Below are 57,671 nucleotides of genomic sequence, written 5' to 3'. Positions count from 1 at the left end.
ATTTCCCCGAAAACCACGGTGCACTGTTGGGCGCCACACGAACAGCAATGGACTACATTCCGGAAGCCGCCAAACTTGGTTATTCCAACCACGTATGTTCGTACACCACCAGCGATATCGGTGCGTTTCTCAAAGGCCAAAGCCCCCTTCAGAATCAGTATGGACTTGAAGGAATCCCGAAGCCAGACCTGATTGTGTACAACACCAACCAGTGTCGTGAAGTACAGGACTGGTTTAGCTTCTTTGCGCGCAAGTTCAATTGTACAATAGCCGGTATTCACCCGCCACGTTATGTAAACGAGGTTACTACACAGGACATCGCCCTAGTTGTTGCACAGCACAAGGCCATGATATCTGAATGTGAGCAGGCAAGTGGTGTGCGTTTTGATATTGACAGGTTTCGGGAGACTCTGAAACTTAGTAAGGAAGCTACTCTATTATGGCAGAAGGTGCTGAAAACCGCTGCACATACGCCCGCACCGCTTAGTTTTTTCGATGGAGTGATCCACATGGGTCCCATCGTTGTAATGCGAGGAACCCAGGAAGCAAAGGACTACTATACTGCGTTACTGGCAGAGCTTACGGACAATGTTGCAAACAACCGCGGCATTATACAAAATGAGCAGTGTAGAATATTCTGGGAAGGAATGCCAATCTGGGGCCGGATCAGAATGCTCTCCGACTTGTTTACCGAGAACAATACCGTAGTTGTAGCCTCTACATACTGCAGCAGCTGGGTGTTTGACGAGTTTGACGAGAATGATCCGTTTGAGTCTTCAGCCCTGGCATATACAAAAATCTTTATTAACCGGAGTGAGAAGGCGAAAGCCGAAATGCTGAAGTCATGGCTGCAGGAATATCGGTGTAATGGTATTCTGTTTCATGACACCAAAACGTGCTTTAATAATTCAAACGCCAAGTTTGGTATGCCACAGCGGTTAAAGGAAGAAACAGGTATCCCCTACCTGGTTGTGGAAGGCGACCTCTGTGACCTGCGGTTCTTTTCGGAAGGCCAGAGCATTACCAAAATCGAAACTTTTATCGAGCAGATAGCCAACTCAAAAGCATACGCATAACCTGGAGTCTACTATGAAAATTGGAATTATCGGACTCGGCCCCGTGGGCATGATTCTGGCCGTTCACCTTAAGGAGGCCGGTTGCGAAGTATTGCTTTGTGATACAGACAGAATTAAACTTAACCTTATTCGGTCCGAAGGTATCAGACTTGAAAACGTCATTGAAAAACACGAACGATTTTCCAATCTGTATGGCAGTGCCGCTGAGCTTCTGAACGAAAATCCCGACTATGTGTTTGTTGCCATTAAGACGTACCAGGTGTCGGACCTGCTGAAAGATGTGCCTGCCGGCAATACCTCGATCTTTATCAGTGCTCAGAACGGCATTGATGTTGAACACATGTACGCCAAGGTTCTGGGTGAACACCGAACGTGCAGAATGGTAATCAACTATGCTGGTAACCTTAAGGCTAGCAATGTTGTTCGCGTAACGTTCTTTAATCCGCCCAACTATATCGCACCCTTAGATGATGCCGAAAAACGCCATGCCGAGGCAATTGCCGAGTTGTTAAACTCCGTTAATCTTACAACTGAGTCCGTACGACCGTTTGACTTAACAAAATATACGTGGCAGAAGACCATACTGAACTCGTCTTTGAGCGCATTGTGCGGTATCGGACGGTTGACAATGGCCGAAGCAATGGCCTTCCCTGACTCCATTGAGTTGATTGAACAGATTATCGTAGAAGCCGTAGAGGTTGCGGAAGCCGAAAAGATCCGGTTCCCTGACGACTTTGTGCGCAACTGCCTGAGGTATCTGAAAAAAGCCGGACATCACTTCCCGTCACTCGCTGTTGACTTGATGAATAACAAGTTAACCGAGATTGACTACATGAACGGTAAAATCGTGGAGTACGGCCGTAAACATTACGTCCGTACATCCCTTAACCTGTCAATGGTAAACATGGTGAAAGCCATGACCCAGAAGAACCTGATTACGCAGATGAACGGAAACACCGCTACTGCCGGCAGCAAGATCAATCTTGTGCACCAGACAGGCAAACCCAAGGGAAACTGCTTCCTGGGTATCGACCTTGGTTCTTCGTACACGAAGTTTACACTTGTTGACGAAGATGAGAACGTGGTTTTTCGGTACATCCTGAAAACGCTCAACCGCGATAAGATTGCTGCCAAGCACATCATCAATGCTCTTCATGACGAGTTCCCTATCGCGTACAGCTGTGCAACCGGATACGGAAGGAAGAATTTTGTTGATGCCGACATTGCCAAAACCGAAATCAACTGTGCCGCCGTTGGCGTAAACAAGTACCTTAAGGGCGAAAAAAACATACTGGACATCGGTGGTGAGGATATTAAACTTATTCGTTGCGATACCGATGGCCTGGTTGAGAACTTCTACCTTAACGATAAGTGTGCAGCCGGCACCGGCGCATTTTTGGTGGAGATCGCCGAACGGGCTGGCATTGATGTTAAAGAAATGAGTCAGCTGGCCTCACAGTCCGACTACAAACAGGAACTGAATAGCTTCTGCACCGTTTTTGCAAAAACAGAAATCATGAAATGGGTCTTCGACGGTCTGCCCATTGAGAACCTTGCTAAAGGTATTTACCTTTCGATTGTGAATAGAGTGGCAAAAATGAAGATTGATCCCGGCGTTCCGATCGTCATGATTGGTGGCGTAGCCTCGATTCACCCGTATCTAACAAAAATGCTGGAGCACAAGTTTAACCAGCCCGTCACTGTTCTCGAACATCCGCAGTACACCGTCTCACTTGGCGCGGCCCTCATCGCAAAGGAACAGTTTCAGCACGTAGTAACAACACAGGTATTAACCCGCACAGAACAGCAGGAAGTATGACAGGACAACACAGCATTAAAAAAGGCATTGGTATCATCTTTGATAAAATCTTCCTTGTCAATGGCATGCGAACACCATTTGGCAAGTATTGCGGAACCCTCTCTCAGGTTTCACCCACCGATCTTGGTATTTGTTCTGCTCGAGCTGCGCTGGAGAAGGCCAAGGTTAGCCCGGATGCCGTTGACCAGGTGATTGCCGCCAATATCGGTCAGAGTTCAGGCGACGCCTATTTCCTTCCCCGGCATATCTCACTCTTTGCAGGCATACCTGAGGAGGTCCCCTCGCTCATGGTACAACGTATCTGCGGTTCGGGTTTTGAAACCATTGTCGCCGCAGCCGAACAGATTACGCTTGGCAAGGCCGGCACCGTTCTCTGTGTTGGCACCGAGACCATGTCACTCGCACCGACAGCCTCCTTTGGTAACCGTTCGGGATATCCTCTGGGACGTCCGGGCTTTATTGATATGCTATGGGAAGCGCTCGACGATACGGCTGCCGGATACTCAATGGCGCTGACTGGTGAGAACGTGGCCAAGAAACTATCGATAACCAGACAGGAATGTGACGACTATGCCTTTAGCTCGTTCCAGCGCGCACTCGATGCTAAGCAACGTGACTTTTTTGCCGGTGAAGTTACGCCGGTGAATACGGTAACCTTTACGGCTGGTGAGCTGAAGCCGCGCAAGCTGCGCCTGCCCCGCGGTGTGGAAAATTTCACCTCCGATGAACATGTGCGTGCTACAACGCGCGAGTCGCTGGCAAAACTGGCGTCAACCTTTTCGGCTGACGGCGTCCTCACCGCCGGTAACTGTAGTGGCATCGTGGATGGCGCGGCTTCTGTTGTTATTGCATCACAACAATCAATTGATGATAAGGGGCTTAAGCCAATCGCCAGAGTTGTTGCTGCCACAAGTGTCGGTATCGACCCCCGGTACATGGGCCTTGCTCCAGTGCCTGCCATTCAGCACCTGCTTGAAATCAGTGGTCTGCAGGTTTCTGACATCGGATTGTTTGAGATTAATGAAGCCTTCTCTGCACAAGTCATCGGATGTGAGCGTGAGCTGGGCCTTGACCGAGCCAGGCTGAATGTCAATGGCGGCGCTATTGCCCTTGGACATCCCCTGGCGGCTACCGGCGTACGCTTGTCATTGACAATCTCGCGCGAGATGCAGGCTCGGAATGTGCGCTTTGGCATTGTCTCGGCATGCATCGGAGGTGGTCAGGCAACGGCTGTGCTGCTGGAGAACACGGCATGTAATTGAGTTTGCCATCCTATCCTGTAATTTTTATTACTACCTGTGGAATAACAATGAATGCAAGTTCATCAGATAATGTAATGTTTCAGTGGCAGATGACTGAAACCGATAAGGAGTTTTCACTTGTTCAGGTGCAGCAGCCCCAGGCAGCACCCGGACAGGCGGTTGTACAAATTTCAGGGTGCGGTGTTTGCCATACCGATTTAAGTTTTTGGCACTATGGTGTACAAACAAAGCATACATTACCGTTAACACTCGGGCACGAGATTAGTGGCGTGGTGGTAGCCGGTGATCCGGAATGGATCGGCAAGAACGTGATCGTACCGGCCGTGCTTCCGTGCGGCGAATGTGACCTGTGTGAAAATGGACGCAGCAATATCTGCCGCAATCAAACCATGCCGGGCAACGATTTCCATGGAGGATTTGCATCGCACATTATCGTACCCTCGCGGTTTTTATGTGCCGTTCCGGACTCTGTCCTTGCCCGCTTCCCATTATCACACCTGGCTGTGATTGCCGACGCTATTTCTACACCATACCAGGTGGTGGCAAAGTCTGAGCTACGTGCGGGTGACCTGGCAATCGTAATCGGTGTGGGTGGCGTTGGAATTTATGCAGCACTGATTGCCCGGATTCTTGGCGCTAAGGTGTTGGCACTCGACATCAGCGATGCCAAGCTGCAGATAGCTAAGGATAACGGCATTGAGGCAACGCTCAATACGGCAGACCTGGACATCAAGGCTGTGAAGGACAACGTCAAAACCATTGCACGCGGTTTAGGCGTACCACAAACCGGCTGGAAAATCTTTGAAATGAGTGGTACCAAGGCTGGTCAGGAACTTGGATTTAATCTTCTCACGTTTGCCTCCACAATGTCGGTTGTTGGCTTTACCATGGACAAGGCAGACGTACGATTGAGCAATCTGATGGCATTCGATGCCAAGCTGATTGGAACGTGGGGCTGCCGTGCCGAGCTATATCCGGAAGTTCTGAACCTGATTGAAACCGGAAAGCTTAACATAGCCCCCTTCGTTGAAACAAAACCAATGTCGGAAATCAACGATGTTTTTCGGAACTCATTACAACACCTCTACACAAAGCGAATTGTCCTTGTACCCGACTTTAACAATAATTAACACACATGGAACAACTCAAAAATCACAATCTCGTAGAAACCACGTATCAGGAAATCCTTGTGGAGAAGCGTCCGTGCCTTGATGCGCGCGGCAATCCTGTGCAAGGGTTATTCAATGCGTGGATTTTTCTGAACAATCCGCGGCAATACAACTCGTACACAACTGCTGCTGTGAAGGAGATCATCCTTGCCTTTGCCGAAGCCTCGAATGACAGAAGTGTGGTAAGCGTGGTATTTACCGGTGTTGGTGACAAAGCATTCTGCACCGGTGGGAACACAAAGGAATATGCAGAATACTATGCCGGAAACCCGCAGGAGTACTCGCAGTATATGCGGTTGTTCAACGATATGGTTAGTGCCATTCTAAAGTGCGAGAAACCGGTGATTTGCAGAGTCAACGGGATGCGTATTGGTGGCGGACAAGAGATTGGCATGGCTTGCGATTTTAGTATCACCAGTGATGCGGCACGCTTTGGCCAGGCAGGACCTAAGCACGGTAGCGCCCCGATTGGTGGCGCAACTGATTTTCTGCCTCTCTACATGGGAATCGAAAAGGCAATGGTATCACTGACACTATGCGAGCCGCTTACCGCACATCAGGCGTATTATCATGGCATTGTTTCGGATATCGTGCCCGTGTACAAAGTTGACGGTGAGTTCATCGTAAACCCGCTTGTAGTTACAAACAAAATAACGGACGACTACGGACGCATCGTGTTTGGGACGATGAAAACGGGGCGTGAACTGGCAGAGGCAAAAGAAATTCTTGCTTCAGCAACAACCGATCTGTCACTCCTGGATGAAGCCGTAAACAAACTTGCCACCAAGCTGCTATACACGTTCCCCAACTGTACCAACAAAACAATCTCGGAAGTACGCAAGTTTAAACTCGAGCACTGGGATAAGAATAAAGAAAGCAGCCGCGAATGGCTTGCTCTGAATATGATGTCGGAAGCCAAGGCAGGCTTCAGGGCATTTAATGATGGCCCAAAAGAAAACCGCGAAGCTGATTTCATCAAGCTGCGTCAGCTACTTGCCGAAGGACACCCCTGGGATGATGAACTTCAGCGTGTTATCTCGCCACTATACACCAAACCTGAGTAGCTCATGACCAAGGTACACGTTTCATACATGTTTGACGGAAGTGTGGCCAGGATTGTTCTTGACGACGGCAAGGGCAATGTACTCGATAAACTGATGGTTGACGACCTGCTGGAGTTTTTAACTGCAGCGAAAGCAAATAACAATCTTAAGCTCATCACCTTTGAAGGTGCTGGCAAGCACTTCTCGTTTGGTGCAAGCGTTGAAGAGCATCGTAAGGATCAGGCTGCCGGAATGCTTCAGGGATTTCATAAGATCTTTTATGAGCTGATTGACCTTGCAATCCCTACTGTTGCGATTGTTTCCGGACAATGCCTGGGCGGAGGTCTGGAGCTGGCTTTAATGTGCAACCTGCTTATTGCCGATGCCACAGCCAGACTCGGGCAGCCCGAAATCATCCTTGGCGTTTTTCCTCCGCCTGCCTCACTCCTGCTTGCCGAAAAGATTGGAAGCGTCCGTGCCGAGGAGCTTCTGATATCCGGCCGAACCATAACAGCCGTCGAGGCACAACACCTGGGTATGCTTAATCATGTTGCAGAAACCAGACAGGAGCTCGACGACTGGCTAAGCCAATGGATAACAACACACATTGTACCAAAGAGTGCTTCATCGCTACGGTTTGCAACCAGGGCGGCACGCACAAAAGTGAATACACTACTCACAACCTACCTCCCCGAGCTGGAGAAGACCTACGTGCACCAGCTCATGGAAACCCACGACGCAAATGAAGGCATCCAGGCATTTCTGGATAAGCGAACACCACAGTGGACAAATAACTAAGCGTGTAACTATGAAAGATATTACGAACGTTGGAATTGTTGGCGCCGGAACCATGGGTGCTGCACTGGCTCAGAAGTTCATTCAGGAAGGCTTCGCCGTTACGCTTGCAGACCGGTCGATGGAGATTGTACAAAAGGGTATCACCGGTATTCAGAGTACGTTACGGGATGCAGTTGAAAAACGTTTGTTTACCGAAACACAGGTTGAACAGTTCATGCAGCGGCTAAACGGAACAGATACTCTTGCCGGTCTTGCACACTGCGATCTGGTTATCGAAGCCATTTATGAAAACTTTGAAGCAAAGAGTGAACTCTTTCAAACACTGAGTACGATTGTATCTTCAGACTGTATTCTGGCTACCAACACATCCTCGTTTTCGGTGTCGGAATTAGCAGAATCGGTTCATCATCCCGAACGCTTTATTGGCCTTCATTACTTTTATCATGCTGCAAAAAACCGCCTTGTAGAAATTATACCTGGCAGCAAGACTGCTCCGGAAACATTCATAGCGGCACAACGATTCTCGTTCCTGTCGGGGAAGGATGCCATCACGTGTGCCGATTCGTACGGCTTTGTTGTTAACCGGTACTTTGTTCCCTGGCTGAACGAGTCAGCACGTCTGCTGGGCGAAGGCTATCCGATTGATGTGATTGATGCCGTTTGTAAACAAGTATTTGGTATTGGAATGGGACCGTTCGAGCTGATGAATGCCACAGGTATCCCTGTTGCCTACCACTCAGAGAAAACTCTCGAACGTTATGGTAATCTGTACACAGTGTCGGAAGTTCTTGAAAAACAGGCATTAGCCAACACTCCGTGGCTGTTGGGCACAACACCGGACAGCGGACTCGGCACACTGGAGCAGGAGCGCGTAATTGCTGACAGGATGCTTGGTGTGGTATTCTTCGTGTGCCTGCAGTTGCTTGATGAGAACGTGTGTAGCGTGGCTGCCATAAACCGTGGTGCCAAGATTGGCCTAAAGTGGAAGCGCGGTCCGTTCGAGATGATGAACCGGTTAGGTGAAGACGCCGTACGAAGCCTTGTCGGCAAAATCGCAGCACTCTATACCATGCCGATGCCAAACGCTCTGTCCGCCGACCGGTGGAAATCTGAAAACGTTAAACTGGAAAAGAATGGTTCCATTGCCATCATCACGATGGATCAGCCGGAATATCAGAACGCATTCAGCGAAGAAACTATGCGTCAGTTAGCTGCGTGTTTTGATAGTGCAGACAGTGATCCTGATATCAAAACCATATTTTTCACCGGCTCTGGAAAGGCGTTTGTTGCGGGTGCCGACATCAACTACTTTGTAACAAAGATTAAGAGCAACAACATTGATGATATCATTGCATTCACCAAGGCAGGACAAGACCTGTTTGAGAGGATCGATACATCAAACAAAACCGTTGTTTCGATTATCAATGGTCTGGCACTCGGCGGCGGACTTGAGTTTGCACTGTGTTCCGATATTGTCCTTGCCCTACCCAAGGCCCAGCTTGCCTTCCCTGAAACTGCTATCGGAATATACCCTGGTTTGGGAGGAACGCAGCGTTCGGCACGGAAGTTGGGTAAGGGGCTAAGCAAATTTCTCATATTTACCGGGAAGATGCTTTCTGCATCCGAAGCCTCCGCAATTGGTTTGGTGGACAAGATTGTCACTCCGCACGAGATGTTTGCAATTCTCGCAGGTGAAGCACCTATACCCGGGCCTGCCAACACTGCTCTTTCGCCAGAATGGAGTGCCATTGCCGAGTTCTTTAGTACGAACAGCCTGAGCGACATAGTAAGCGGTACTACGTCGGAAGGCATAATTGATGAGGCCCTGTCTCAGAAATTTACAAAGATGGTGCAATCAAAGGCGCCCGTTGCACTACGGTTGGCCGATGAGTTGATTACCAAGGCTGCAGGCTGCAGCTCTGAGCTGAATCACCTTAACGAGATTTTTTCCACCTCTGATGCACTCCTCGGACTCACATCTATCGGGAAAAAAGTAGAGTATCAGGGCAAATAGAAACCGGTAGACTTTCAATTCCATGATAACCGTCATAGTTCACCCATTGAAATAACTACAAGTTTGAATTATCATTATCATTTACAATTAAGTGTAGCACCCTGGTAAAGGGGTGCAGGATAACAGTCCCACAGAACCCGGACATGAACCTGACACCACACAATAACGGTAAATCGGACCAGGCGCATTCGTGTGTATTCAACTCACCCTCGGACTGTGCGTTAATCCATCATTACTCCAATGAGTTTATTATGGTTGAAGGCGAGTCGCCTGCCGGTGTATTCTGCGTTTGCAAGGGTCAGGTGAAGATTATGTCAAGCCTTGACGCCAACCGTGCACTCACGCTTTGGATTGCCAGGCAGGGCGACATGATAGGCCTGCACATGCTTATCGACAGTCAGCCGTGTCATTACTCTGCCTACGCCAATGGGACGGTCAGTGGTTGCTTTGTACCGCCTGGCCAGTTGCTTGGTACCATGCAAACCAATCCTTCAGTTCTTCGGAGCGTGCTTAAGCATCTGAGTACAAAGGTACTGTTTGTGGAGCAGCGAATGGCTTGTATATCTCGAAGGAACGTTAGAGTACAGTGTGCCATTTTCCTTCTCTCAATGGCTACAGCGCAGCCCGGTTATGATAACGAGTACTACGTTATTAACTACACGATTACTGACATTGCCGGGATGTTGGGGGTGAGCTCGAGTGCACTAAAGAAAATTCTTGAGGAGTTCGCTTCGAACGATATACTTTCATTTAGTCCGCACCGCCTTGTGATTAACAACATTTATGCACTTGAAACAATCGCCTACGGAAGCAAGCAGTAGCTCCTATCCATAGGAACATTCCTTTACTGGGTCTGACGTAACCGGTTGGCCCTGAGCATTCTGCCAAAGGTTACCACGGTTAAGATATACACGGCAACGCCAATCAGAATAACGTACATTCCTGTTTCCCTCTGCTGATCAATGGAGTAGGAACTACACAGCAATATGTTAAATGATCGCAGTGCAACACCCGTAGCCATTAGCATCGAGGCTACCATGCCGATAAAAAGGATTTTAACTTCAAACCGAATTCCCCTCATGACTGCTGTGATGAATAGTCCAACAGTAACCATGTTAACGTGCATGAGCCGGTTAAACCATGTTTCTACAAACGCATAGTCAATTGAATGCGGTAGCATCCAGAAAATCAAAGATGCCATCACATAAATCAGCAGTGCAATTCCCCATGCAGTATCCTTTACCTGCAACCTGTGCATTGGCATCGCAAGAAGTACACCCAGAATAACCATGGCCGGTAGTTGGATAATCTGATGTCTTGGCATTGTTGCGGACAGCCATGTGTTTAGCGGGAACGATACAATGTAAAATAGAGCAGCAACAAGTGCCGCCACAATACCGGAAGCCAGCTTAGTTTGCATGCGCTACACCGGAGATACAGTGCGAAATCTGATTCATAATCTCGGCATTTGACAAGCGCGCCGGATCGAGGATTTTAACAATCGTCTGATGCTCATCTACCAGGAACATGTAGATTGAATGGTTGATGATTCCGCGGTCGGGAACCCGGTGCGCCCAAATCCCGATCTCCTTTAGAATCTTGTCGAACTGCACTTCCGACAATCCCTGTGGCAACGCAAAAGTCCAGCCACTAAGATCCTCACCAAAGTATTCGCGGTACTTATTGATTTTCCGGATATCATCATTCGCCAGATCAAAGCTTATCGTCAGGAATCCGAGTTTCGACGGAACGATCGTACTATCGAACTCATGGTAAATTTCTTCGATCTTGTTATTCACCTTATGGCACACATCCGGGCAGTTCAGATAAACAAAATTTATAAGTGTAAACCTGTGTAGGTCCGAAATTGTAAATAAAGAACTATCCTGTGCTACCAGGTTAAACACCGGCATCTGCCTGGGAACCGGACCAGCGTCGGCAAGGGTATATGAAAAGATTGTAAACGCACTCAATCCCTTGGTCCACAGTAGGATCACCGAGAAGCAGATAACGAGCGAAGTAACTGGGATTAGGATTTTTCTCATGGTTCAGCGGTTCAAGTGCCGATATGTACTGAACAGTGGTTTAACAAAACAAAAGGCTGTCTCATAATTACCATGACACAGCCTTAAAGAAAACATGTTCACGATACTGACTGGCGACTACTTTGCCACTTCCTGTGTTGATGATGAGCCATTTGACAGCCTACGGAACAGCGAGAAGTACATCATCAGCAAACCAAGAAGCACAATGGCAATAAACCAGACTGCCGTTCCGGCTAATGAAGAACCTGTTTGATGCGTATGCTCAATGTTTATCCCCTCGTAGTGAGAGAATCTACGTGGGATACTGTTCAAACCGCCAAGATAGAACATCAGTACGAAACCAAAGCCCCCTGCCACAAATGTCCAGAAACCGGTGGCAGCAAGCTTATCACTTTTATTATTATCCTTGCCAGAGAACAGGTAATACAGAAAGGCAAGGATGTACAGCACAACACCTAAAAGCATGTATGTGTGAAAGTGAGCCGGAACCCATAGTGTGTTGTGTAGCACCTGGTTCAATGCAATTGTTGAATCAACAACAGCAGCGAATCCGCCTACGGCCCAGCCAGCCGTTCCAATGAGAAAGAGCAGCGGAATAATCGTCCACTTTGTTTTTGAATGGTAGAACTGCGCAATCACACCAAACATGGTGATTGCAGTTGCGGGGATCGAGCTAAGGTATGATGCGAACTGGCCGGCATAGTGTAAACCAACGGGCTGAACAAAGTCCATATACAGGTGGTGGAAGTAGGCAAACATGACAAAGAAGAACGTGCTATTCCACGAGTACACTACAATTTTATTAACAGGCCACTCACGCTTGGTGAATTCCGGCAGCAGTGCATACAGCCAGCCTACAGCACAATACATTGTGATGTTAACCAGTGTGTGACCGAAAAAGAAAATAAGATTTTTCAAGAGAAGCGGATCAAAACTCAGAGTGCTTTCCATGTGCTGCAGGAGGTTCAGGATAAGCATCACCGCCCCGGTGATAATCGAGAAAATACCGGGCACAATACTGATGGTGGATATCAGTACCATAGCAGGAAGTTCACGTTTGACTTCCTTCTTGCCCAGATACTGCCAGCCCATAATGTTAGCAAATCCACCGAATTCCTTTGCAAGTGCGTACACAACGTGCAAACATCCGATAAGCCAGGCCACACCAAGAACGATAAGTGAAATAATTGAAAGCCCTGTTGCCCATTCCGGCCATGTTGTTCCAATAAACGGTAGCGGATACAGCATATACCATCCTGCACCGAACTTGCCGATCAGGGTGCCAATTGTTAATCCAACAACTCCAAGCAGCGTCAGACCATACAAGAAGTATCCAAGATTGATATTGAGTCTTACATACCGTGTTCCATTCAGGTACCAAAGCGCTGCAAACGCCATCGAGAATAGTACCCCAGCCATTCCAAGACCGTGCAGGGTCATGTACGAGTAAAAGTCGGCCGATTCAAGTTCCGACATACCGCCCTGCCGCATACGCATCAGCAGGCCGAGCGTAATGAGCAACGGGAAGACAATAAGAAATGTAACACCCCATGTTAGGGCAAGCTTCTTTTGTTTTGCAATTTCTGTTTCGCTGAATTGTATCATTGGTACTGCCCCCACCTGTTAAATAACGTTAATAGTTGTGACCATGTAGTCGTGAGCTCCGCCGCAATACTCCAGACATACGACGTGATATGTTCCCGGCTTTGGGAATGTATAGTGGAGAACGTTTTTATAGCCGGGCATTGCCTGCGTCTGAGTGAGCAACACTCCCTCGTCATTGTAGATCGAGAAATCGTGGTTCACATCTTGTGAGGTAACAATAAACTTGATTGTTTTGTTCGCCTTGATATTGATCTCGTCGGCACCTTCGAAATCAGCCGGTGCAACATTGGAGACTCCCGGAGCAATTTTCCATCCCCACTGGAGTGCCACAACCGTATAGGTTTCATCCGCCTGCTTACCCGAAAATGAGTACGGCAACGACTGTAATGTAGTAAATAATCCTACAATTACAAGAATCGTCAGACCCCAGAAATACTTATTCCTGAGGGCGTACACTTTTTTCTTTGCGGTGGTTTTATCTTCACTGCCCCTGGATGCGGACAGAATGACCATAACGACGATTGCAATCAGTATTGTTGCCGCAAGCGACAATATACCGGCAATCTCCTGCGAGGTGAGTGCCATAGTGTAAACTGTATTTTGGTGTGTGTTGTTTGTTTGGATTCTTGTGGAATCCTGATTCTGTTATCCCTGCTGCACGGTAAAGGCACAAAAGGAAGAACTGAATCGCACAAATCTAATTAAAAGCCACTCAATTAAAAGCATCTTTTTGCTTTTATTTAGACAATGCACGTCATTGCTTATTCGCAACCATCTAAGGAACATCAGGCATACCCTGCCCCTTTCCACGGTTGTGGGCTGATGTTGCCAACTGGTACAGAATTGCTGAAGGTTCTAGAAATTTTCCTTAACGATGTTATCCTGCGATATTCCAAGCTCCTGCAGGATTTTCTCAACTGCAGTCATCATTGGAGGGGGTCCGCACAGGTACACATACTGTAAGCCCCCTGCCATTTGTTCTTGAATGATATCGGCATTCACAAAGCCGTGCAGGTATCCATCGTGCTGTTCATGCGAGAGTACGTTAATGAAGTTACCAACCAGGAGATCAGTAAAATACCTTTCCTTAATGATGTCTGCCTTTGTCCTGTTGGCAAAAATGAGTTTATTCCCGCCAACCTGATTGTTCTGCTGCAACCATTTAAAGATTGCAATAAACGGTGTGATTCCTGCACCACCGGCAATAAACACTCCCTCACCCTTATATGCAATATCACCATACACATCATGGAGCAGAATCTCATCGCCTGCCTTGAGTGTCCGCAAATGATGAGTAACTCCGTTGTGCTCCGGGTATGTTTTAATGGTAAACTCAAGAGTTGGATCGGTGGGCAGCGACGTAAATGTGAACGTGCGAAGTTTGTCCTTCCAGTCTTCCTGGTTTACAGCAATATCAACAGCCTGACCAGGCTTGTAGGTTAGGCCCTCAGGCTTTTCAAGGACAATCCGAAGGACGTCGTGTGTACACGGTTCGATAACAAGGATTTTAGCGGTATGCGACATATCAGAAGTATAAAAATGATACAACAACGTTTTTTTTTGGGTGCGAATTTATCTACAACATCAAAACTGCGTTGCATTAATCGAACATCCTCTCACGTCTTATCCTTAATTAGACTAATTCCGCATAATCTGTGTATCTTTGAGGTATAACCAATTGTACCTAACTCATTTACAGCAATTCAATATCTATGACCGGTCTGAAGAATGGATTTTTCTCGTTCTTGCTTGTGTTGCTTTTAATGCCCATTGGTCATGCACTGATGGTGTTAAACGAGCAACTACTTCATACCGACAAATACTTGGGTGCGATAGTAATCGGACTACTGGGAGTTGGTCTACTTGTATGGGGAATTAAAAAAAATTACAACCCAACTCTTGCTACCGTTATGGGTTTTCTGGGTGGAGTATTGGTGTGGACCGGATGGATTGAGTTCTCGTTTGTGTGGGTGGCCGAAAAAAACAATGTTTCAGCCTACATGGTAAACGGAGAAGTTGCAACTAAACCTGAATACCTTGTCATGCTCTCGTCATTGGGATTGCTGGCAGCATTGGTATTAGTGTATACGTTCTCCCGCTCTGCATGCAACTTTTTTATCTGGATTCAGAAACGACTCAGAATGCACGAAGACATTCGGACTCATACAAACACGAAAAAGCCATGGGCAGTAATCACTCTTGCCGAAACCATCATGATTTTGTGGTTCTTCTACATCCTCCTGCTTATTGTGTACGACCCGGATATTGCCGGTGACAGACATCCGGCTACCTATATCGTTGGCTATGGCTCACTGCTATGGTCCGTGTATTTGGGTACACGTTTGTTTCAAATCCAAACGTTCGACTACGCCCTGCGGTATGCCATTCCAACGGTGATCATCTTCTGGAACTTTATTGAAGTTCTAGGGCGCTGGGATACGTTTAAGGAAATCTGGGTACACCCGATGGAACACTGGCTTGAAGTATCGATCTTCTTCATCGTAATGATAGGCCTGGTTCTGCTTTTCCTTAAGCATCCGTCCTTTTCACTCAAACAGGAACGGCGAACCGGCCATCCTGCTCTGTAGGCTGCACGGTGCCAGCCCTTTCTCAATTCTACACCTGTACCGTAGGATTTGTTGGAATGGGGGTAAGGGGCTTGGGTTTCTGCTACGTTTGGTAGTGCAGATTCAGTGATAACCGTCATATTTGCACATGCATGCACCGGTTTGTATCATCACACAATTACCCAAATGAATAAGCCTCTCTACGACTATTTTACGAACGACCATCGTCGCATAGAAATCCTGTTGGATAACGCCACAGAGAACCCTGACTTGGTAAACATGGAGTATTACCACCAGTTCAGAACAGGCTTGCTAAAACATATTAAGATGGAAGAAAAGATACTCTTCCCTGCAGCACAAAAAGCCAACAACAATACTCCCCTGCCCCTTGCCGCTAAGCTTCGGCTGGATCATGGAGCAATTACAGCTCTCATGGTTGTTCCGCCCACTCCCGACGTAATATCGGTGCTGCGCCATGTTCTGGAAAAGCATGACCTTCTGGAGGAAGAACCTCACGGCATGTACGAGATATGCGAGCAGCTTACTGCCGATGAAACTTCTGCAATCCTGGACGAGCTGGCGTCGGTAGCCGACGTACCGGTGCAACCGCACAATCCGGCACATTATGCGCTCGAAGCAGCAAAACGCGCATTACTGCGTGCCGGCTTTGATTTTGACGCTATCGTTGCCGGCACGACGTAAGTTTTATCACACACGTTTTCGGCGTATTTTCATAGTTGCAACCATACCGGTTTGCAGCACCACTTTTTGAAACGTGCTGCAATTGGAATTTTACCACCTCATCTGTAGGAATCTCAATGCTCAAGACTGTTTTTCTGTTAGCCGTCTGCGTAACAACAATTGTTGGACTGTACGCCGCAGGATGTTCAACCGTCTCAGCCAAACAGGACGATATTCACACAACGCTTAAAATCTTACCAAAAGATATCAGTGATGATGACCTGGAAGCGATTATGAAATCGTTCAACGTGGCTCTGGGCGTAAAATGCGGGCACTGCCACGCTCCACGAACCGACGGGAAAAAGGGCCTTGATTATGAAAGTGATGCCAATCCCAAAAAGCTTATTGCTCGTGATATGATGCTGATGACATCAGAAATGAACAATAAATATTTTCACCATTACAAGCGTGATAGCGTTTTTGTTCAGATGAACTGCAACACCTGCCATAATGGCAAGATAAAACCTTTGGCAACCGAAATCCCGGCGGATAAGCTCTGATACGATACCACGCCTTCTGCCGGCAGCAAACGCACGGTACGGGTTGACATCGCAGAATGAGTTGGGATAACCAGTTACGTTGCGCCTGCAAAAGCCCCCTTCACGCATATCCCGTAATCAAAGTGAAAAAAATATCTTCACCAATGCCACCGGCGGTGGCATTGGTGTGCTTTTGTTTTCTATTTTACGTCACTTTTTATTTCTGTATTACGGAGGTTTGGCATGACGCAACGTTGGGTTCTTGCTGCATTATTGTTTTGTTTACTATCTGTCCCCAAGACGTTTTCTGCTACATGGTACGTTAACTATCTGGCGTCGGGTGCGAACAACGGCAAGTCGTGGACAAATGCATATACGTCACTACAATCCGCATTTGATGCTGCAGCTGCTGGTGACTCGATTTGGGTTGCCCTGGGAACATACTATCCATCGAAGTCTGCTGACGGGGTCAGCACAAACGGACGCGACAAAGCATTTGTACTGAAAAACAACGTTCACGTATTTGGTGGCTTCAAAGGGACCGAAACAACGTTTGCTGACAGGAAGACGGACTCCTCCTCGCTGTTCTTATACAACACAACAACTCTGGATGGCAATATTGGTAATCCAAACGATAGTACTGACAATACATATCATATTGTAATCGCACCTGCCCTTCAGGACTTTACCCTTGATGGCTTTGTAATAAAGAATGGCAGAGCTGTTGGAACAGGCAGCATTACTGCAAACGGACGTACTATCTACCGAAATGCGGCCGGTGCCATATACAGCGACTCGTCAAAAGGAACCTACCGCTTTCTAATTGTAGAAAAGAATCTGGCCAAAAGTTCGGATGCCTCACTCGGCGGTGGTGGTGCTATGTACAACTACAAAAGTCCCGTTACAGTTAGATATGCCACATTCAGCGGGAATACAGCCGATAATTGTAATGGTGGTGCAATTCTGAACTATACCAGTAGCGTGGTGGTATCGAACTCTGCCTTTATAAACAACGAATGTTATACCGATGATGAAGGCGGCGGCGCCGTTGATAACCGGGAACAAAGTAATGCATCATTCACCGATGTCGTGTTTAACAACAATCGTACTTCCGGTTCCGGAGGCGCTGTTTACAACGACAACAGTAGCCCGAAGTTTAAGAACGTAACTGTATCAAACAACACTGCCGGCGGATCGGGCGGCGGTATTGATACAGATGGCGGAAGTGATGCCACATTTGAAAATGTTCAGTTTGTCAAAAACTCTGCCGATGAGGATGGCGGCGGCTTGTTTGGCTGGAAGAGTAGTGTTACACTTACTAACTGCACCTTCGTTTCCAATAATGCGGGCGGCAATGGCGGCGGGATGTACAACTATAATACCTGCAACCCGGTGATGCGGGACGTGATATTCAAATCCAATACCGCAGTAACAGACTACGGAGGCTTCGGGCTGGAACGCAATTCCACCGCCGTTTTAACCAATGCCCTCTTCTTTGGGAATGAAGCAGGCAATAATGGCGGCGGTGCAGGATGTCATGATAACCATGGTTCGAATGCAACCATGGTTTTAACAAATGTTACCATCGCTAAAAACAAGGCGAAAAACGGAAGTGGTTATTATGACCAGGGTTCAACGTCGCAATTGCGAAATACTATTGTAGCCGAAAATGGCACTGATGACCTGAACGTCAGTGCTGATGTTCTTGCAAAAGTCCGTTATATCCTTCGTTCTGTGGGAACAACTCTATACCTGATTGACAACGGGAATACCTCACCCAACGGTACAAAGGTTACGGGACAGCTTTTTACGTCAGCCACCGATTCAGACTTTACGCTGATTACGGGAAGTCCGGCTATCAATGCCGGTGATAGTTCTTTTTACAAAGCAACGCAAACCCCAAATATCTCGGCTGTTACCCGAGATCTTCGCAACGCAAAACGGGTTATGGGTACCAACATTGATATAGGAGCATACGAATTTTGCAGTGAAACTATTACACCAAAGGCTACGCTCAAGGTTTCTCCCGATACCGTAGTAGCCAAAAACACAACCATCACATATACTCTCACGGCTTCGAACGTTGGTGACAATCCACGAATTGAATGGCGTAAGAATGGAGTTATCATACCGGGTGAAACAGGCCTGGAATACACAGCAAACGCAGGCACTGACGTTAACAATTCTGACACGGTATATGCGATGGTGTATTCTGCCGAGCCGTGTGCGGTTCCACAGAGTCTAGCAACCAATAAGATTAAGATGTATGTTGCAGCGGCCTGGTTTGTTAATCATGCGGCTAAAGGAAAGAACAACGGACGGAGCTGGAGTGATGCCTTTACTAACCTCCAGTCCGCTCTTGATGTAGCCAGGAGCGGCGACGCCATCTGGGTAGCCAAGGGCACATACTATCCAACAGCCGTCCCGGAAGGTATAACGCCGTCAGACCGGGAAAAAACCTTTTTCTTAAAAGACAGTATCATGCTCTTCGGTGGATTTCAGGGAACTGAAGCATCACTAACAGCAAGACTATCTGATTCGCTTGCTCTGCACGTCACAAACCAGACTATCTTGTCAGGCGATGTTGGAACCAGGAATCAGAGCTCGGATAACGCCTATCATGTTGTCATGGCTGTTTCAGCCAAGGATTTTACAGTAAATGGTTTTACCATTAATGGTGGCAACGCGAACAAGGACCTTTCATCCACCATCAATACACTCACTGTTCGTCACAACAGTGGTGCCGGCATTTATGCAGCTCAGTCACGTGGAACATTTAGTAACCTGATAGTGGAAACAAATACCGCTGAGAGTGGCTCTGTTGGTACAGCTGGTGGTGCTGGCATGTACTCCGATGGTGCAACGATATCCATGATGAACATGGCGTTTAAATCGAACGATGCCAGGAACGGGCATGGCGGCGCTGTACTCTGCAGTGGTAACAGTACCCTTACGCTCCATGACGCTTTGTTTTCCGGTAATACTGCCAAGGGCTCTGGCGGAGCCATGTACCAGCACTCCGGTATTTCATCAATTGTACAGGCTGTATTTACTGACAATACAGCGGCTACTTCTGGCGGTGCCATTTATGGGACGTCAGAAGCGCAAATGAGGGTTACCAATTCCGTATTCAACCGGAACACGGCAGGTAACAGCTTTGGTGCCATCGGTCTTGCCCAGGGAGCTAACGCCGTTATTACCGGCATCCTGGCCACCAGGAACAGCGCATCAGTCAACGGAGGTGGCATCGGATGCGCCGATGACGACAGCGGCTCTGACATGGTAGTAACGAATGCAACGATCATACAAAATTCTGCGAAAACCGGCGGCGGCATTTATGACGACGGTACGTCCACAAAGATTCGTAATTCAATCATCGTTGGCAACTCCCCCGCCGACGCCAAGCTCACGCCTGAGGTACTAAGGCTTGGCAGATGCAACATCTTGGGATTACCCATTGGTATCCGGTATGTTGCTAACGGCAGTACCCAACCCGACGGGACACCCGTAGCAGGTCCGTTTTTTGTTGACTCTGCGCGGAGGGATTACCGTCCGTCGGCTGCATCAGAATCAATCAACGCCGGCGACAGCTTGTTGTATGCTGCAGGTGCAACCCCAGATATTTCCGGTACAACAACTGACGTAGCCGGCAAGGACCGCATCATTGGCAAGAACATCGATGTTGGCGCATTCGAGCACAGCTGCACGCAACCCGCACAGTTTAAAGCCTCGATAGCAGCGGCACCGGACTCCAGAGTAACCGTCAACAGTACCGTAACGTTTACGTTATACCTTGATAATGCCGGTGGCAACCCTGCTGTGCAGTGGCTGAAGAACAACTCACCAATACCAGGGGCATCAGGAACAACCTACCAGGCAGTTGCCGGTATGGATTTCAGTGCCAACGACGTGTTTTCAGCAAAGGTTACTTCATCAGCAGCATGTGTTACGCCAACCGCCATCACCACCAACACCGTGAAGATGTACCTGGTGTCCGCATGGTTTGTAAACGAGGCCGCAACCGGCAACAACAACGGAACAAGCTGGGAAAACGCGTTTACCAAACTTCAGGACGCGTTAGCAACCGCCAAGTCAGGCGACACCATTTGGGTTGCCAGGGGCACCTACAAACCCACAGCTGCTGCTGGTCAGAGTACCGACGTCCGGGATAACACCTTCCTGATAAAAAACGGTATCCACATCTTTGGTGGCTTTGCCGGAGCTGAGGCGGCGTTCAGCTCGCGTCAAACAGACTCTGCCTCGCTCTTCGACACAAACAAAACCGTACTGGATGGCGACCTGGGAATAATCGGCAACACGTCTGACAATTCGTACCATGTTGTATCAATTGTTGGTGCAACCAATTTTACGCTCGATGGGTTTACAGTCACCAACGGTAATGCCAACGGTGAGTCGCCAGCAACCATTCTGGGGCAGGATGTTCCTCGGTCCGGAGGCGGCGGTATTGTTAGCCTAAATTCATCCGGTTACCTTCGGAATCTCTCCATAGGCGGAAATTCATGTTCGTCCGGTGGATCCACGGGTGGTGGTGGCGTTTATTCTGGTGGTTCTTCACTGCGTTTTACATCCTGTTACTTCACCCGAAACTCTTCAGCAGGTAATGGAGGTGCCGTTTGTAATGCACACGGTAGTTCGTCCGTATTCAGCAGAACTGTATTCTCTCACAACTCAGCAACGGGATCCGGTGGTGGAATCTTTAATACTGATGGTGGCAAGGCGTCTGTGGAGTCATCACTGTTTATCAACAACAATGCTGCATCCGGTGGCGGAGTAGGTGCTGAAGGGGGCTTTGAGCTTCTTATTACCAGTTCCCTGTTCTATGGCAATACGGCAACCGGCAGTGGTGGCGCTATTGGTGCCGGAAGCACGGCTTCTGGCAACACCATTATCACGAATACCACAATAGCCGGTAATACCGCTGCTAACGGTGGCGGTATCTATGGTGGCAGTACAACGGTAAAGCTTCGGAATTCGGTAGTTGTTAATAACGTCCCTACAAACCTTGCCGATTCTTCCACGATTCTGAAGAACACAAATCACAGTGTGATTGGCAGCTCCGGACGTTATTCCGCCTTTGCGGCGGAGTCGCCGTCGCCTGCCGGAACACCAATTCACGGTCCCCTCTTTGTTGAGGAAGATAAGAATAATTACCGTCTAGCCTCGTCGAGTCAGCTTATCAATTCAGGCGACAATACTGTTTTTGATGTAGGGAAGGTTCCTGATTTGTCAGGCGCACTGTTGGACGTTACCGGGGCAGCTCGAATTTCAGGTAGTAGTGTGGACATTGGTGCGTTCGAGCACTGGTGTACCGACAGTGTACTTGTCACTGCATCAATATCGGTTACGCCAAGCACTACAGTTGCTTTGAACACCGAGGTCACGTTCCAGGTTAAATCAGAGAATCTTGGTGCTGAACCTTACATCGAATGGCTTAAGAACGGCATAACGGTCAGTGATGGAAATAAAAAAACATATAAGGCAGTTTTTGGTGTTGATTTTACAGAGACCGACACTATCAGCGCACGAGTATTTTCTTCGGAAGAGTGTGGTTACCCTGCCGAACTACATACCAACGGCATAGCTGTTACGGTTCGGACCTCATCGGTTCATCACGGCAGTACCACAGCAGGCAGATATTCGATCTACCCGAATCCCAATCGCGGTACATTTACAATATCTTGCATGGGTTTGCCGGATATCAGTCAGGAAATTATCATTCGTGATATAACCGGCAGGCTTGTGTTCCGTACAAAGGGATCCGGCAGTAGCACAACGGTAGTTGCACCCCATACCCCCCTTGCCCCCGGACTGTATTCAGTGGCAATTCAACGTACTGACTCGGACCTGGAGATGTTAATCATGGCTGTCACGCAGGAATAATGCCGGTTCTCGTTATCGTGAGCCTTGAACACAAAACAACCGATACGCGTATGCGTGTATCGGTTGTTTTCTTTTAGCTGAATATGTCTGCAAATGTAGCTTGAGGAACTACAACTCAACTATGAGTTATCGCCGCCAATCATGTTCGAGACGATGCCTTTTTTAGTGGTATGTTCAGCAAGAACGATACCGGCAAGATGCAGAACGATGAAGATCGGAAACAGATATAAGCCAAGTTTGTGAATACTTTCGGCGGTATCCTGGAACGACTGGAAAAGCCCCTTTTCCATAATGATGCCTGTTGCTCCCTGAACCAGGACGAAGGCATAAAAATAGACATAGACCATGCCCTGTAAGCGTTCCTTTACACTGATGCCGGATCCGAATGGTTTGGGGAATCGTATTCCCTTCGTCAGCATGTAAACGATCCGCACAACAATGGTAATTATCATAATGTGAGCAAAAAGTTCGTGCCACTCCCACATTGGAGCCTGGATGGATTTTGCAATACCAACCATCTGATCTTTTAGGAGTGATTTGGTTTCAGCTGTTTCAGATAATACCGAAACCACCGTACTCTTCGACATCCATGTCATCCGTAGGAAGCCCGTTGCAAACAGTATCATCATCGCTAATGCCATCACCCAATGAAGGGTGCGATGGAGCACGGTAAATTTCGCCGTCGTTTTCATAAAAGTACTACCTTATTTTATTCAAAATATTGATGATACAGACCGTACGATTCCTGAAGTTTCTTCACAACGTCCATTGCCACTGAGGCATCCGGCGCTTCGGCAAGGTCTTCAACCAAATCAAGGTGCGGGTGCAGCCACTTGTGAAGTTCATCGTGACTCTTGCCATCCATGGTGCAGCTTGACATCAACTGATCATTCTGGGTAGTGAGATTTGCAGCAAGTTTTTTATAGTCAGTGCTGTTTGCGTTAACGTACTGCTGAACCAGTTTCTCGCCTTCCTGCACAAACGGCTTCATCTCGGTATTCACCATCCATTTGGCACCATTGTTCAGCTCTAATGTCCCAGCCTGATCACCGTGATGGTGCTCATGATGTGCTTCTTCGGTATGTTCTGGCGCCTGGTGATCGTGTTCTGCATGATTATGTGTTTCAGACGAGCAGCCCCACAATGTAACAGTAGTTATCAGGGTTAACAAGAATATTTTCATAAAGCTCCTTAATGGTTATGTGAAATCATTGTGATGATACCGTCGAGAACAACTGTTCCGTTCCTGATCAAATTTGATTTACGTCCCGACAGCTTCCAGGTAAGCACTGCCATACGCATCGCACCGGTAATGATAGTGGTTATGGCTTCGGCACCCAGAAACGAAGAGTACTCACCTGTCTGCTGGCCGTGTTTGATATTTTTTTCAACGTATGAACGTACGATCGTCATGATGTCAAGAACAGCAGCATTCAGTCTGTCATCAAACTGAAAGATACTCTCTGCAAACATGACCGAAACAATGGCTGGTCTGGCTGTGAATGTTGTTAACTGGGACATAAAGATGGCTCGTAACTGTTCGGCATCACAGTTATAGGAAGCCTGAAGCAGTTCCTGTAGCCGCAGTTCCATCCGATCTATAAAGTAGCGGAGTACGCCCAGGAGAATTTCGTTTTTCCCATCAAAATGTCGGTACAGTGCTGGCTCCGATACACCAAGGTCGGCGGCCAGGTTTTTAATTGTGAGATTCTGAATTCCATGCATGTCAATCCGGGCTGTAGCGGCTTCCATGATTTCGATTTGTCGGTTAGTAAACTGCTTCATATTCTCCGTATCACGTTACAGTTAGATTCGTTTGGTACAAAGCTACTTAAATGGGACATCTGACGGTACCAGGCGCGGTCGGAACTACATATAGATGATATGGATTGTAATCTTCTTGTTCCCGGTGAGTTGGAACGATGCTTTTTTAAAGTTCGGACGGTTGGTAAGGCCAATGGACGTGATTCTGGAAAAGCCAATACCCTCTTTGGGAACGATAAACTTTTTATCAATCTTGCCATTGTTGTTCTCGTCATGCAGAACACTAACCGCATAGGTTCCTTCCGGCAAATCTGTAAAGGTATATTGGGCCTTGGTGCTCACAATACCCGTTTGTCCAATTTTATAATAATGTTCGAACTTCTCATCAGGGATTGTCCCGTCCTTGTTGTACAGAGCAACAATCAGGGTACCCTCGGGACTCCTAAGGTTTTCAAATTCCACCGTCAACGAATACCCTTCCGAATCACCGCCGGCAAATCCTGCTGTTACCGGAAGAATCAGCGCAAGAAACATACAGAGTGCACGCATAGCTCACCTACGGATAGTTGGTTTTAAGAAGTTTGTGTTTAAGGGTATCAACAGTGTGATAGACGAGTGGAACAAGGTACACTGTTAATACTAGAGACGAAAGAAGCCCTCCAATTATTACCCAGGCAAGTCCGTTTTTCCATTCCGATGCGGTACCGGATGCAAGTGCTATTGGTAGCATCCCGATAGCCATTGACAGTGTCGTCATCAGTATCGGACGCATCCGCTCGGCTCCTGCCGTGATAAGTGCATCCTTAAGCCCCTTCCCTTCAGCTTTCAGTTGGTTTGTAAAGTCAACGATCAGAATTGAGTTTTTGGTTACAAGCCCCATGAGCATAATAAGCCCCAGTAATGCAAAAAGGCTAAGATTACTCATGGTAAGATTCAATGCCAGGAATGCTCCGATTGCAGCAACAGGAATTGCAAACAATGCTACAAACGGGTAAAGATAACTGTCGTACAGCGCCACCATTATTAGGTAAATCAACAGGAATGAGATCAGCAATACTGATCCAAGCGCACCAAAACTGTCATTCTGCCGCTTGATGTCGCTGCCCCATGCCATTTGCACCCCTGCGGGAAGTGGATTGTTGGTAATATAGGTTACTACGTCATCCGCAACAGAACCAGACGGACGTCCCAGAGCGTCAGCAGTGATTGTCACAGCAGGCTGGCGGTCCAATCGCTCCAGTTGCGACAAAGCGTTACCTCCTTCTACCCGCGCAAACTGTGATACGCGTATCGGAAGGCCGGCCGGATTTACGACCGCCAGATTGGTAACATCGGAATAGCTGCTCCTGCTAAACCGGTCCAGCCGTATGCGCACAGGATACTCAGTGCCTTTATCAGTTAATGTTGCATCATCATTGCCGGCAAACGCAGTCCGCAGGTTGAGTCCAACGTAGGCCGTGTTGAGTCCGAACCTCTGCATGAGATCCTTGTCAGGAGATACCTTATATTCCGGTGCACCTTCCTCCACTGACAGCCGGACATTATCGGCACCGGGGATACCTGCAACGGTTGCCTGAAGTGCCCGTGCAGCCTTCATAACCGTGTCAACATTTCCTCCGCTCAACGTAATCTCGATCGGGGCTGACCGTGGTACAAGACCTAAGGCCATCATTGAAACGTGAATGCCCGCATACCTGTCCTGTAGTTGTTCCCGCAGAGAACGCATAAATGCTTCGGTTGCAATGTTACCGCGTTCTTTTTTGGGGCGAAGCTGAACCGTCAGCTCGGTTTTGTACGGAAGGCCAACACCCACAGAGCCCATTCCGGTTCCCGGCCCGCCAACGTTGCTAAACACCGATAATACTTCTGGTTTTTGCAGAATGTCTTTCTCGACCTGTTCCGACATTCTGTTGTTATGCTCAAGCGGAGCGTTTTTATCATACTCGAGAAACAGTCTGAACTTTCCCTGATCACCGGTTGCAATCAACTCCTTGCCAATAATATTCTGCTGCATCATCACAACCGTCCCGGCGAGCAGAAGAATTACGAAGCCCACAAAGATGAGTTTATGCTGAAGTACCCAGGCAAGTGTTGAACGATACCACTCGATGAAGCGCGACAGTTGAGATTCAAACCACAAGAGGAATCTGTTCAGCACATTTGTAGGCTGAAGATTTTCTGACTTTCCGATGCGCGAAGCCATCCATGGTGTTAGCGTAAATCCAACAAGAAGACTCGTGAGTGTTGATGTGATCACTACGACAGAGAATTGCTTAAGCATGTCGGCAACAAACACCTGAAGGAACAGGATTGGCAGAAACACCACGACGTCAACCAGGGTTATGGACAATGCGGAAAAGCCGATTTCCATACGTCCGTCAAACGCAGCTATGCGTTTCTCTTTCCCCATGTCCAAATGTCGCTGTATATTTTCAAGCACAACGGTGGCATCGTCAACCAGGATACCAATAATCAGCGACATAGCCAGCAACGTCATCAAATTCAGGGTATAACCCAGCAGCCACATGACTGCAAACGCCGTTATCAGTGACGTTGGTATTGCTACTAAAACAATCAGTGAGTTTCTGTAGCTACGCAGGAAGAGTAACATTACCAACGACACCAGGATAACAGCCAGGATTAAGTCAAAGACAACAGAGTTTACAGCTGCAATCGTATTGTCGGTATTGTCATCAGTAATCGTAAACTTTACGTTTTTATTCCCCTCAGCCTTTTCAATCCTGGTAAATGCATCCCGGACCAGTGCAGATACATCAACGGCATTGGCATCACCTTGTTTCTTAATCAGCAGGCCAATGCCTGGGACAGCATTCAGGCGACTTACCGACGTAGGTTCTGCAACTCCGTCAACCACGGTGGCAATATCTTTCACGTAGACGGGTGAGCCCGGAACCGGCATACCGATCTGGACATTCTCAATGTCTGCCACTGTGGTAAACCTCCCAGCAAGCCGAACTGTACTGCGATTACCCTTTGCTTCGATAGCACCCACGGGTAGGTCTATACCTGAACGGTTTATTGCTTCTACAACCTGGTACAGTGAGATCCTGTACAACTGGAGTTTTTCATTATGAACCTGTACCGAGATCTCGCGCTCTTCTCCACCAATCATGGTGATCTCTGCCACACCCTTTAACTGTTGAATCTGCGGCAGATACTCATCCTTCATCAGGCGGTAGAACTCCACCGGCGGTACCGATGCCGTTGCGCTTACCGACATCATCGGCAGGTCATTCGGCGAAACTTTTGTCATTACGGGGCTTTGAATATCTTTCGGTAAATCCTTACGAATGTTGTCGATATACCGCTGAGCATCCTGCATCGTTTTATCAAGGTTCGTCCCGTACTTTAGATTAGCAATGATCACCGAAGCATTTGGCAATGACTTGGTAACCAGGTATTCTACCCCCTCAACGTTCGACAATGCATCTTCGATTCGGCGAGATACTGATGATTCTACCTCGAACGGGTCTGCCCCCGGGTAGAGCGTTCGTATTACCACAACCGGCTGGTTAAAATCGGGCATCAGCTCGTAGCCCAGATTTGTAAACCCAATAACACCCAACAGTGTTATTACACTAAACATCACAACAATCAGTGATGGTCTTTCGATTGCAATCTTGGTGATATTCATGATATTCTCACTGTTGAATGCGCACATTTGCGTTGTTAAAAACATTCAGCAGTCCGTCAGTAACAATAGCATCACCTGGGCGTAACCCTGACTCAACCGCAACCCTACTGTTGCTTTGTCTGCCAAGCGTGATTGGTGTTAAACGTGCCTTCCCATTGCTGACAACATACACACTGCTTTCACCGTTTACCGTAACCACACTCGTGGCAGGTATCATCAATCCAGTTTTGGTGATGGGCTTCTTTATCATCACGCTGCCAAACATTCCCGCCTTGATGCGCAAATCGGCAAAGTTCTGAACGAGATACTGAACTGGAAAGCTATTACCCGGATTTGCCTTACTGCCAACCATAATCACCCGACCCTCGACACTGGTTTCAGGATATGCCATCAGACTGATTCGGTGAGTATCACCAACGCGAAAGAAGCTAACTTCGGATTCGGGTACATTGATGGTAAACCGAAGCTTTCCGATATCGGTAATCTGAAGCAGAGGCACTCCTGGTGCGGCGAACCCGCCGGCTTCTGTGAACTTAGCGGTAATAATACCGCTGAAGGGGGCTTTGACCGATGACCTTTGAATTTGTTCAAGCACCGTTGAGCGCTGTACCCGGGCAGCCTGAAGAGCAAGGGCTGACTTTTCAAGCTGTACTCCCTGAACAGCTTCTGCTATAGCCAGAACAGTAAATCGTTTTACATCTGCCTCAAGCCCTTCAATTTGTACGTCGGAAGCTTGTAGCTGAAGTTTCAGCAAATCATTGTCGAGTTGCACGAGCGTAGTACCGGCACCAACCCGGTCACCAACATCAACATGCAGCATGCGCACCTTACCTTGAACATCGGCGCTTATTTTACTCTCCTGATTCGGATCAAACATCCCCGTGAATGATCCGGATAATTCCAGATCTTCATCTGCCACACGATACACTTTTACCTGTATGGCTCTCTCATTATCCTGCCGGTAAACTTGCCGGTCAGCATCTGACTTGTTCTTGTATAAAACCAACAAAACAGCAAAACCGACTACTGTTAATGCCAGTATAATAGCAACTCTGCGCAGCGTTTTCGAAGGTGTGCTCATAAATACTCCGGTTATAGTGATGAGAGAAGACCGTTTAATCGAAGCAACTCCAGCCGGGCTTTCAAAAATTCCGTCGAAGCGGTGATATAGCCTTGCTGTGCCTCTCGAAGAGCTCCGTCGGCTAATAAGACATCTGCAAGCGATGCCGTGCCCTCTTTTTGCTGCAGAACAACCTGGCGGTATATCTCGTCGGCAAACTCTACCTGATGTCGCGTAGTGTGCAGGGTTTGTTTTGACAGCTCAAGCCGGTTTATGGCATTCTGTGTTTCAACCACCGTCTTATGAGTTACCAGTTGCTGCTGCAACAAGTTATTACTTAGCTCCAGCTCTTTTTGCTGAATCTTTTCAACCGTTGCTGTCCCATTAAATACCGGATAGGTAAGCTGCAGGCCGACAAACCCTACGGGATAAGTTTTTATAAATTCGTTTGGTGCTTTGTCATATCCAAAGCCGTTCAGACCGTACTGGGCAACCACGCTAATCGTTGGGAGATACCGTGATTTCTGCAGCCAGTTTATTTCGTTTTCAAGGAGTTTTTTCTGACCTTGGAGTACTTCCTGATCTATGTATCGCGGTGCTGAGGCTTCTGGACCATCAGGGATTGCGAGTGGAGCAACGGATATCTGACTGTTTGGTTCGGCTCCCATCAGCATTTTTAATGTAAGCATAACCTGTTCATACGAGCTTCGAAGAAACTCAATGCGAGATTCAATCTGTTCAATCTGCAGCTCTACCCTGCTAACATCGGTTTTCTTTACCATTAGTTGCTGGTACAGCAACTGAGTGCTTGCCAGCAACCTCCGGGAGTTCTCCAGATTACCTGAGGCAAAATCACGTTGATGCTCCAGGAGCTGTGCCTGGTAGTATGCTAAGGCAACGCTATAGCGAAGAGCATCTTCCGACTGTGTTTTTTGAAGGCGCGCTAGCTCAGTTGCAGTAGAAGCACCGCTTATTGCACCACCAATCTGAGGACTGTACAGCACCATTGATGCAGTAATCGATGCATTGGCGTTATGCGGGACACCAAACTGAGCCTCCTTAAACTGTCCTTCCTGTGCCATCGGGTTAAAGGTTGACAATGGCATTAACTGGTGCGGCAACTCCAGGAAATACTTGTAGTCGGCATTAACCGTAACCTTGGGAATGTAGCCAGACCGTGCCTCTGCAGCCCGACTCTCACTTATTTTAACTGCATTACCACCGATCTGTACAGTTTCATGGTTTTCCAAAGCCAAGGTCATACACTGTTGAAGGGTCAGCACCTCTTGTGTCCGCATCGTACTCGTAGCGATCAACAATACACTAATGACCACTACTGGAAAGATTTTCCTTGGCGGCAGTAATCGTACACACTGCCTTCGCGTTAGCATTGACATAATGTTTCAACCGTAGTTAGTTAGTGTTCACTAACAAACCTACGCAAAATAAACTGCTTTGTCAACTATTGAGATAAAAAACTTCAGAACTGTAGCAGTTATTCACCTAACCTGGGCTATTGGAGCGGTTGATTCAGCTCAACCAAAGCCCCTTTTATGTGAGTGCTACTACCGGATTCTGCAGCGTGCCATGCTTCGGAGCACTTCGGAATGGCATATACTGTCGGATGATGCTAGCACATTGCCCCAAACAGGCTGACGGCACAGGCCACGCTGATGTTCAGTTGCTGAACCACACCCATCATTAGGATGAAGAGCTTTCCGCTAGCCGGGCTGTGTGCGCATTCAGAGACGCAACTGTGCTTGTTACACAACGAGCTACGTCAGGCTAAGTTCGTACAGGCTAACCGACTACGCATCCATGTGAGTAGTGCTAATTCGATGCCGTTAGCGCGAAGTCGGGAAAAGCGTTCATCAATTCTTCTGTGATGGTGAGCATTCACCAATTCCTGGCGGGGTCGCCCCTACGGAATTATCGTTTTGAATTTTGATCGTGTGGGCGGATCCCATCCGTACAGTACGGCCAGGTGGGGTTGCCAATACGGTATTATCGTTTTTCATGTGGTGTCGTGATGGGCGAATGCCATTCGTTAGCGTACCCCCCCCTACACGGTTTCGTGTGGGCGACCACGTGGGTTCGTTCCTACGGGTTTCATACCCACATTACGGCTTTACACAAACCTCCTGCACCCCCAAACCACGTTATCTTTCCAAGCAGACGGACGACGGCCATTCGGGCCCCTCCCCCGCCTCCACCACCATCTCGCTTCACCACCTACCACTACAGCTCGGCCGGTCGGCTGCGGTGCGCAGCCTACGTAAGGAACCTTAGGAATTCCGGAGCAATTGCTGTGATAGAGAGTACGTCAATGACAGCAAAGTGTGACATCCTACATCGGCCCCTACGGTTATTCGTTATTTGTGTGGCTTCGCGGAAGGCGGATGCCATCCGCTCTTATATCGGTTTATCGATTGATATGAGGATTCGTACAGGGCGACCACGCAGGTCGCCCCTACGGTATTATCGTTTTTTATGTTGTTTCGTGTAGGCGAATGCCATTCGTACAGTGCGGCCACGTGGGGTAGCCCTGTACGGAATTATCGGACCACCCCACAATCCGACCCACAATCTGACCCCAGACAAACAAAGCCCCTTTCATTTCGTAACACCCTGAATGGATAACAATTATGGATTGACTGTCTGGAGTTCCATGCCCACCGGATGTCTGGCAGTATATAGATCCTACCGTTCATCGATTCCTACTGTAGGCAGTCCGGTAACGATGGTATTCACAAAAGCGACAGTTTTTTCTTTTCTTCGTAATTCAGGTTACCATTATTCTCCAAATGAAGGTTATGTTTTTACCGCACCGTAGTTGTGTGGTTAGCCATTACCTTGAATACCAGTCTCTCTCAAGTTCCTTCAATTCAGTGTCTGAATACCCAGGGGTGTTATACATACCGGTATTTTGTCGCTGCCGGAATGCCTCAAATAAGGAAACTGCACAGGCCACACTGATGTTCAGTGACTGAACCACACCCATCATTGGAATTAAAAAGTTCCCATCGGCTAAGGATCGGGCATTTTCTGATACCCCGTCATGCTCGTTACCAAATACAAGGGCAACGGGCTGCGTCAGATCAAGTTCGTACAGGCTTACCGACTGCGCATCCATGTGGGTAGTGAAAATCCGGAAGCCATCAGCGCGAAGCCGAGAGAAGCATTCATCAATACTGCCATGATGGTGGACATTGACCCACTTCCGTGCGCTGGCACTGCTCTTTTCACCAAGATGCGGGAAGGTTTGCCTGCCATAATAAACTCCGTGAACATCACTCACTCCTACGGCGTCGCAGGACCGGATAACCGCACTAACGTTATGTGGATCGTGGACATTTTCGAGAACAATGGTAAGTGTTGGCTGACGTTGCCGGAGGGCCCGTCGGAGCTTTTCGGCGCGTTGCGATGTTATTGATTCTGGATGTGGCATAGCATAGTAAACTTACGAGCCAGACGAACACACACGTATGAGCGGCAAAAAAAAACCGGACACTGTGTAGTGTCCGGTTCAGTGTTTTCATCTGTACGTGTTACTTATCAGCCTCGCCCATCACCGGATCGATACTTCCGATAATGGCAACAACGTCGCTCACCATCGAGCCTTCGCACATGTATTTCAGTGCCTGCAGGTTGGCCGATGATGGACTGCGGATTTTTAGCTTCCACGGGTTACCGGTACCATCACTCACATAGTAAAATCCCAGCTCCCCCTTTGACCCCTCAGCGGCAAAATACACATCACCCTTGGGTGGCTGAATACAGAAATTAATTAACATAAAATCATTTATCATCTCTTCCATCTTTGTATAGATGGACTGTTTGCGAGGCAGAACTGATGTTGGTTGATCTTCGTTCAGTACAGGTGTCCGCGGGCTATTCTCAAGTTTATCAAGACACTGGTGGCAAATCTTCATTGACTCCCATATTTCAAGGTCGCGGCAGATATACCGAGCATAGCAGTCACCATCGTTATGAGTAATCACGTCGAAATCAACCTGATCATAGAACATGTACGGCTCATCACGGCGCAGATCACGAGCAACACCCGAGCCACGAAGGGTTGGTCCCGTCAGTCCAAGCTGAATTGCTTTTTCGGGAGGCATATACCCAATGCCAGCCATCCGGTCAACAAAAATCCGGTTGCGGTTTACCAGGCCTTCCACTTCCTTCATACGGTCAGGCATCTGATTTAGCCATGCACGTACGTCGCGCATTACATCATCAGGGATATCATTGGCAACACCGCCAATCCGGGCAAAGCTTGTTGTGAACCGTGCACCGCAAATGCGCTCAAACAAATCGTACAGCTTTTCGCGCTCCGTAAACGTCCACAAAAACAGCGTCATTGCGCCAACATCCATTGCCGTTGCGCCAAGAGCAAGCAGGTGGTTGGAGATGCGCGCCATCTCGGTGACCAGCATACGCACCCAGGTACCGCGCACCGGTACATCAATGTTGGCAAGTTTCTCGATAGCCAGGCAGATCGCAACGTTATTTGCCATCGGGCTTATGTAGTCCAGCCGGTCGGTATGCGGAATAAACTCATGGTAGGTACTGCTCTCAGCTATCTTTTCATATCCCCGGTGCAGGTATCCCAGCTCCGGAACACACTTCACAACAGTTTCACCTTCCAGCCGTATCAGAACCCGCAGCACACCATGAGTAGCCGGATGCTGCGGTCCCATGTTGAGCACCATGTCATTCTCAAGCGGGTCCTCGAACATCACCACCGTATCCTTATCCTGTATTTCACGCAGGATTTTGGAGTGACGCAGCTTCTCAACTCGTTCAATTGTTGACGTAGGTGTTACCGATATACTCATGACATACGTGTCCTGTATTCAAGGAATAGTTCGTGCCATACGTGGCACAACTTCAAATATACATACTGTTCCAGCACCCTCAGGCGTCAGAGATTGGGAAGGGGCTTTGGCAGACCAAACAGTGAATGACCGCCAGTTACTTTAAACGGCTTGCCAGCCATTCGCGTACCATTGCCGAAGCATCTGGCGTTGGCCAGTGACCACCATCAAAGAAGCGGAAAGTGTTGGTGACACCGTTGCGCGTTAGCAGGGCCGACAGCAGTTCACCGGTTTGCGGACGTACCACAGCATCCTTAGTACCATGCAGAACCAGCACCTCGATTCCGTGTGTTTTTAACACCGGTATGTACTGCTGAACTTCACCATAGGCATACATGCTGGCGCTAACTGAAACAATACCCTGAAATGTTTCGGGAAATCGTGTTGCAACCGCATACGCATAAAAACCACCCTGGCTGAAGCCAACAATGATGGGCTTCACTGCCGATATCGGATAACGAATGCTCGCATCCAGATAAGCATCACGATACCAGATCGCACTGGTGGATACGACCTCGTTGCGCAACGAATCACTCATGAAGGGAGCAGCGTCAGTTGCACTGTACGCATCCCGCTGTGTCGCCTTAATGTCTGCCATCTTCGGGTACGGCGCCTGCGGAAAAACAAAGATGACGGAATCCATGTTGAATGACTTAATCCATTCAATCATCAAATCCTCAGTGTTACCGTTGCCGTGCAGAACCAGCACACTCGGATACGTAACACCAGGCTTCAGCTGCCTTGGCAACAACACCTTGTACAGTCCAAGCCGTACCTGCAGCGTTTGTACCGTTTGTATCCGCTGATCCGGTGTATTCGTTATTGACTTCAGGTACGACCCAAGACGAACTTCATCCTGTTTACGGCCATTTCTGGTGTACAGCTGCAGCAGTTTATTCGCGGCTACCGAATCAGCCGGCACAACATTCAGCCATTGTTCGTACAACCGAATAGCAGCCCCATCCGATAACCCGGTCTGGAATAACTCGTCAGCCCGCTCGCGGTATGTTCGTTTGTCTTTTCGTGTAAAAATGTCGTCAGCAAGCTGTGCCGTTACCGTCCCGACGTCACACAGAAGGACTATCAAAATAACAACGCTGCAGATATTATGTTTTTTTAGATTAAAACAGGAAGTCGTAAACAACAAACACCTTCTGCGGTATGCGCGTCAATAAAACTGTGTCGAATATCACCCGGTGGCGGTGGTCAGGGTCACCTATGGTGTGTGGGCGAGGTGGGACTTGAACCCACACGTCCTTGCGAACACGGGCTTCTGAGACCCGCCTGTCTGCCAATTTCAGCACTCGCCCATTTGTTGTGCGGAGAGGGAGGGATTCGAACCCTCGATAGGATTGCTCCTATAACGGTTTTCGAGACCGCCCGATTCAACCACTCTCGCACCTCTCCAAAAAAAGTTTAACGTGGTTAAACAAGACAGCAAATATAACAGGTTACCCCTCAATTTCAGCACGCAGCGCCAGATACGAAAAGTACCTACCAGCATTTATCGCCCCTTTATCAACTGCATCCTTTACTGCGCATCCGGGTTCGTGAGTATGAGTGCAGGTTGAGAATTTGCAGTTGGGGCTATAATCATCAAACTCTTCAAAGTAGTACATAATCTCCTGTAGGTCCAGCTCCCAAATCGAGAATTCACGGGTCCCGGGACTGTCGATAACAAAGCCCCCTCGCGGTAAGGGCACAAGGAGAGCTGATGTTGTGGTATGCCTGCCCTTGCCGGTTGCCTGAGAGATACTGCCTACCCGCAGATGATTTTGCGTAATGTGATTTATCAACGAGCTCTTGCCTACACCGCTTTGCCCGGCCAGAAGGGTTGTAGCTCCATTCAGAAATTCCGTCAGAAGGTCTATACCAAATCCGCTAACCGTACTCACAAAAAAAACCTTTCGGCGTAGTGCCTTTGTATACACCTCCAGATCTTCTGCTATCAGTGTTTCAAGCTCACCACTAACAAGGTCCATTTTGTTAACAATGATGAAGGGTTCCAGATCACCTTTATCGGCAGCGATCAGGTATCGGTCAATTAGCCCGCGGTGATAATCGGGATTGGCAGCAGCAATTACAATTCCCAGCCTGTCGATATTGGCAGCAAGGACCTGTTCGCGCTGCACCCTGCCGGCAGCTTTACGCGAGAGGAGTGTCCGCCGCGTTTCCACCTTCTCGATGGTTCCCTCGGCATACTCCTGTCCGCCCACCTCCATGGCTGATCCCGAGGATACAAACCACACAACGTCACCTACGGCAACCAGCGTTGTTCCGCCCTGAGCATCAACCGTGCCGCTAACGCTGCACACCATCAGGGAAACAGCATCGAGGCCATGGTCTGTAATTTCAGGCGCTACAAGCCAGTGCGGCCCCAGGGCGGTAAGCACGGTTCCCCGCCGGGCTCCAGCCGGCAGTACCTTGCCCGGCTTCACCACAGTCCGCAGCTTCCTTTTCCTGAACGATGATTGCGCCTCTGCCTCATCGTCGTTGCCGGTATGTTTTTTACGCGTATTCAAGTGTGGAAAATAGTTGACAGTTCAGCGGTAAGGTTGTACTTTTGTGGCAGTATTTTTCAAGTTACTAGGAAACCGTTGAACTTTCGGTGGATATTTAGGGAATCGTTAGATGAAAATGCCGTCCAAAACCTGATTAAAACCTTGAAAATCCCCAAGCCAATTGCAAAAGTATTGGTTGGAAGGGGCATATCAACCGTTGATGAAGTCGCATCGTACTTCACACCGGATTTGGCTTTACTTCATTCTCCATGGCTCATGGATGGAATGGAGGTCGCAGTTGACCGCATAATGCGTGCAGTTGAGTTAAAAGAGCCGATATGGATTCACGGCGATTATGATGTTGACGGCACATCCAGCACTGCCATCATGCTCCATTTCCTGCGGAGTATTGGTGCTACGGCTGATTACCATATTCCCAACAGGATGGACGAAGGCTTTGGCTTCATGCCAAGGAGCGTTGACTTTGCACGCGAGTTTGGCGCCAAGGTCATTATTACCGTTGATGTTGGTGTCACCGCTGCTAAAACAGTTGAGTACGCTGCAGGTTTTGGTATTGACGTTATTATCTGTGATCATCACCAGGCTGCCGAGGTTCTCCCGTCAGCATTGGCAATCCTCGATCCGGTAAAACCCGGCTGCACCTATCCGTTTCAGGACCTTGCCGCATGTGGCGTAACGTTTAAACTAATCCATGCAATGTGTGAACGCCGGGGTACTCCTGACGTTGCTTTTAGGTATCTGGACCTGGTTGCAATCGCCTCGGCTGCCGATATCGCACCACTCCATGGCGAAAACCGTATCATTAGTTACTTTGGACTGAAGCTGATTAATGAAAATCCACGGCCTGGATTAAAGGGGCTGATCGAATGCGCCGGACTGCATGCAGGTCAGATCACCAATTCCAGCGTCGTCTTCGGACTGGCTCCGCGAATTAATGCTGCCGGACGTTTGGGTGACCCGCGGCGCGCAGTTGAGATGATGATTACCGAAAGCGAAATCCAGGCGTTTCAGATTGCTCAGCAACTGGAACACGATAACCGGCTGCGCAGGGCAATCGACGAAGAGACGTTTGAACTTGCCGAAGAGCAGGCGCTGCAACTCCTTACCGATAACCCTGAAATGCGGTCCCTGGTCTTACACAACGCTGACTGGCATGCCGGCGTGATTGGTATCGTGGCGTCCCGCCTGGTAGAACGGTTTCACCTTCCAACGGTCATGTTAACGACGATTGACGGTATTGCCAAAGGATCGGCACGGTCAATTAAAAATTTCGATATCTACGCAGCCCTGAAGTCGTGCGAAGATCTGATGGTGGAGTTTGGCGGACATAAGCATGCTGCAGGCCTCTCCCTGGCGGCAGAAAATATCCCGGAGCTGCGCCGGCGTATCGACGAGGTGGCCCGAAAACTCCTTGAAACCGTAGAACTAAGTCCTGAAATCCAAATTGATGCAGAGCTTTCGCTGAGCGACTTAAATCCTAATTTTATCAAGCACCTAAGCAGATTTGCACCCTTCGGATACGGTAACCACCGTCCGATGTTCTTCAGCAAACACGTCGTCTCAGCAAATGGCGTTAAAGTTGTTGGTAACAACCACTTAAAATTCCGGGCACTGCAAAGCAATTTTGCAATTGATGCCATAGGTTTCAACCTTGGTCACAAATTAGATCAATGTTCGCACGGTAAGGTATTCTCAATGGTGTACACACTGGAAGAAAATACCTTCAATGGATCAGCAATGCCTCAGGTTCGCATCAAAGATATCCGCCCCGAGCAGTAGCATGTGGATAACCGGCTCTGTTATTCAGTCTGCTGCAAGCAATGCAAGCCTAATAATTTCAACGCAGTCCGGAACAAAGGAGCTATTTGTCCACAGCGGGTTTTCAACATCTTTGGATGCTTTGTGGAAAGGGGCTCTGGTATCGGTCAAGGTTGCGTCAGATCAGAACACCTGTTCGCTCCTGTGTGTAGAACCCCATCATGTTATTGACATAACGGAGCTGTCGGAGTGCATAACAGCGTCCGGAGATGTGGAAAACCTTGCTTTGTTACGCAGATTTAATCCACGTGGCGTGTTTCCGGCAGCACTTCGGGGCTCGGCTGTAAACTATATGTTCGACGTTCTGGTTGCAACTCCTGAATTGTCAGATGCTGAGCTGCTGGTTCAGGTAAACAAACGTTTGGCTCTCCAGCTTGCCGCAGCCAACAACCAGCATTTTGCCGATGAAATTACGGTGTTTATTCCGGCAATACGCCAGGCTCTTGCAACCTGGCAGGGATGCAGTATTCGGGTGGAGCCACACGTAATTTCGGCGGCGGTAGGGCTGCAAGGCAGATTCGACATCCTGGTAAAAGACCGTTCGACCGGTGTAGAATCACTTGTTGAGCTAAAAACCGGCTCGGCACCCACAACAATCCGAACCAATCATGCAGCACAGGTTTCTGCCTATAATCTTCTGTACGAACTCCTCGTGGGCAAGCCCCCTTCCCAATCCCTGTTGTGGTACATCACCGATACCGGGAAACCGTTCCGTGCGGTTCCTCCGGAACTCAGCACCCAACTGCAGCAACGCATTATGAGTGTGCGTAACCGGCTGGTTTCTATTGAACACGACTTAGGAAAACGATCGTTTCGGGTGCTGCGGCAGTTAAGCGAATATTCACTGACTGCCGCCGGACCTGCTGCAAGTTTTGAAGAAGAATTTGCTGACGCATACAAGAATGCCGATGTTTACAGTCGGACTGCGGCACAAGCATGGATTTCACTGCTTACCAACGAGCAGTTCGCAGCTCGTGTTGGCAGTAACGGAACATCACGGTCAACTGCCGACCTGTGGCGACAGTCCATGGCCGAGAAAGAAACATCACCAGCAGTGCTGTACGGACTTCGTGTTCTAGAAGAGGGATCTGACGTTCGGACAATGCATCTTAAACTTGTTTATGATGATGAACGGACTCGCAAAACTGCAACGGCATTACGGAAAGGCGACCTGGTTCTACTGCACAGTTCCTTAAAAGACGATTCTGCCGCCCTCGAAGCGCAAACGACATTTGTATTACTCAAAGGGATTGTCCGCGACATCGGGCCAGGCAGTATCTCTGTTACCATCAGGAACAAACAAGCAAATGTTGCGGACTTACTGGAGAACACCTGGACGCTGGAAGCAGACGTCTCTGACGCAGGAATCCGGATGCTGTACCCCTCCATCATCCGGTTCCTCCAGGCTTCGGCAGAACGCCGGCACGCCATCCTTGGAATTACGCAACCACGTTTTGGTCCCGATGTACCGATTAGCAACTCTACGCTGCAACCCTTGCAGCAACACATTGTAAGCCGTGCACTTGCTTCTCAGGACTGGTTTCTCATTCAGGGTCCTCCCGGAACAGGAAAAACTTCTGTCATCCTGCGTACAATCGTCAACCACCTTGTATGCACCCCACAGAACGGTCAGCAGGAACGTTTGCTCGTACTGGCCTACACCAACCGGGCCGTAAATGAAATATGCACCGTACTTCAGTCTGTACTGCCCAAAGGAAGTATGTTACGGCATGGCAGCAGTTACACCATAGGCAGCGGGTTCGATGACGTTAACATACCCGCATTAGCAATACACACATCACCGGCTGACCTTGCCGAACGCATTCGGAATGCCAGGTGTATCGTCAGCACCATCCATGCCGTACACAGTCACCCCGAAATACTAACCTTTGGTAATTTCACAACCGCTATTATTGACGAAGCATCTCAAGTGTTGGACGTTCACCTTGCCGGAATTCTGGCATGCGTACAACGTCACATTTTAATTGGCGACCAGGCACAGTTGCCTCCGGTATTACAGCAGAGTCCGGCAGCACTTGCATTCAATTCGGACCTGCTCCGGGCAATGGGCTATACCGCGTTGGGCGACAGCATCTTTGAGCGTCTTGTTCAGATAAGCGAGCAAAACAAGTATCAGGGGGCTATGGCAACGTTGCGACACCAGGGAAGGATGCACCATGACATTATGCAATTCCCGTCGAAACAATTCTATGCAGGCAGGCTGGAAACGATAACAGGCCATCAGCAAAGCCGTATCCGTCTGCCCTGGCACAACCTTCTCCCCCATCGTTCATGCTACATTAACGCACCTGACATCGAAACCGAGGTTGAACTTGTCACCCGGTTAGCCATACTTTTTGCACAGTATGGCAGTGAGTACACACTCGGGATTATTGGTCCTTTCCGAACGCATAACCGAAATATCATAAACAATCTTAGCAGTACTATTGCTGAACACACAGTTGTTGATACCGTGGAACGCTACCAGGGCAGTCAGCGCAGCGTTATTATTTACAGCCCCGGTGCCCATCACCCTCATGAGGTTGACAGCATCACCTCTCCATACAAGGGTACCGACCGTAAACTGAACGTGGCAATCACTCGGGCACAGGAACAGTTTGTACTGGTTGGAAACGCAGCCATTCTGAGTGCCAACCCCAGTTATGCAGCCCTGTTTAAGCAGCTTCCGACCCCGCCCCAGATACCGGGTTGTTAGGGAAGAGGTTTGAGCGGGGAGTTAGGATTCGTATATTTGTGGCTCTCTATTTTTCACATTTTAATATCGCCCCTTTCCGGAACATGGAAAGTGGAGCTAGGGAACCACGATGAAGTATAATGGACCCAAAACAAAACTGAGCCGGAAGGTTGGTTTTGCAATTGCGCCAAAGGCGCGGAAAACGATGGACAGGAAGCCGGGAACACCCGGACAACATGGCAATGCCCGTCGGCGCCCCAAACAAAGTGACTATGCAAAGCAGTTGCTCGAAAAGCAGCGTCTGCGCTTGCAATACAACATCCACGAGCGACAGCTTACCAACACCATGGCTCGTGCCAACCGCGTTAAGGGAAACAAGGTTGACGTGTTGGTGCAGTTTCTGGAACAGCGTTTGGACGCGATTGTTTTCCGTGCAGGACTGGCACGCAGTATTTATGCAGCACGCCAGTACGTACGGCATGGCCATATCAATGTGAACGGCAAACGGGTTAACATGCCTGCTTACGCCGTCCAACCCAACGATGTGATTACTGTTAAGGAAAAGAGCCGGAAATTGGAAGCCTTCCAGGAAGCCATTCGCTCCTCAGCTCCCCCACCCTACCTTGACGTCAGCAAGGCTGATTTCTCAGCCAAGTTCCTCTACCTGCCTCCACGCGAGGAAGTACCGGTTGTCTGTGAAGTTCCGCTGGTCATTGAGTATTACAGCAGGTAACCCCTCCCACCCTAGCCTATCACTAAAACCCTGCGGGGCGGGTTTGAAACACCCGCCCCTAGGGCTTCGTATTGTTTTATTGATGTTTCGTAGGGCCGGCCACGCGGGGTCGGCCCTACGGGTTTAACGTTAATTTATGTTGTATCGTGGAGGGCGGATGCCATCCGCCCCTACGGGTTCGTGTCGATTTTAATGTTGTTTCGTGATGGCGTGGACATGGGTTCGTTCCAACGATATCATACCCCCACATTAACGGTTTAGCACAACCGCCCTACACATCCAAACCACGTCATACATTCCGAGCGGACGGACTAGGGCCCTCTGGGCCCCACCCCCACCTCCACCACCATCTCGCTTCACCACCTACCACTACAGCCCGGCCGGTCGGCTGCGAGTGCAGCCTACGTAAAATACCTTAGGAATTCCGGAGCAATTGCTGTGATAGAGAGTATATCAATGACAGTGAAGTGTGACATCCTAATTCGGCCTCTACAGTTATTCGTTATTTGTGTGGCTTCGCGGAGGGCGGATGCCATCCGCTCTTATAACGGTGTATCGATTGATATGTGGATCCCGTACAGGGCGACCACGTGGGGTCGCCCCTACGGCTCATGGTATTGTTTATAATGGTTTGTAGGGGCGGATTTCCCACCCCTACGGTATTGTATTGTTTTTTATCGTGTTTCGTGTGGGCCACGTGGGAGCGACCGTACAATATCACATCCATGTTTACAGGTTTACGCAAACCTCCTGCACCCCCAAACCACGTCATCTTTCCGGGCGGACGGACTGCGGCCCTTCGGCTTCCCCACCTCCACCACCATCGTGCTTCACCACCTACCACTACAGCTCGGCCGGTCGGCTGCGGTGTGCAGCCTACGTAAAGAACTCTATAAATTCCAATGCGATCACATTTAGTAATATGTATCGAAGCGCGTTGCTACTGTGACACCATACGGTATTCTCCTTCCTGATTTATGCACTAACCTTTTCTCTCCGTCACATTCCTACCCCATTCACGCACTATCTACCAGCAATTGCATCCGGATGTACTAATTCTCACCAGAGGTCGGCGTAGCTGACTGAAACAGAAAAGGTGTGTTGCGACCTGGCAAGGGCTTGGTGGTGGTGGCGGGGGAGGGCAGCCCGGAGCGAAGCGACGGGCGTGATGTGTGCCGTTGGAAGTGAGAGAGCGTGGCGTCGAAGACGGCAGTATGAGAAAACTTCGTGCGTGGAATCGCATAAATCCTGAACATCTTGTCCTGACTCATGGGGTTAGAGAACTTCCAAGATGCGCACGTGCTTGAGCCTGTTGCCCGTGGTAAGACTCAGATACCGCTTCACTAAGTAGATAATAGTAATCATTTCCATCATTATGATTGTAGCGTAAACAATGTGGTACGGCTGGTTGGGTCTGTCGAAACCACTAATACTGGGCGCGACCACATAGGGGGGCACCTACTCATTCCACCCTCTCCTACAGCACAATACTGAGTGTCACAAAGGTTTCACCGGTCCGTACGCGCAGCAGGTAGGCACCGCGGGGCTGGCGGCTGAGTACTGAGCTGAGATCGTAGCGGTTAAGGCCGGCAGTGCCGGCGCTGGCGGCAAGAACGGGATACGTGCGCCCGTCGGTGGTGACCAGCTCCGCAGATACCGTACACGGATCGTGAAGACGGACCTCGAGAATACTGCCGTGAAGCGTGGCCAAGACAGTATCTGTCAGGAACAGTCCACTTTCAACATTCGTTACAGTTGAATCAAGTGTTAGTACAAGGATTACTCCGTCACCGCCAGATAATACAAATTCTGGCTTACCGTCTCCGGTCTGATCGTTGATGGCAGTATAACCGGCTGCAGGTTGAATGCCCGTACCTTGAGGTTTGAAAGAAGCAAATGGGTGAGTCAGGTCATCGACTAGGCAAAATACCTGTCCGAAGCCTCCAATATGAAAAGCAACGACCGGCTTTTCTGTACCCAGTATGTGCCCGATATTCCAGGGATTATAAAACACCGTCCCTCGCACCCGTTCACCGGAGTGGACAAAGCGGCTGCCGGTAACATCGAACCGCTCTAAAACACCGGTGTTAAGCTCACTGTCGAGCTTGTAGATCAAAAACCAGTCACGCCTGGCTATCGTGTCCTGGACAACGGCTATGCAGGATTGCCCCGGAAAGCCATCGGCACGAATCGAATCCAGGGGCGTATAGCTAATCTCGACGCTGTCGGCAGTGCGATGCACCTGCAACTCACTCATCACCACCCAGGTGCGCCATACATCGGTATATTCATAGCTTACGCGATAGCCGCCGGCCGCCGTGCGCCACAGGGCTACGATACCGGTCACATCATTGCCCTGCGGGTCTTTGACCATCGGCAGGTACAGGATCCGCTCGCAGCCACGGCCCGCAGCAGGGCCACCACGGATCACACGCGCCGTGTAGCCACCTCCGCCAATATCACACACCAGGTCTTCGTAGCCGTCTCCATCGATGTCGCCAGAGAGATCAATGTTGATCCCACGTTCACCAGCTCCCCAGCAATTAATTTTATCGATTTCACGTTCAAGCTGAAATGGATACGTGTCGGAAAGACACCGATCAACGCGACCAGCCCAATCTATGTACTCTTTTGGTGGAATCCCGTCGTAGTCGAATAGGTCGAAGGATGCGCTCCACCCTATTACCGGACGCGTAGTATCAATACGGGGATAGGTAAAACAACCAAACCCACCTGAAGTAGTGGGGACAGCCAAAATGTTCATTCCGCCAACTCCACATGGGGAGACGAGGTATAGTGGTGGTCCAGCATTCCCCCCCACGACTTTTTTCCACAGCAGGGTAAACTCCCGGGCGCGGGATATATCTATGGGGGTAACCGGCTGTGCCACCAATGGCACAAGGGGCAGTAGCACGAGCAGAAAGCCTAAAGCACTACGGCGCAAGCCGTGAATAAAACGTCGGGCGGGAGTGTATCGATAAGTCATAAGAACTCCTGATGGAATATGTACCACATAAAGTAACACATAATTTCCTAATAACACGACATACAAATTTCTTGTCGCGCTCTCCCCCGGCCCCACCCCCGGCCCCCTCCCCAAACCCCTTCGGGCTTTAGGGAGGGGGAGCCAGATTCATAAGAGTTTTTGATAATAAATGTTGGGGAGCACGGCCGTGCGCGCGATATAAACAGACACATCTGTTTTTATCGTTATTATCGATATTATCGTTATTATCGATATTATCATTTTATATGATGTTTCGTAGGGGCGACCACGTGGGGCCGCCACTACGGCTCATGGTATTGTTTATAATGGTTTGTACGGGCGGGTTTCCCACCCATACGGTATTGTATTGTTTTTTATCGTATTTCGTGTGGGCCACGTGGGAGCGTCCGTTCAATATCGCATCCATGTTTACAGGTTTACACAAACCTCCTGTACATCCAAACCACGTCATACATTCCGAGCGGACGGACTGCGGCCCTGGACTGTTGGCACGGTTCGACCGAGCAGAACATCTGTGCATTACCGTAAATGTAGATACCAACCTGCTGGGACGAACTCGGATGGTCAGCCAACACTGGTGGTTACGTCAAGCCCGGATACCGAAACCAAGGCCATCCTCTTACCCAAGCCCCTTCCCATTAAATTTCACATTTTTGTAGCTTCTTGTTTCATTTATAATACTGGTATTCGATGGCCGGACATAGTAAGTGGGCTAATATCAAGCATCGCAAGGCTGCGGTTGATGCACGTCGCGGCAAATTATTCACAAAGGTTAGCAAGGAGATTATTGTTGCCGCCCGGCTTGGCGGCGGTGATCCTGAAGGTAACTCGCGTCTGCGCATGGCAATCCAAAACGCCCGGGCGGTTTCGATGCCGGTTGACAATATAAAACGCGCAATTCAGCGTGGTACGGGCGAGATTGAAGGTGTCACCTACGAAGATGTTACGTACGAAGGTTATGCAGCCGGAGGCGTAGCCGTCATGGTTGAGTGTACCACCGAAAACCGGAATCGGACCGTACAGGAGGTCAGGGCTACGTTTTCGAAATATGGAGGAAATCTCGGCGAAACAAATAGCGTTCTCTGGAATTTTAACCGCATGGGCGAAATCGTCCTGAATTCTTCCCTGCCCGAAGATACTCTCTTTGAAATTGCCGTTGATTCCGGGTGCTCAGATGTTGATATCCTCTTTGATGAAGGGGCTGTTGCAGGCGCCGTCCTCCATTGTCCGGTAGATTCCCTCCAGTCTGTTACCGAGGCTCTTGAAAAAGCTGGTCTGGAGGTCTCGGAACAACATCTCGCCTATGTCCCCAATACAAAGGCTACCGTTACAGATCCTGACACTATAAAGAAGATTATTAAATTGCTGGATGTATTTGAGGATAATGACGATGTTCAGCAGGTTTTTCATAATGCCGATTTGCCGGATGATGCCGAATGACGATTCTTGGTATTGACCCCGGCTCGGTAGTGTGTGGCTATGGGGTAATAACGGTTTCAGGGTCGGTGCTGGAAGTAGTTGAATTCGGAGCCGTGCAGGTGAAACGAAGGGCTGAATCGTTTCCTGAGCGCCTGTGCGAAATTTATGAACGTCTTACAGCAGTAATCACCCGTACAAACCCTGTGGCCTGCGCCATGGAAGCTGTCTTCTTCGCTAAAAATGTCCGCAGCATCGTCCAGCTCTCACAGGCACGCGGCGTTGCCATGCTTGCTTGTGCACAGGCCGGCCTGAGACCCGTAGAGTACACTCCAATGCAGGTTAAACGTAGCGTTACAGGCCGGGGTGCAGCGTCGAAACCCCAGGTCGCGGCAATGGTTCAGGCAATCCTCAATCTTCCCGAAACACCCCGGCCATACGATGCTACCGATGCACTGGCTGTGGCAATCTGCTATGCAATGAATAAAGGTAAGACACCGGCACCGGTTCCTCAGACACGTAAAAAAGGCGCAAGGGCACAGTGGACGGAGTTTGTGCGCAATGGCCGGTAATTTAATGTCGACTCTGGGTTAGCATGGCCAAAACCGTAAGTTTGTACTCAAATCGCAGTCTGTAATAACATTCCAATGTGAAAGGTACATTATGGCAGCACGTATTGCCATTAACGGTTTTGGTCGCATAGGCCGCTTAGTTTTCCGAATCATCAAAAACCGGGGTCTCAACGTTGATATTGTGGGTATTAACGACCTGACGAATGCCGCTACACTGGCACATTTGCTTAAGTACGATAGTTCGCACGGCCGGTTTAATGGTAGCGTGTCGGTTCAGGATTCAGTACTGACCGTGAATGGTGACGCAATTACAATCTCTGCTGAAAAGAGTATAGATGCACTGCCATGGAACAACCTGGACCTGGTGATCGAAGCAACGGGCGTGTTTACAAAAACAGATCAACTGAAGGGTCACCTGAAACATGCTAAAAAAGTTTTGTTAACGGCTCCGGCAAAAGATAAAATTGAGTCCACGATCGTGCTGGGTGTAAATGACAATACGCTTACCGGTTCGGAGGAGATCATCAGCAATGCGTCGTGCACCACAAACTGCCTTGCACCAATGGTGAAAGTACTGCTGGATAATTTCGGAATCGAGCGTGGCTATATGTCAACCGTTCACGCCTATACCAACGATCAGCGGATACTTGACCTGCCCCATAGCGATCTACGCAGAGCACGTGCCGCTGCAGTGAACATTATTCCTACAAGCACGGGGGCTGCAAAGGCGTTAGGATTGGTTATACCAGAAATTCAGGGAAAACTGGATGGACTGGCGTACCGTGTCCCTGTTGCTGATGGCTCACTGACCGATTTTACCGCCATTCTATCAAAGGACGTTACTGCTGACGAGGTAAACGCCGCCTTCAAACAGGCTGCCGAGACGTCGCTGCAGGGCATCCTTGAATACAGCACCGATCACCTGGTAAGCTCGGATATCGTTGGTAATCCCCATAGCTGCATCTTCGATAGTAAGCTTACCAATGCCAACGGTAATCTGGTGAAAATCGTTGGATGGTATGACAATGAATGGGGCTATTCTAATCGTATTGTCGACGTGATGTCTCGCGTTATCGGATAGTATATTTTATTATGATCAAGAGTATTGCCGATATCCAGGTTCACGGTAAAAGGGTTCTTACTCGAATTGACGTTAATGTCCCACTTGATTCCGACGGAGTTGTTGCCGACGACACCAGGATCAGGGCCTGCATCCCAACAATTCGCAGTATTGTTGACAGAGGTGGCATTGCCGTGCTGGTAAGCCATCTTGGACGTCCAAAAGGAAAACCACAACCGGCGTTCACTCTTTCTCCGGTTGCCGAGCGGTTGTCATTGCTTCTTGGGCAGCCGGTACCTCTTGCCCCTGATTGCGTGGGCGCCGAAACCGAAGCCATGGTTGCCGCCATACAGCCGGGTGGAGTGATTCTGTTGGAGAACGTGCGGTTTCATGCCGAAGAAGAAGCTAATAATACTGAGTTTTGTGCACAACTGGCACGTTTGGGAGACGTGTACTGCAACGACGCCTTTGGTACGGCACACAGAGCGCATGCCAGCACTACTGGCGTTGCTGATTTATTTGGCGAGGTGTGCGCCGGCTTGCTGATGCAACGTGAGCTTGACTACCTTGGCACTGCCCTTGCACATCCGCAGCGTCCGTTTGTAGCCATCCTTGGCGGATCCAAGATCACCGGAAAGATCGACGTTATCACGGCCTTACTGACCAAGTGCAATACTATCCTGATTGGTGGCGGCATGATGTTCACGTTTCTTAAAGCGCAGGGCCTTGAAATCGGAACCTCGCTGGTGGAAGATGATAAGCTGGAGCTTGCAGCAAGCATCCTGCATCAGGCCGATACAGGCAACGTGCAACTTTTGCTTCCCGTTGATACCGTTGTTGCCAGACAATTCAGTAACGAAGCCCCCTTCCATACGTGTCCGGTCACCGATATTGAACCCGGCTGGATGGGTTTGGATATTGGTCCTGAAACAGCGGCATCGTACTCTAAGATTATCATGGAGGCACGAACAGTACTCTGGAATGGTCCAATGGGCGTTTTCGAGATGAGCAACTTTGCTACAGGCACGCGTTCCATTGCCGAGGCCATGGCACAGGCAACCCGGAATGGAACTGTTACCATTGTAGGCGGAGGTGATAGCGCGGCGGCGGCTGCCCAATTCAACGTAACCTCAAACGTCAGTCACGTTTCAACCGGCGGTGGTGCATCGCTGGAATTTCTCGAAGGCAAATCCTTACCGGGTGTTATGGCACTCGACCGAACGTATGAGGTATAATCAGTACAGTGGCGGCGGAGGTGGTGGCTTCAGTGTCTTCCCGCCAGTTATTAAATTTTTATTGTTTGCTAATGTTGGCATCTTCTTGATCACCGGGCTGCTCGACCTCCGGGTTGGTAGTATGATGCTGGGCGATGCTGCAATAGAATACTTCGCCCTATGGCCTTTTAACGGTGGGTTTCAACCGTGGCAGCTTATTAGCTACCAGTTTCTGCATGGTGGTTTTTCGCACATCCTGTTTAACATGTTTGCCTTATGGATGTTTGGCATGGAGCTGGAAAACGTATGGGGCTCCCGCCGGTTTGGTGTGTACTACCTGCTTAGCGGTATTGCTGCCGGCATTGTACATCTGCTGGTGTCATTGGCCACCGGCTCTGCTCCGGTTCCAACACTGGGAGCTTCGGGTTCAATTATGGGTGTCCTACTTGCCTTTGGTATGCTCTTCCCAGACCGACCGGTGATGATGTTTCCGATATTCTTCCCTATCCCTGCCCGGATCTTCGTGCTTGGCTACGCAGCATTAGACCTTATCCTTGGCGTTACCAATGCTGCCGACGGAGTTGCTCACTTTGCTCACCTTGGCGGTGCGCTTGGTGGCTTCCTGCTGATAAAATTCGGTGAGCCACTCTTTCGGTGGATCGACACGCTGGGTTCGTCAACTGCAGGTACACGCCAACAATCGTCGTTTACTGATGTCCGCTACCGTGACGTTGAACCTCAACACCATGCACAGCGAAACGTAACGGTGCATTATGTTTCACCCGATGCAAACCGTGAGGCTCACGAACCTCCACCTGCAAAGCGGGAGACTGCAACCAGGTTTGTTGTTGACGGTGAGAACATTTCTCAGGAACGTATCGACGGAATTCTGGATAAAATTTCACACGGTGGATACCATTCACTCACCGAACGCGAAAAGTTTATTCTCTTTGAGGTTAGCCGTCAGTTATGATTGCCTCGCGAAGGCCAACTATTCAGGTACCGGTTGGAAAAACCTGGATTGGGAGCAACTATCCCATCCTTGTTCAGAGCATGACCACAACCAACACAATGGATACCCAAGGTACTATCAACCAGGCTATCCGGATGATACAGGCAGGATGCGAGCTTGTTCGAATCACGGCCCCTTCACAAAATGAAGCTAAGAATTTAGAGAATATCAAGAAGGGACTTCGGGAAAGGGGCTTCACCACTCCGCTGGTTGCAGATATACACTTTACACCCAATGCCGCCGAAATTGCCGCCCGCATTGTAGAAAAAGTGAGAATTAACCCCGGGAATTATGCCGATAAAAAGCAATTTGCTGTTCTTGAATATACCGATGCATCGTACCAGGCAGAGTTAGATAAAATTCGCAAGCGCTTTGTACCACTGTTAAAAATCTGCAAGGAATACGGAACAGCACTTCGTGTTGGCACCAACCATGGCTCGCTGAGTGACCGCATTGTAAACCGGTATGGCGACAACCCCGAAGGCATGGTGATCAGTGCCCTGGAATTCCTCACCATTGCTCACGATGAAGGGTTCCATGACATCGTCGTCAGCATGAAGAGCAGTAACCCGATTGTTATGATTCAGGCATACCGCCTGTTTGTTCAACGTTGTGCCGAAATGGGGTTACCGGCATATCCATTGCACCTTGGTGTAACGGAAGCCGGCGATGGTCCGGATGGACGGATCAAGAGCGCTATCGGGATCGGTACACTGCTGCAGGAGGGCCTGGGTGATACCATCAGAGTCTCCCTTACCGAGGCACCTGAAGCCGAGATGCCGGTGGCTTCAAAGCTGGCGGGACATTCAGGAGTGGTGCACAATATGTCGAGTTTCGCAGACAGTCCGACCGCCGTTGAGTATCATAAACGAAATACATGTACTGTTGCCAATCTCGGCTCTGAGCACCTGCCCCGCGTCGTGGCTGATATTTCGGAATGTGGCATCAGCTCGCCTGCAGAGCTGGCTGCGTTTGGTCATACATTCAACCATGCCACACAAACATGGACAGCGTCTGACCAGCCGGCAGAATACTTCTACGTTGGCAATAGCCCCCTTCCATTTCACGCTCCTACCCATACAAGACAGTGGGTTGACTATGATGTGTGGAAGTCAATGGAACATCGAGTCTTTGCAGCACCGGTACTAACGCCTGACGAGTTCAACAGTAATCAAGATCTGCATCCGGTTTTAAACGTTGTCAGGTTATCGGCAGGACGGATTTCCGACATCCTTCCATGTGCGTATAACAGAACCGTGGTGCTGTGGCTGGTAGCGCCTGCCGATACCTATACAAGGGATATGCGTTCAGCACAAACATGGCTAACGAAGCACAATTGTACATTGCCGATAGTTGTTCAGCGCATCCCATTTGATAATGAAGTTGATGATAACGAGATTCATTTATTATACACTGCCACCGATATTGGTAGCCTTTTTGTTGACGGTTTTGGAAACGGTATTGTAATAAACACCCCTTCCGATTACACTGCAGCTTCCGCAGAAATGTCATTAGCCTACGGAATTTTGCAAGCCGCCCGCCTGCGAATTACAAAAACAGAATTCATCAGCTGTCCTTCATGCGGGCGCACACAGTTCGACCTCATGGAAACCACTGCTCAGATTCGGGCTGCTACCGATCATCTGAAAGGCGTGAAAATCGGTATCATGGGATGCATCGTAAATGGTCCCGGCGAGATGGCCGACGCTGATTACGGGTATGTTGGAGGCGGACATGATACCATCACCCTATACCGCGGACAAGAAGTTGTGCAGCGTGGTATCGACACTGCACATGCATTAGACGCTCTTATTGCATTGCTCAAAGAAGATGGGAAGTGGATAGAGCGTCCGCAAGACGGTATTGCCTAACAGCAGATATCCGATTTTCTCTGCGTTTACCCGTTATTCCACCATTGCTTCGAGTCCGCCGAATCCGGCACATTGATCTTTTGTTATACTCCTTGATAGTTTTGTAATTACTGGCCACTGCCCACTAACCACTAACCACTGACCACTAACCACTGGACACTGCCCACTAACCACTGCCCACTGCCCACTAACCACTAACCACTGACCACTGACCACTGACCACTAACCACTGACCACTAACCACCAACCACTGCCCACTAACCACTGACCACTGCCCACTGCCCACTAACCACTAACCACTGCCCACTGACCACTAACCACTGACCACTGACCACTAACCACTGACTACCTACAACGGCTGAGGGCAAACATTTCTCTGCCGGCTGGTATTTGACCTACGGACGAACTTTTCGCAGCGGGTACAGGCAGGACGGTTCAGCAGATTGTAATTGTCCTCTGCTAGGCGCACCTCCCAAACAGGCATATTCGGCTGGCATTAGTGCGGAATGGCTGCTTTCACAACAAAGCACCTGGCGTGAGAGCCTGGTGTTGCGTGCCGGATACAGATACTCAGAATTGCGGTACGATGAATCCGGCGACCGAATACCAATGGTCACTGACGATGGCACGTTAGTAGCAACTGACATTGGTCAAACTGTCGATATCGATGTTACACAGATTGAATTCGCATTTCTTGGTAAAGTAAATTTGTTTGATACAGATATTGAAATCCTTGCCGGCCCATCGGCTGGATTTAGCAGGCATGCCCTCCGCACTCAAAAGATGCATTTAATTCCGGAAGCGAAATTCGATACCACTCTCTTTCGCCCGGGAGATATAGAATTCCTTGATAATGGTACAGCCATTGTCACCAGCAAAGACAACATTTCTGACCTGTACCCCCTGCGTTGGGCACTACAACTTGGCACACAGTACGACCTACGTTTTGGCCGTTTGCACATAATCCCCGGCATAGGATTCATAGCTGATTTAACCGGGATCAGTCCAAGTACGTTAAGTCTTCGCACTCATCAACTTTCGGGCAGCTTGGACGTTAGGTGGACATTGTTTTAAGCTCGCTCTGACGGGGTGTAGTAAATCTGCAACGGTGCATTGCCTGTACACCAAACAATTCCGTTATTGATTCATTGGCAGAGTCGGCACTTTTCAAGGTATCGTGCATCACGATTTTCAGTTCAAGCGCTCTTTCGTAATTGCAGAGTGGATAATGTGAAACCGTGTTGTTGATAATAATGCCGTTTGTAAAAGGATATCTTCACTTCGTTCTCTGAACCAAGAACTGCCCTTTTAAACCCTAACGAGCTAAGACAACAGGGTGGAAACTACATTGGAAAAACACAAAACAAAAGACATATTCAATGACTGTGTAAACGGCTGCTCCGATCATCGTGGTGTTTAATTGCTCAGCGATCAATCCAAACAATTGATAAACTAGCACAGTAAATTCAAGGAGAATCAAGCATTCGGATCAACAAGAATGCACCGACCAACAAAAAGTTAGAGCGGAAGATGAATACTACTCCGTATCTGTTTCCGAATCAGCGATAGTAACTGTGAGGAATCATAGTAGGGAAAAGGAATTATCCAATAGCAGGAAATCATTTCAACAGAAACACGATGAATTTGTTACTAACCATGGTTTGAGTGATTGAAAAGAAAATTCACAGTTGATTTCTCTTCGTTAGCCTCTACGTGAAGCTGGAGGCAATTGATTTCCAATCCAATGTTAGTACAATAGGGATGGGCTTTAGCCCATCCCTATTGTAATTGTAAGATGAATCCATCATCTCTTAATTCAAAACCTCAGGACGGCCGCAGCACCTGTAACAGCAGGCATATGTTCGCTTTCAAGAACGTGTACCTTGCCGCCCTTTCGCAGAACAAGTACTGCCAGGTCGTCCAGTGCATCATTGATGTCTGGTTGGTCTATGTCGTCAAACGCAATGTTACCGGTTACAGGGTCAACCGTACCCGGAATCTGTCTGCTTGCTTCCACAAACAATTGTGCCACACGACCTTCGGCTGCTGCCTTGGCGATATCGGCAATTTGGTCAGCCCCTAAGCCCCTTACCGCAGCAGTGTGATAGTCTTCGATAAGACGCTTACTGTACGATGTTGTGTATGGTTCGATGATTTCCCATGCGCGGTGAACCAGCTCTTTATGGGCAATGCCTTCGGGATGAACTTCAACTGACTCTAACAATACATTTGGATTTTTCCGAACCCTCTGAAAAATACCAATTTGCTTAGCAAGCCCGACAAGTATCAGTGGCAGACCTGAATTGTGGGAGACGTGGTTTAACAGCTCACGGTCAACAATACGGTAGAATCGTTCGGTATCGTTGTCAATTTCATCCTGGCGTGACGTACTCGAAACAGCCTGTGCAGAGCCGCCAACAGTAACATGTGCTGTTTGTTGCTCTGTTTTTTCAGCACCAAGAGCTGCTTCCAATGTTAGCGGAACGTCCGGGCCCAGATCAAGCTCTGTCAGTCCGAGTCTGTCACCTTCGTACACGTGAATACGGTCGCGTGTTAGCGTAACAACATTATACCGGGTCAGGGTTTGCATGATCCGTAGCAGTGGTTTAACATGGAATGATTTTGCAACAACAGCAGTATCGGGTACCGGACGTTCAAGATGTTCGGCGTGAAAGAAACCGGGGGACGAGAAAACTGCAATCCCCTCCTTCCTGGCATTCCAGAAATCTTCATCTTCAAGAAGGGCATGAAATGGTGCCAGGTATTCTTCGATCTTTTCAGGGAGATACGCCCGATGCAGTGATTCGTTTAACCGCCGTACCATGGCGCGGTACCGTGCAGGATCATCACGGCGTTCCGGCTGTGTACGATGGGTGTGTACATAAACACTCATGCACGGACCCGACTGTGCCGACAGCAGTTGCTGAATTACTGAATGCTTAGCAGAAATCATAAAGCCCCCTCACAAAATGGTTTGATTAACGTGGTGCAACAAGAAAGATGCATCTGGAGATGCACTCAAGCACACGGATATTGACGAACCTCCTGGGGAGTTCTTGTTAATGCCGAGCTCAGGGCTGACAATAAAAAAAGGTCCATCTCACAATGAGAAGGACCTTGCATTTCCATTATCCTGTATGCGTTACGGTACCGTGCAGGCAGCGCTGCGTACCGTGGATGTTAACAGTTGAAAACTTTAGGCCTGCGGCGCTGCAGCGTCGGCAGTTGCGGCTGCATCGGTGGCTGATTCTCCACCGGCAGCACGGTGCGGTACGCACGTTACAACCACGCTTTCGCCTTTTTCCAGAAACTCGATGCCGGCAATAGAAAGGTGCGAGATATGAATTGACTGGTTCACATCAAGACTGGTGATGTCAACATCAATCCGCTCGGGCATCTTTGTGGGGTCAGCCATCACACGGGCTTTATACAGAACCTGCTCTAGTACGCCGCCGTTGCGAACGCCAACAGCCTGTCCCGTAAGGTGCAGCGGTATTTCAACCTGAATTTTATGGCCGGCAGCTACTGCCAGCAGATCAAAATGGACAATTGAGTCCGTGATCGGATCGAACGAAACATCCTTGAGGATGCACGGGACGCCTTTCTTGCCGTCAACCTCAAGGCTGATAACCTTTGCTTTTGATGTGTACACCACCGGACGCAGACTAAGCGTTGGCACTGAGAAGTGAACGGGTTCTGCGTTATTTCCATAGTACACACCCGGAACACGGTCGTTCGTGCGAAGCTGCTTGGCAGTCTTCTTACCGGGAATTCTGGATTCTGCTGTTAAAACAATGTCACTCATAGTATTTCTCTGTTTCTTTGGGGAAGGGGCTTAGGTTAATGTAAAAAGTTACGATTGGATTTTCTCAAAGAGAGAACTTATACTTTGATTTTCATGTGTCCGGATAATTGCTTCGGCAAATAAACCGGCAACACTAATAACTTCAATTTTCGAATTCGTGGATTTCAACGGAATTGTGTCAGAAACAAAGACCTTTGAAATAGCTTGCGATTCCTCAATTTTCTTTAGAGCATCACCACTAAACACCGGATGCGTACACACTCCAATCACCGATGTTGCGCCCGCATCCTTCATAGCTTCAGCACAACGCACAAACGTTGTTCCGGTATCGATAAGGTCATCCACAACAACGATATTTTTCCCCTTGGCATCACCGATGATGTTCATCACCTCGGCGTCGTTATGCTTTGGTCGCCGCTTGTCCACCACTACCAGGTCGATATTCTCACCCAGCATTTTGGCATACGATCTGGCATTCTTAACTCCACCAACATCGGGCGAAGCTACTGTTATCGGATCGGCCACATGCATTCGAACTGTATCAACACTTACGGTTGAGGCATAGAGGTGATCAACCGGGATATCAAAGAAGCCCTGCAACTGCGGCGTATGCATATCCATTGTAATGATTCGGTTTGCACCGGCATTCGTCAGTAAATCTGCAACCAGCTTTGCCGTGATTGCCACCCGTGGTTGATCCTTCCTATCCTGCCGGGCATACCCGAAGTATGGAATCACTGCCGTGATGTTATGTGCCGACGCACGTTTTGCCGCGTCGATCAGCATAAGCATTTCCAACAGGTTATCAGCCGGTGCAAATGTTGACTGTACAATGTACAGGTCAACGCCGCGAACGTTTTCCTCGTATTTAACCCAGATTTCGCCATCGCTGAAGTTGCGAATGGTTACACAGGCTAATTCACGCTGTGTAGCCAAGGCAATCTTTTGGGCAATATCAGGATTTGACCTGCCCGAAACAATCTTAATTTCAGCGCTCACTGGTGTTAGATAGAAGATCGGGGGATGCTGGGGCGGCTGGATTCGAACCAACGAATGGCGGAACCAAAATCCGCTGCCTTACCACTTGGCGACGCCCCAAAAATGCGGGTCCGTTAACGCGTGTCCTGTGCCACGAACGGCAACAAGCCCAGATGGCGGGCATACTTGATAGCCCGTGTTACCCTGCGCTGTTGCAATGCCGTTACACCGGTAATTCGACGCGGAAGAATCTTACCCTGGTCGTTGGTAAACCGACCAAGAAACTTAGGATCCAAATAGTCAATCAACCGTGACTGCTTCAGTGGATTGTTACGCTTACGAGGCTGATTCTTTTTTTGCCGGAACGGCGAATTAATGGTGTTCGGATTAGGCACCTGCGCCTGACGCGTTGGATTTGTGATACTCATAATTACTTCCCTGCCTCCTTGGAATCACGAGCAGCCTTGCTCTTGGCCAGACGCTTGTTAAAGCGGTCTACACGACCGGCTGTGTCAATAAGCATCTGCTTGCCCGTAAAGAACGGGTGACTCTTGGAGTCGATTTCTAAAACCATACGGTCACTTTTGTAACAGGACCGCGTCTTAAATGTTGAACCATCGGTCATCACAACTTCGATGGTCTTATATGCCGGATGAATACCCTTCTTCACTGGTTACCTCGAAAATGTGTTGGGGTCAATCTGACCAATGTCATCTACTTTAACAAAACGTTCAACGTATTTAACCGTTCCGCTTTCGGAACGATACGCCTTGATTACTTTGACACTCGTTTTCTGCTGTCCGGACTTCTTGGACATCTTGTCACCGAATGTTTGCGATTTCGCCATTGCTTCCTCTGGTCGCTATAGTGTAGTTGATTTTGAGAACAACAAAGATACGGTTACATCTGTTTAGGAGCAAACACCGTGGGAAAAAAGTAGGGGTTTATGGGGTGTTTTTTATGCTTAAAGTGGCCAAATACACTAATTTCGTTCAATGATTGAGCCCCTTCCCTATCAAATTGAAGTGATAAAAATCGGCGGTTCGGTCCTGAATTCCGTTATCGGCTTCCGCCAAATGGTAGATATCGT

46 protein-coding genes and 3 tRNA genes (2 of these 49 only partly in view) are annotated in these 57,671 nt (G+C 48.9%); 23 read left to right on the top strand and 26 right to left on the bottom strand.

Features of this window, described 5'->3' with window-relative positions:
* The 8 genes from HRU79_10460 to HRU79_10425 all read left to right on the top strand — a co-directional run.
* Positions 1-1,076, top strand: partial view of a 2-hydroxyacyl-CoA dehydratase gene (locus HRU79_10460; protein QOJ27039.1) — the 3' portion only. 142 nt of this gene lie to the left of the window's left edge; 1,076 of the gene's 1,218 nt are visible here — the last part of the coding sequence; the start codon falls outside the window, past its left edge; its stop codon occupies positions 1,074-1,076.
* Between the two features lie 13 nt (positions 1,077-1,089).
* Positions 1,090-2,895 (top strand): 2-dehydropantoate 2-reductase, encoded by a 1,806-nt coding sequence (locus tag HRU79_10455; protein ID QOJ27038.1) that lies wholly within the window; start codon positions 1,090-1,092, stop codon positions 2,893-2,895.
* On the top strand, positions 2,892-4,157 hold the full coding sequence (locus HRU79_10450) for a thiolase family protein (GenBank protein ID QOJ27037.1): 1,266 nt from the start codon (positions 2,892-2,894) through the stop codon (positions 4,155-4,157). Before HRU79_10455 ends, HRU79_10450 begins: the two co-directional genes overlap by 4 nt.
* Before the next feature lie 74 nt (positions 4,158-4,231).
* Positions 4,232-5,287 (top strand): 6-hydroxycyclohex-1-ene-1-carbonyl-CoA dehydrogenase, encoded by a 1,056-nt coding sequence (gene had, locus HRU79_10445; protein QOJ27320.1) that lies wholly within the window; start codon positions 4,232-4,234, stop codon positions 5,285-5,287.
* A 5-nt stretch (positions 5,288-5,292) separates the two neighbouring features.
* Positions 5,293-6,390: a 6-oxocyclohex-1-ene-1-carbonyl-CoA hydratase gene (oah, locus tag HRU79_10440; GenBank protein ID QOJ27036.1), complete on the top strand. Its 1,098-nt coding sequence runs from the start codon at positions 5,293-5,295 to the stop codon at positions 6,388-6,390.
* Positions 6,391-6,393: 3 nt separating this feature from the next.
* Positions 6,394-7,167: an enoyl-CoA hydratase/isomerase family protein gene (locus HRU79_10435; GenBank protein QOJ27035.1), complete on the top strand. Its 774-nt coding sequence runs from the start codon at positions 6,394-6,396 to the stop codon at positions 7,165-7,167.
* A gap of 10 nt (positions 7,168-7,177) precedes the next feature.
* On the top strand, positions 7,178-9,181 hold the full coding sequence (locus tag HRU79_10430; GenBank protein QOJ27034.1) for an enoyl-CoA hydratase/isomerase family protein: 2,004 nt from the start codon (positions 7,178-7,180) through the stop codon (positions 9,179-9,181).
* A gap of 143 nt (positions 9,182-9,324) precedes the next feature.
* Positions 9,325-10,002: a Crp/Fnr family transcriptional regulator gene (locus tag HRU79_10425; GenBank protein ID QOJ27033.1), complete on the top strand. Its 678-nt coding sequence runs from the start codon at positions 9,325-9,327 to the stop codon at positions 10,000-10,002.
* A 23-nt stretch (positions 10,003-10,025) separates the two neighbouring features.
* On the opposite strand, the gene HRU79_10420 is transcribed toward HRU79_10425, so the two are convergent.
* From HRU79_10420 to HRU79_10400, 5 genes are all read right to left on the bottom strand, one after another.
* Positions 10,026-10,601 carry a hypothetical protein gene (locus HRU79_10420; GenBank protein ID QOJ27032.1) on the bottom strand — a complete coding sequence of 192 codons (576 nt, stop codon included), beginning with the start codon at positions 10,599-10,601 and terminating at the stop codon, positions 10,026-10,028.
* Complete coding sequence (locus HRU79_10415) at positions 10,591-11,226, bottom strand: SCO family protein (protein QOJ27031.1); 636 nt, start codon at positions 11,224-11,226, stop codon at positions 10,591-10,593. The genes HRU79_10420 and HRU79_10415 overlap by 11 nt, the downstream gene beginning before the upstream one ends.
* Positions 11,227-11,343: 117 nt before the next feature.
* Positions 11,344-12,831 carry a cbb3-type cytochrome c oxidase subunit I gene (locus HRU79_10410; GenBank protein QOJ27030.1) on the bottom strand — a complete coding sequence of 496 codons (1,488 nt, stop codon included), beginning with the start codon at positions 12,829-12,831 and terminating at the stop codon, positions 11,344-11,346.
* Between the two features lie 18 nt (positions 12,832-12,849).
* On the bottom strand, positions 12,850-13,416 hold the full coding sequence (locus tag HRU79_10405) for a cytochrome C oxidase subunit II (GenBank protein ID QOJ27029.1): 567 nt from the start codon (positions 13,414-13,416) through the stop codon (positions 12,850-12,852).
* 270 nt (positions 13,417-13,686) lie between these two features.
* Positions 13,687-14,355 carry a flavodoxin reductase gene (locus tag HRU79_10400; GenBank protein ID QOJ27028.1) on the bottom strand — a complete coding sequence of 223 codons (669 nt, stop codon included), beginning with the start codon at positions 14,353-14,355 and terminating at the stop codon, positions 13,687-13,689.
* A 188-nt stretch (positions 14,356-14,543) separates the two neighbouring features.
* On the opposite strand from HRU79_10400, the gene HRU79_10395 reads away from it, so the two are divergent.
* From HRU79_10395 to HRU79_10380, 4 genes are all read left to right on the top strand, one after another.
* A complete protein-coding gene (locus HRU79_10395; protein QOJ27027.1) occupies positions 14,544-15,419 on the top strand; it encodes a hypothetical protein in 876 nt (291 codons plus the stop codon).
* A gap of 165 nt (positions 15,420-15,584) precedes the next feature.
* The gene (locus HRU79_10390; protein ID QOJ27026.1) at positions 15,585-16,100 is read left to right on the top strand and encodes a hemerythrin domain-containing protein; all 516 of its coding nucleotides are present in this window, start codon (positions 15,585-15,587) and stop codon (positions 16,098-16,100) included.
* A 116-nt stretch (positions 16,101-16,216) separates the two neighbouring features.
* The gene (locus HRU79_10385) at positions 16,217-16,639 is read left to right on the top strand and encodes a c-type cytochrome (GenBank protein QOJ27025.1); all 423 of its coding nucleotides are present in this window, start codon (positions 16,217-16,219) and stop codon (positions 16,637-16,639) included.
* Positions 16,640-16,861: 222 nt separating this feature from the next.
* Positions 16,862-22,519 carry a hypothetical protein gene (locus HRU79_10380; GenBank protein ID QOJ27024.1) on the top strand — a complete coding sequence of 1,886 codons (5,658 nt, stop codon included), beginning with the start codon at positions 16,862-16,864 and terminating at the stop codon, positions 22,517-22,519.
* 119 nt (positions 22,520-22,638) lie between these two features.
* Here HRU79_10380 and HRU79_10375 read toward each other — a convergent pair whose 3' ends face one another.
* The 13 genes from HRU79_10375 to rsgA all read right to left on the bottom strand — a co-directional run bounded on the left by HRU79_10375 (position 22,639) and on the right by rsgA (position 36,400).
* The gene (locus HRU79_10375; GenBank protein QOJ27023.1) at positions 22,639-23,211 is read right to left on the bottom strand and encodes a cytochrome b/b6 domain-containing protein; all 573 of its coding nucleotides are present in this window, start codon (positions 23,209-23,211) and stop codon (positions 22,639-22,641) included.
* A gap of 17 nt (positions 23,212-23,228) precedes the next feature.
* Complete coding sequence (locus tag HRU79_10370; protein QOJ27022.1) at positions 23,229-23,702, bottom strand: hypothetical protein; 474 nt, start codon at positions 23,700-23,702, stop codon at positions 23,229-23,231.
* A gap of 8 nt (positions 23,703-23,710) precedes the next feature.
* On the bottom strand, positions 23,711-24,304 hold the full coding sequence (locus tag HRU79_10365; protein QOJ27021.1) for a TetR/AcrR family transcriptional regulator: 594 nt from the start codon (positions 24,302-24,304) through the stop codon (positions 23,711-23,713).
* A gap of 84 nt (positions 24,305-24,388) precedes the next feature.
* Complete coding sequence (locus HRU79_10360) at positions 24,389-24,817, bottom strand: DUF2141 domain-containing protein (GenBank protein ID QOJ27319.1); 429 nt, start codon at positions 24,815-24,817, stop codon at positions 24,389-24,391.
* 22 nt (positions 24,818-24,839) lie between these two features.
* On the bottom strand, positions 24,840-27,938 hold the full coding sequence (locus HRU79_10355) for an efflux RND transporter permease subunit (protein ID QOJ27020.1): 3,099 nt from the start codon (positions 27,936-27,938) through the stop codon (positions 24,840-24,842).
* Positions 27,939-27,945: 7 nt separating this feature from the next.
* Positions 27,946-29,019 carry an efflux RND transporter periplasmic adaptor subunit gene (locus HRU79_10350; GenBank protein QOJ27019.1) on the bottom strand — a complete coding sequence of 358 codons (1,074 nt, stop codon included), beginning with the start codon at positions 29,017-29,019 and terminating at the stop codon, positions 27,946-27,948.
* A gap of 11 nt (positions 29,020-29,030) precedes the next feature.
* The gene (locus HRU79_10345; GenBank protein ID QOJ27018.1) at positions 29,031-30,260 is read right to left on the bottom strand and encodes a TolC family protein; all 1,230 of its coding nucleotides are present in this window, start codon (positions 30,258-30,260) and stop codon (positions 29,031-29,033) included.
* 1,586 nt (positions 30,261-31,846) lie between these two features.
* The gene (locus HRU79_10340; protein ID QOJ27017.1) at positions 31,847-32,446 is read right to left on the bottom strand and encodes an RNA methyltransferase; all 600 of its coding nucleotides are present in this window, start codon (positions 32,444-32,446) and stop codon (positions 31,847-31,849) included.
* 100 nt (positions 32,447-32,546) lie between these two features.
* Entirely contained in the window at positions 32,547-33,839 is a 1,293-nt protein-coding gene (nuoD, locus tag HRU79_10335; GenBank protein QOJ27016.1) for an NADH dehydrogenase (quinone) subunit D, read from the bottom strand.
* Between the two features lie 136 nt (positions 33,840-33,975).
* Positions 33,976-34,965 (bottom strand): hypothetical protein, encoded by a 990-nt coding sequence (locus HRU79_10330; protein QOJ27015.1) that lies wholly within the window; start codon positions 34,963-34,965, stop codon positions 33,976-33,978.
* Positions 34,966-35,104: 139 nt separating this feature from the next.
* Positions 35,105-35,188, bottom strand: a tRNA-Leu gene (locus tag HRU79_10325).
* Between the two features lie 10 nt (positions 35,189-35,198).
* Positions 35,199-35,285, bottom strand: a tRNA-Ser gene (locus tag HRU79_10320).
* Between the two features lie 44 nt (positions 35,286-35,329).
* Positions 35,330-36,400 carry a ribosome small subunit-dependent GTPase A gene (gene rsgA, locus HRU79_10315; GenBank protein QOJ27014.1) on the bottom strand — a complete coding sequence of 357 codons (1,071 nt, stop codon included), beginning with the start codon at positions 36,398-36,400 and terminating at the stop codon, positions 35,330-35,332.
* 75 nt (positions 36,401-36,475) lie between these two features.
* Here rsgA and recJ point away from each other — a divergent pair, with 75 nt between their 5' ends.
* The 3 genes from recJ (at position 36,476) to rpsD (ending at position 41,646) form a co-directional block, all read left to right on the top strand.
* Positions 36,476-38,179 carry a single-stranded-DNA-specific exonuclease RecJ gene (recJ, locus tag HRU79_10310; protein ID QOJ27013.1) on the top strand — a complete coding sequence of 568 codons (1,704 nt, stop codon included), beginning with the start codon at positions 36,476-36,478 and terminating at the stop codon, positions 38,177-38,179.
* Position 38,180: 1 nt separating this feature from the next.
* Positions 38,181-40,934, top strand: a complete 2,754-nt coding sequence (locus HRU79_10305) for an AAA family ATPase (protein QOJ27012.1) — start codon at positions 38,181-38,183, stop codon at positions 40,932-40,934.
* Between the two features lie 109 nt (positions 40,935-41,043).
* Positions 41,044-41,646, top strand: a complete 603-nt coding sequence (rpsD, locus tag HRU79_10300) for a 30S ribosomal protein S4 (protein ID QOJ27011.1) — start codon at positions 41,044-41,046, stop codon at positions 41,644-41,646.
* Between the two features lie 1,477 nt (positions 41,647-43,123).
* Here rpsD and HRU79_10295 read toward each other — a convergent pair.
* The gene (locus HRU79_10295) at positions 43,124-44,632 is read right to left on the bottom strand and encodes a hypothetical protein (protein ID QOJ27010.1); all 1,509 of its coding nucleotides are present in this window, start codon (positions 44,630-44,632) and stop codon (positions 43,124-43,126) included.
* 711 nt (positions 44,633-45,343) lie between these two features.
* Here HRU79_10295 and HRU79_10290 point away from each other — a divergent pair.
* From HRU79_10290 to HRU79_10260, 7 genes are all read left to right on the top strand, one after another.
* Complete coding sequence (locus tag HRU79_10290) at positions 45,344-46,093, top strand: YebC/PmpR family DNA-binding transcriptional regulator (GenBank protein ID QOJ27009.1); 750 nt, start codon at positions 45,344-45,346, stop codon at positions 46,091-46,093.
* On the top strand, positions 46,090-46,641 hold the full coding sequence (gene ruvC / locus HRU79_10285; GenBank protein ID QOJ27008.1) for a crossover junction endodeoxyribonuclease RuvC: 552 nt from the start codon (positions 46,090-46,092) through the stop codon (positions 46,639-46,641). Before HRU79_10290 ends, ruvC begins: the two co-directional genes overlap by 4 nt.
* A gap of 88 nt (positions 46,642-46,729) precedes the next feature.
* On the top strand, positions 46,730-47,722 hold the full coding sequence (gene gap / locus HRU79_10280; GenBank protein ID QOJ27318.1) for a type I glyceraldehyde-3-phosphate dehydrogenase: 993 nt from the start codon (positions 46,730-46,732) through the stop codon (positions 47,720-47,722).
* Between the two features lie 8 nt (positions 47,723-47,730).
* Positions 47,731-48,936, top strand: a complete 1,206-nt coding sequence (locus tag HRU79_10275; GenBank protein QOJ27317.1) for a phosphoglycerate kinase — start codon at positions 47,731-47,733, stop codon at positions 48,934-48,936.
* A complete protein-coding gene (locus HRU79_10270; protein QOJ27007.1) occupies positions 48,926-49,888 on the top strand; it encodes a rhomboid family intramembrane serine protease in 963 nt (320 codons plus the stop codon). The genes HRU79_10275 and HRU79_10270 overlap by 11 nt, the downstream gene beginning before the upstream one ends.
* On the top strand, positions 49,885-51,798 hold the full coding sequence (gene ispG / locus HRU79_10265; protein ID QOJ27006.1) for a (E)-4-hydroxy-3-methylbut-2-enyl-diphosphate synthase: 1,914 nt from the start codon (positions 49,885-49,887) through the stop codon (positions 51,796-51,798). Before HRU79_10270 ends, ispG begins: the two co-directional genes overlap by 4 nt.
* 390 nt (positions 51,799-52,188) lie before the next feature.
* On the top strand, positions 52,189-52,872 hold the full coding sequence (locus HRU79_10260; protein ID QOJ27005.1) for a hypothetical protein: 684 nt from the start codon (positions 52,189-52,191) through the stop codon (positions 52,870-52,872).
* A gap of 742 nt (positions 52,873-53,614) precedes the next feature.
* Here the strand turns inward: HRU79_10260 and HRU79_10255 are convergent.
* From HRU79_10255 to HRU79_10225, 7 genes are all read right to left on the bottom strand, one after another.
* On the bottom strand, positions 53,615-54,751 hold the full coding sequence (locus tag HRU79_10255; GenBank protein QOJ27004.1) for a hypothetical protein: 1,137 nt from the start codon (positions 54,749-54,751) through the stop codon (positions 53,615-53,617).
* A gap of 243 nt (positions 54,752-54,994) precedes the next feature.
* Positions 54,995-55,603 (bottom strand): 50S ribosomal protein L25, encoded by a 609-nt coding sequence (locus HRU79_10250; protein QOJ27003.1) that lies wholly within the window; start codon positions 55,601-55,603, stop codon positions 54,995-54,997.
* A 48-nt stretch (positions 55,604-55,651) separates the two neighbouring features.
* Positions 55,652-56,602 (bottom strand): ribose-phosphate pyrophosphokinase, encoded by a 951-nt coding sequence (locus HRU79_10245; protein QOJ27002.1) that lies wholly within the window; start codon positions 56,600-56,602, stop codon positions 55,652-55,654.
* 27 nt (positions 56,603-56,629) lie between these two features.
* Positions 56,630-56,701: transfer RNA gene (locus HRU79_10240), tRNA-Gln, on the bottom strand.
* A 14-nt stretch (positions 56,702-56,715) separates the two neighbouring features.
* Positions 56,716-57,009: a 30S ribosomal protein S18 gene (locus HRU79_10235; GenBank protein QOJ27001.1), complete on the bottom strand. Its 294-nt coding sequence runs from the start codon at positions 57,007-57,009 to the stop codon at positions 56,716-56,718.
* Between the two features lie 2 nt (positions 57,010-57,011).
* Positions 57,012-57,251, bottom strand: coding sequence for a 50S ribosomal protein L31 (gene rpmE, locus HRU79_10230; GenBank protein QOJ27000.1), 240 nt, complete (start codon positions 57,249-57,251; stop codon positions 57,012-57,014).
* Positions 57,252-57,254: 3 nt separating this feature from the next.
* Entirely contained in the window at positions 57,255-57,428 is a 174-nt protein-coding gene (locus HRU79_10225) for a hypothetical protein (protein ID QOJ26999.1), read from the bottom strand.
* Between the two features lie 148 nt (positions 57,429-57,576).
* Between HRU79_10225 and HRU79_10220 the strand changes: the two genes are divergently transcribed.
* Positions 57,577-57,671 carry the 5' portion of a hypothetical protein gene (locus tag HRU79_10220; protein QOJ26998.1) on the top strand. Its footprint extends 1,114 nt past the window's final position, so 95 of the gene's 1,209 nt are visible here — the first part of the coding sequence; it begins with the start codon at positions 57,577-57,579; its stop codon lies off the right edge, out of view.

Source organism: Ignavibacteria bacterium (assembly GCA_015709655.1).
Taxonomy (GTDB): Bacteria; Bacteroidota; Ignavibacteria; order Kapaibacteriales; family Kapaibacteriaceae; genus OLB6.
Note: the sequence above shows the minus strand (reverse complement) of the source record. Positions and strands in the feature narration are given on the sequence as shown.

What these genes read in the sequence shown, in the direction of transcription:
- HRU79_10455 (QOJ27038.1), top strand. Translation starts at nt 1,090, where the DNA reads ATGAAAATTGGAATTATCGGACTCGGCCCCGTGGGCATGATTCTGGCC.
- HRU79_10450 (QOJ27037.1), top strand. Translation starts at nt 2,892, where the DNA reads ATGACAGGACAACACAGCATTAAAAAAGGCATTGGTATCATCTTTGAT.
- had (QOJ27320.1), top strand. Translation starts at nt 4,232, where the DNA reads ATGTTTCAGTGGCAGATGACTGAAACCGATAAGGAGTTTTCACTTGTT.
- oah (QOJ27036.1), top strand. Translation starts at nt 5,293, where the DNA reads ATGGAACAACTCAAAAATCACAATCTCGTAGAAACCACGTATCAGGAA.
- HRU79_10435 (QOJ27035.1), top strand. Translation starts at nt 6,394, where the DNA reads ATGACCAAGGTACACGTTTCATACATGTTTGACGGAAGTGTGGCCAGG.
- HRU79_10430 (QOJ27034.1), top strand. Translation starts at nt 7,178, where the DNA reads ATGAAAGATATTACGAACGTTGGAATTGTTGGCGCCGGAACCATGGGT.
- HRU79_10425 (QOJ27033.1), top strand. Translation starts at nt 9,325, where the DNA reads ATGAACCTGACACCACACAATAACGGTAAATCGGACCAGGCGCATTCG.
- HRU79_10420 (QOJ27032.1), bottom strand. Translation starts at nt 10,601, where the DNA reads ATGCAAACTAAGCTGGCTTCCGGTATTGTGGCGGCACTTGTTGCTGCT.
- HRU79_10415 (QOJ27031.1), bottom strand. Translation starts at nt 11,226, where the DNA reads ATGAGAAAAATCCTAATCCCAGTTACTTCGCTCGTTATCTGCTTCTCG.
- HRU79_10410 (QOJ27030.1), bottom strand. Translation starts at nt 12,831, where the DNA reads ATGATACAATTCAGCGAAACAGAAATTGCAAAACAAAAGAAGCTTGCC.
- HRU79_10405 (QOJ27029.1), bottom strand. Translation starts at nt 13,416, where the DNA reads ATGGCACTCACCTCGCAGGAGATTGCCGGTATATTGTCGCTTGCGGCA.
- HRU79_10400 (QOJ27028.1), bottom strand. Translation starts at nt 14,355, where the DNA reads ATGTCGCATACCGCTAAAATCCTTGTTATCGAACCGTGTACACACGAC.
- HRU79_10395 (QOJ27027.1), top strand. Translation starts at nt 14,544, where the DNA reads ATGACCGGTCTGAAGAATGGATTTTTCTCGTTCTTGCTTGTGTTGCTT.
- HRU79_10390 (QOJ27026.1), top strand. Translation starts at nt 15,585, where the DNA reads ATGAATAAGCCTCTCTACGACTATTTTACGAACGACCATCGTCGCATA.
- HRU79_10385 (QOJ27025.1), top strand. Translation starts at nt 16,217, where the DNA reads ATGCTCAAGACTGTTTTTCTGTTAGCCGTCTGCGTAACAACAATTGTT.
- HRU79_10380 (QOJ27024.1), top strand. Translation starts at nt 16,862, where the DNA reads ATGACGCAACGTTGGGTTCTTGCTGCATTATTGTTTTGTTTACTATCT.
- HRU79_10375 (QOJ27023.1), bottom strand. Translation starts at nt 23,211, where the DNA reads ATGAAAACGACGGCGAAATTTACCGTGCTCCATCGCACCCTTCATTGG.
- HRU79_10370 (QOJ27022.1), bottom strand. Translation starts at nt 23,702, where the DNA reads ATGAAAATATTCTTGTTAACCCTGATAACTACTGTTACATTGTGGGGC.
- HRU79_10365 (QOJ27021.1), bottom strand. Translation starts at nt 24,304, where the DNA reads ATGAAGCAGTTTACTAACCGACAAATCGAAATCATGGAAGCCGCTACA.
- HRU79_10360 (QOJ27319.1), bottom strand. Translation starts at nt 24,817, where the DNA reads ATGTTTCTTGCGCTGATTCTTCCGGTAACAGCAGGATTTGCCGGCGGT.
- HRU79_10355 (QOJ27020.1), bottom strand. Translation starts at nt 27,938, where the DNA reads ATGAATATCACCAAGATTGCAATCGAAAGACCATCACTGATTGTTGTG.
- HRU79_10350 (QOJ27019.1), bottom strand. Translation starts at nt 29,019, where the DNA reads ATGAGCACACCTTCGAAAACGCTGCGCAGAGTTGCTATTATACTGGCA.
- HRU79_10345 (QOJ27018.1), bottom strand. Translation starts at nt 30,260, where the DNA reads ATGACCTTGGCTTTGGAAAACCATGAAACTGTACAGATCGGTGGTAAT.
- HRU79_10340 (QOJ27017.1), bottom strand. Translation starts at nt 32,446, where the DNA reads ATGCCACATCCAGAATCAATAACATCGCAACGCGCCGAAAAGCTCCGA.
- nuoD (QOJ27016.1), bottom strand. Translation starts at nt 33,839, where the DNA reads ATGAGTATATCGGTAACACCTACGTCAACAATTGAACGAGTTGAGAAG.
- HRU79_10305 (QOJ27012.1), top strand. Translation starts at nt 38,181, where the DNA reads ATGTGGATAACCGGCTCTGTTATTCAGTCTGCTGCAAGCAATGCAAGC.
- rpsD (QOJ27011.1), top strand. Translation starts at nt 41,044, where the DNA reads ATGAAGTATAATGGACCCAAAACAAAACTGAGCCGGAAGGTTGGTTTT.
- HRU79_10295 (QOJ27010.1), bottom strand. Translation starts at nt 44,632, where the DNA reads ATGACTTATCGATACACTCCCGCCCGACGTTTTATTCACGGCTTGCGC.
- HRU79_10290 (QOJ27009.1), top strand. Translation starts at nt 45,344, where the DNA reads ATGGCCGGACATAGTAAGTGGGCTAATATCAAGCATCGCAAGGCTGCG.
- ruvC (QOJ27008.1), top strand. Translation starts at nt 46,090, where the DNA reads ATGACGATTCTTGGTATTGACCCCGGCTCGGTAGTGTGTGGCTATGGG.
- HRU79_10270 (QOJ27007.1), top strand. Translation starts at nt 48,926, where the DNA reads ATGAGGTATAATCAGTACAGTGGCGGCGGAGGTGGTGGCTTCAGTGTC.
- ispG (QOJ27006.1), top strand. Translation starts at nt 49,885, where the DNA reads ATGATTGCCTCGCGAAGGCCAACTATTCAGGTACCGGTTGGAAAAACC.
- HRU79_10255 (QOJ27004.1), bottom strand. Translation starts at nt 54,751, where the DNA reads ATGATTTCTGCTAAGCATTCAGTAATTCAGCAACTGCTGTCGGCACAG.
- HRU79_10250 (QOJ27003.1), bottom strand. Translation starts at nt 55,603, where the DNA reads ATGAGTGACATTGTTTTAACAGCAGAATCCAGAATTCCCGGTAAGAAG.
- HRU79_10235 (QOJ27001.1), bottom strand. Translation starts at nt 57,009, where the DNA reads ATGAGTATCACAAATCCAACGCGTCAGGCGCAGGTGCCTAATCCGAAC.
- HRU79_10225 (QOJ26999.1), bottom strand. Translation starts at nt 57,428, where the DNA reads ATGGCGAAATCGCAAACATTCGGTGACAAGATGTCCAAGAAGTCCGGA.